This is a genomic window from Streptomyces sp. NPDC001920, from assembly GCF_053594495.1.
Map to the genome: position 1 here is coordinate 114682 of NZ_JBSFEP010000011.1, position 57233 is coordinate 171914.

53 protein-coding genes and 1 tRNA gene (2 of these 54 only partly in view) are annotated in these 57233 nt (G+C 70.2%); 8 read left to right on the forward strand and 46 right to left on the reverse strand.

The annotated features are described in order from the left end of the window. From carB to pyrR, 6 genes are all read right to left on the reverse strand, one after another. Window positions 1-2061, reverse strand: partial view of a carbamoyl-phosphate synthase large subunit gene (gene carB, locus ACWCPI_RS20100; protein ID WP_451039395.1) — the 5' portion only. It extends 1248 nt beyond the left edge of the window; the window shows 2061 of its 3309 coding nt (coding positions 1-2061); its start codon is at window positions 2059-2061; its stop codon lies off the left edge, out of view. Continuing rightward, window positions 2054-3211, reverse strand: a complete 1158-nt coding sequence (carA, locus tag ACWCPI_RS20105) for a glutamine-hydrolyzing carbamoyl-phosphate synthase small subunit (protein ID WP_451039396.1) — start codon at window positions 3209-3211, stop codon at window positions 2054-2056. The genes carB and carA overlap by 8 nt, the downstream gene beginning before the upstream one ends. Continuing rightward, the gene (locus tag ACWCPI_RS20110; RefSeq protein ID WP_451039397.1) at window positions 3208-3795 is read right to left on the reverse strand and encodes a PH-like domain-containing protein; all 588 of its coding nucleotides are present in this window, start codon (window positions 3793-3795) and stop codon (window positions 3208-3210) included. Before ACWCPI_RS20110 ends, carA begins: the two co-directional genes overlap by 4 nt. Continuing rightward, on the reverse strand, window positions 3792-5078 hold the full coding sequence (locus ACWCPI_RS20115; RefSeq protein WP_451039398.1) for a dihydroorotase: 1287 nt from the start codon (window positions 5076-5078) through the stop codon (window positions 3792-3794). Before ACWCPI_RS20115 ends, ACWCPI_RS20110 begins: the two co-directional genes overlap by 4 nt. Next, entirely contained in the window at window positions 5075-6061 is a 987-nt protein-coding gene (locus tag ACWCPI_RS20120) for an aspartate carbamoyltransferase catalytic subunit (RefSeq protein WP_388807120.1), read from the reverse strand. Before ACWCPI_RS20120 ends, ACWCPI_RS20115 begins: the two co-directional genes overlap by 4 nt. A gap of 104 nt (window positions 6062-6165) precedes the next feature. Next, window positions 6166-6735 (reverse strand): bifunctional pyr operon transcriptional regulator/uracil phosphoribosyltransferase PyrR, encoded by a 570-nt coding sequence (gene pyrR / locus ACWCPI_RS20125; RefSeq protein WP_019757326.1) that lies wholly within the window; start codon window positions 6733-6735, stop codon window positions 6166-6168. A gap of 255 nt (window positions 6736-6990) precedes the next feature. Between pyrR and bldD the strand changes: the two genes are divergently transcribed. After that, window positions 6991-7494, forward strand: coding sequence for a transcriptional regulator BldD (gene bldD, locus ACWCPI_RS20130; RefSeq protein WP_019757325.1), 504 nt, complete (start codon window positions 6991-6993; stop codon window positions 7492-7494). 172 nt (window positions 7495-7666) lie between these two features. On the opposite strand, the gene nusB is transcribed toward bldD, so the two are convergent. The 19 genes from nusB to ACWCPI_RS20225 form a co-directional block, all read right to left on the reverse strand. Beyond that, on the reverse strand, window positions 7667-8101 hold the full coding sequence (gene nusB, locus ACWCPI_RS20135) for a transcription antitermination factor NusB (protein ID WP_019757324.1): 435 nt from the start codon (window positions 8099-8101) through the stop codon (window positions 7667-7669). A gap of 2 nt (window positions 8102-8103) precedes the next feature. Continuing rightward, window positions 8104-8670, reverse strand: coding sequence for an elongation factor P (gene efp, locus ACWCPI_RS20140; protein ID WP_365517499.1), 567 nt, complete (start codon window positions 8668-8670; stop codon window positions 8104-8106). A gap of 51 nt (window positions 8671-8721) precedes the next feature. Beyond that, the gene (locus ACWCPI_RS20145; RefSeq protein ID WP_451039399.1) at window positions 8722-9828 is read right to left on the reverse strand and encodes an aminopeptidase P family protein; all 1107 of its coding nucleotides are present in this window, start codon (window positions 9826-9828) and stop codon (window positions 8722-8724) included. A gap of 490 nt (window positions 9829-10318) precedes the next feature. Continuing rightward, entirely contained in the window at window positions 10319-11203 is an 885-nt protein-coding gene (locus ACWCPI_RS20150; protein WP_451039400.1) for a Pro-rich N-terminal domain-containing protein, read from the reverse strand. Window positions 11204-11371: 168 nt separating this feature from the next. Further along, the gene (gene aroB / locus ACWCPI_RS20155; protein WP_451039401.1) at window positions 11372-12463 is read right to left on the reverse strand and encodes a 3-dehydroquinate synthase; all 1092 of its coding nucleotides are present in this window, start codon (window positions 12461-12463) and stop codon (window positions 11372-11374) included. Then, window positions 12460-12975 (reverse strand): shikimate kinase, encoded by a 516-nt coding sequence (locus tag ACWCPI_RS20160; protein ID WP_451039402.1) that lies wholly within the window; start codon window positions 12973-12975, stop codon window positions 12460-12462. The genes aroB and ACWCPI_RS20160 overlap by 4 nt, the downstream gene beginning before the upstream one ends. After that, complete coding sequence (aroC, locus tag ACWCPI_RS20165) at window positions 12972-14156, reverse strand: chorismate synthase (RefSeq protein WP_388807107.1); 1185 nt, start codon at window positions 14154-14156, stop codon at window positions 12972-12974. Before aroC ends, ACWCPI_RS20160 begins: the two co-directional genes overlap by 4 nt. 183 nt (window positions 14157-14339) lie before the next feature. Beyond that, on the reverse strand, window positions 14340-14738 hold the full coding sequence (locus ACWCPI_RS20170) for a hypothetical protein (RefSeq protein WP_451039403.1): 399 nt from the start codon (window positions 14736-14738) through the stop codon (window positions 14340-14342). Window positions 14739-14789: 51 nt separating this feature from the next. Beyond that, window positions 14790-15629, reverse strand: a complete 840-nt coding sequence (locus ACWCPI_RS20175) for a shikimate dehydrogenase (RefSeq protein ID WP_451039404.1) — start codon at window positions 15627-15629, stop codon at window positions 14790-14792. Continuing rightward, window positions 15610-17352, reverse strand: coding sequence for an endolytic transglycosylase MltG (mltG, locus tag ACWCPI_RS20180; RefSeq protein WP_451039405.1), 1743 nt, complete (start codon window positions 17350-17352; stop codon window positions 15610-15612). Before mltG ends, ACWCPI_RS20175 begins: the two co-directional genes overlap by 20 nt. Before the next feature lie 124 nt (window positions 17353-17476). Beyond that, a complete protein-coding gene (gene ruvX, locus ACWCPI_RS20185; protein ID WP_451039554.1) occupies window positions 17477-17941 on the reverse strand; it encodes a Holliday junction resolvase RuvX in 465 nt (154 codons plus the stop codon). 35 nt (window positions 17942-17976) lie between these two features. Continuing rightward, on the reverse strand, window positions 17977-20649 hold the full coding sequence (gene alaS, locus ACWCPI_RS20190; RefSeq protein WP_388807099.1) for an alanine--tRNA ligase: 2673 nt from the start codon (window positions 20647-20649) through the stop codon (window positions 17977-17979). Then, a complete protein-coding gene (locus ACWCPI_RS20195) occupies window positions 20649-21002 on the reverse strand; it encodes a hypothetical protein (protein WP_388807097.1) in 354 nt (117 codons plus the stop codon). The genes alaS and ACWCPI_RS20195 overlap by 1 nt, the downstream gene beginning before the upstream one ends. Before the next feature lie 9 nt (window positions 21003-21011). After that, the gene (locus ACWCPI_RS20200; RefSeq protein WP_094057798.1) at window positions 21012-21452 is read right to left on the reverse strand and encodes a DUF948 domain-containing protein; all 441 of its coding nucleotides are present in this window, start codon (window positions 21450-21452) and stop codon (window positions 21012-21014) included. Window positions 21453-21820: 368 nt separating this feature from the next. Then, window positions 21821-22435 (reverse strand): 30S ribosomal protein S4, encoded by a 615-nt coding sequence (rpsD, locus tag ACWCPI_RS20205; protein ID WP_062674288.1) that lies wholly within the window; start codon window positions 22433-22435, stop codon window positions 21821-21823. Between the two features lie 301 nt (window positions 22436-22736). After that, window positions 22737-24092, reverse strand: a complete 1356-nt coding sequence (locus tag ACWCPI_RS20210; RefSeq protein WP_451039406.1) for a replication-associated recombination protein A — start codon at window positions 24090-24092, stop codon at window positions 22737-22739. Window positions 24093-24136: 44 nt separating this feature from the next. Continuing rightward, window positions 24137-24799 (reverse strand): vitamin K epoxide reductase family protein, encoded by a 663-nt coding sequence (locus tag ACWCPI_RS20215; RefSeq protein WP_451039407.1) that lies wholly within the window; start codon window positions 24797-24799, stop codon window positions 24137-24139. 194 nt (window positions 24800-24993) lie between these two features. Continuing rightward, on the reverse strand, window positions 24994-26256 hold the full coding sequence (gene hisS, locus ACWCPI_RS20220; RefSeq protein ID WP_451039408.1) for a histidine--tRNA ligase: 1263 nt from the start codon (window positions 26254-26256) through the stop codon (window positions 24994-24996). Window positions 26257-26267: 11 nt separating this feature from the next. Next, window positions 26268-26975: an MBL fold metallo-hydrolase gene (locus ACWCPI_RS20225; protein WP_451039409.1), complete on the reverse strand. Its 708-nt coding sequence runs from the start codon at window positions 26973-26975 to the stop codon at window positions 26268-26270. A gap of 180 nt (window positions 26976-27155) precedes the next feature. On the opposite strand from ACWCPI_RS20225, the gene ACWCPI_RS20230 reads away from it, so the two are divergent. Together ACWCPI_RS20230 and ACWCPI_RS20235 are read left to right on the forward strand one after the other, a co-directional pair. Then, on the forward strand, window positions 27156-28001 hold the full coding sequence (locus ACWCPI_RS20230) for a peptidylprolyl isomerase (RefSeq protein WP_451039410.1): 846 nt from the start codon (window positions 27156-27158) through the stop codon (window positions 27999-28001). A gap of 135 nt (window positions 28002-28136) precedes the next feature. After that, window positions 28137-29366: a DUF349 domain-containing protein gene (locus tag ACWCPI_RS20235; protein ID WP_451039411.1), complete on the forward strand. Its 1230-nt coding sequence runs from the start codon at window positions 28137-28139 to the stop codon at window positions 29364-29366. A 90-nt stretch (window positions 29367-29456) separates the two neighbouring features. Here ACWCPI_RS20235 and relA read toward each other — a convergent pair whose 3' ends face one another. The 15 genes from relA to pgsA all read right to left on the reverse strand — a co-directional run bounded on the left by relA (window position 29457) and on the right by pgsA (window position 45091). After that, window positions 29457-31994 carry a GTP pyrophosphokinase gene (gene relA / locus ACWCPI_RS20240; protein WP_451039412.1) on the reverse strand — a complete coding sequence of 846 codons (2538 nt, stop codon included), beginning with the start codon at window positions 31992-31994 and terminating at the stop codon, window positions 29457-29459. A gap of 456 nt (window positions 31995-32450) precedes the next feature. Beyond that, entirely contained in the window at window positions 32451-32990 is a 540-nt protein-coding gene (locus tag ACWCPI_RS20245) for an adenine phosphoribosyltransferase (RefSeq protein ID WP_388807079.1), read from the reverse strand. Next, a complete protein-coding gene (gene secF / locus ACWCPI_RS20250; protein ID WP_451039413.1) occupies window positions 32987-34108 on the reverse strand; it encodes a protein translocase subunit SecF in 1122 nt (373 codons plus the stop codon). The genes ACWCPI_RS20245 and secF overlap by 4 nt, the downstream gene beginning before the upstream one ends. Before the next feature lies 1 nt (window position 34109). Then, window positions 34110-35849 carry a protein translocase subunit SecD gene (secD, locus tag ACWCPI_RS20255; protein WP_451039414.1) on the reverse strand — a complete coding sequence of 580 codons (1740 nt, stop codon included), beginning with the start codon at window positions 35847-35849 and terminating at the stop codon, window positions 34110-34112. A gap of 132 nt (window positions 35850-35981) precedes the next feature. After that, window positions 35982-36479, reverse strand: coding sequence for a preprotein translocase subunit YajC (yajC, locus tag ACWCPI_RS20260; RefSeq protein WP_388807073.1), 498 nt, complete (start codon window positions 36477-36479; stop codon window positions 35982-35984). A gap of 173 nt (window positions 36480-36652) precedes the next feature. Next, a complete protein-coding gene (gene ruvB, locus ACWCPI_RS20265; protein WP_451039415.1) occupies window positions 36653-37723 on the reverse strand; it encodes a Holliday junction branch migration DNA helicase RuvB in 1071 nt (356 codons plus the stop codon). Window positions 37724-37782: 59 nt separating this feature from the next. Then, window positions 37783-38388, reverse strand: a complete 606-nt coding sequence (ruvA, locus tag ACWCPI_RS20270; RefSeq protein WP_388807070.1) for a Holliday junction branch migration protein RuvA — start codon at window positions 38386-38388, stop codon at window positions 37783-37785. Then, window positions 38385-38924, reverse strand: coding sequence for a crossover junction endodeoxyribonuclease RuvC (gene ruvC / locus ACWCPI_RS20275; RefSeq protein ID WP_451039416.1), 540 nt, complete (start codon window positions 38922-38924; stop codon window positions 38385-38387). Before ruvC ends, ruvA begins: the two co-directional genes overlap by 4 nt. A gap of 167 nt (window positions 38925-39091) precedes the next feature. Then, window positions 39092-39844, reverse strand: coding sequence for a YebC/PmpR family DNA-binding transcriptional regulator (locus ACWCPI_RS20280; protein WP_019759338.1), 753 nt, complete (start codon window positions 39842-39844; stop codon window positions 39092-39094). Window positions 39845-39892: 48 nt separating this feature from the next. Beyond that, complete coding sequence (pdxT, locus tag ACWCPI_RS20285; protein ID WP_451039417.1) at window positions 39893-40501, reverse strand: pyridoxal 5'-phosphate synthase glutaminase subunit PdxT; 609 nt, start codon at window positions 40499-40501, stop codon at window positions 39893-39895. A gap of 23 nt (window positions 40502-40524) precedes the next feature. Further along, entirely contained in the window at window positions 40525-41430 is a 906-nt protein-coding gene (pdxS, locus tag ACWCPI_RS20290; protein ID WP_451039418.1) for a pyridoxal 5'-phosphate synthase lyase subunit PdxS, read from the reverse strand. Window positions 41431-41556: 126 nt separating this feature from the next. Further along, window positions 41557-42099, reverse strand: coding sequence for a hypothetical protein (locus ACWCPI_RS20295; RefSeq protein ID WP_451039419.1), 543 nt, complete (start codon window positions 42097-42099; stop codon window positions 41557-41559). A 186-nt stretch (window positions 42100-42285) separates the two neighbouring features. Continuing rightward, on the reverse strand, window positions 42286-43500 hold the full coding sequence (locus ACWCPI_RS20300; protein ID WP_451039420.1) for a glycosyltransferase family 4 protein: 1215 nt from the start codon (window positions 43498-43500) through the stop codon (window positions 42286-42288). After that, window positions 43497-44405: a phosphatidylinositol mannoside acyltransferase gene (locus tag ACWCPI_RS20305; RefSeq protein ID WP_451039421.1), complete on the reverse strand. Its 909-nt coding sequence runs from the start codon at window positions 44403-44405 to the stop codon at window positions 43497-43499. Before ACWCPI_RS20305 ends, ACWCPI_RS20300 begins: the two co-directional genes overlap by 4 nt. Beyond that, window positions 44402-45091, reverse strand: coding sequence for a phosphatidylinositol phosphate synthase (gene pgsA, locus ACWCPI_RS20310; protein WP_451039422.1), 690 nt, complete (start codon window positions 45089-45091; stop codon window positions 44402-44404). Before pgsA ends, ACWCPI_RS20305 begins: the two co-directional genes overlap by 4 nt. Before the next feature lie 303 nt (window positions 45092-45394). Between pgsA and ACWCPI_RS20315 the strand changes: the two genes are divergently transcribed. Continuing rightward, on the forward strand, window positions 45395-47593 hold the full coding sequence (locus ACWCPI_RS20315) for an elongation factor G-like protein EF-G2 (protein WP_451039423.1): 2199 nt from the start codon (window positions 45395-45397) through the stop codon (window positions 47591-47593). 189 nt (window positions 47594-47782) lie between these two features. Next, window positions 47783-49444 (forward strand): hypothetical protein, encoded by a 1662-nt coding sequence (locus tag ACWCPI_RS20320; protein ID WP_451039424.1) that lies wholly within the window; start codon window positions 47783-47785, stop codon window positions 49442-49444. Window positions 49445-49559: 115 nt separating this feature from the next. On the opposite strand, the gene ACWCPI_RS20325 is transcribed toward ACWCPI_RS20320, so the two are convergent. Next, window positions 49560-50108 carry an HIT family protein gene (locus ACWCPI_RS20325; RefSeq protein WP_388807050.1) on the reverse strand — a complete coding sequence of 183 codons (549 nt, stop codon included), beginning with the start codon at window positions 50106-50108 and terminating at the stop codon, window positions 49560-49562. Window positions 50109-50186: 78 nt separating this feature from the next. On the opposite strand from ACWCPI_RS20325, the gene ACWCPI_RS20330 reads away from it, so the two are divergent. After that, window positions 50187-50846: a potassium channel family protein gene (locus ACWCPI_RS20330; RefSeq protein WP_451039425.1), complete on the forward strand. Its 660-nt coding sequence runs from the start codon at window positions 50187-50189 to the stop codon at window positions 50844-50846. 28 nt (window positions 50847-50874) lie between these two features. On the opposite strand, the gene thrS is transcribed toward ACWCPI_RS20330, so the two are convergent. The 3 genes from thrS to ACWCPI_RS20345 all read right to left on the reverse strand — a co-directional run bounded on the left by thrS (window position 50875) and on the right by ACWCPI_RS20345 (window position 54797). Next, complete coding sequence (gene thrS / locus ACWCPI_RS20335) at window positions 50875-52851, reverse strand: threonine--tRNA ligase (RefSeq protein ID WP_451039426.1); 1977 nt, start codon at window positions 52849-52851, stop codon at window positions 50875-50877. Window positions 52852-52995: 144 nt separating this feature from the next. Beyond that, window positions 52996-54234, reverse strand: a complete 1239-nt coding sequence (locus ACWCPI_RS20340; protein ID WP_451039427.1) for a hypothetical protein — start codon at window positions 54232-54234, stop codon at window positions 52996-52998. Continuing rightward, window positions 54231-54797 (reverse strand): DUF4365 domain-containing protein, encoded by a 567-nt coding sequence (locus ACWCPI_RS20345; RefSeq protein WP_451039428.1) that lies wholly within the window; start codon window positions 54795-54797, stop codon window positions 54231-54233. The genes ACWCPI_RS20340 and ACWCPI_RS20345 overlap by 4 nt, the downstream gene beginning before the upstream one ends. 168 nt (window positions 54798-54965) lie before the next feature. Between ACWCPI_RS20345 and ACWCPI_RS20350 the strand changes: the two genes are divergently transcribed. Then, on the forward strand, window positions 54966-55694 hold the full coding sequence (locus ACWCPI_RS20350; protein ID WP_451039429.1) for an exonuclease domain-containing protein: 729 nt from the start codon (window positions 54966-54968) through the stop codon (window positions 55692-55694). Window positions 55695-55869: 175 nt separating this feature from the next. Here the strand turns inward: ACWCPI_RS20350 and ACWCPI_RS20355 are convergent. Both ACWCPI_RS20355 and ACWCPI_RS20360 read right to left on the reverse strand, forming a co-directional pair. Further along, window positions 55870-55941, reverse strand: a tRNA-Val gene (locus ACWCPI_RS20355). Window positions 55942-55980: 39 nt separating this feature from the next. Then, on the reverse strand, window positions 55981-56439 hold the full coding sequence (locus tag ACWCPI_RS20360) for an SRPBCC family protein (RefSeq protein WP_451039430.1): 459 nt from the start codon (window positions 56437-56439) through the stop codon (window positions 55981-55983). A gap of 101 nt (window positions 56440-56540) precedes the next feature. Between ACWCPI_RS20360 and ACWCPI_RS20365 the strand changes: the two genes are divergently transcribed. Further along, window positions 56541-57233 carry the 5' end (the start) of an SCO7613 C-terminal domain-containing membrane protein gene (locus ACWCPI_RS20365; RefSeq protein ID WP_451039431.1) on the forward strand. The gene runs 1722 nt beyond the window's last position, so the window shows 693 of its 2415 coding nt (coding positions 1-693); its start codon is at window positions 56541-56543; its stop codon lies off the right edge, out of view.

The window sequence follows — 57233 nt, forward strand, 5'->3', positions numbered from 1 at the left end:
CTCGGCGAGCACGCGCCCGAAGGCGCCCCGGTCCTCGGCCGCGTGGATGGCCTCCGGCGAGGTGCCCACGATCGGCACGCCGTTGTCCTTCAGCGCCTGGGACAGGCCGAGCGGGGTCTGGCCGCCCAGCTGGACCACGACACCGGCGATCGGGCCGGCGAGCGACTCCGCGTGGACGATCTCCAGCACGTCTTCCAGCGTCAGCGGCTCGAAGTACAGGCGGTCGGAGGTGTCGTAGTCGGTGGAGACGGTCTCCGGGTTGCAGTTGACCATCACGGTCTCGAACCCCGCGTCGCTCAGCGCGAAGGAGGCGTGGACGCAGGAGTAGTCGAACTCGATGCCCTGGCCGATGCGGTTCGGGCCGGAGCCCAGGATGATCACCGCGGGCTTCTCGCGCGGCGCGACCTCGCTCTCCTCGTCGTAGGAGGAGTAGAAGTACGGCGTCTTCGCGGCGAACTCGGCGGCGCAGGTGTCGACCGTCTTGTAGACCGGGCGGATACCGAGCGCGTGCCGCACCTCGCGGACGACGTCCTCGCGCAGACCGCGGATCTCGGCGATCTGCTGGTCGGAGAAGCCGTGCCGCTTGGCCTCGGCGAGCAGCTCACGGGTGAGCTCCGGGGCCTCGGCGAGTTCGTCGGCGATCTCCTTGATGAGGAAGAGCTGGTCGACGAACCAGGGGTCGATCTTCGTGTACTCGAAGACCTCCTCGGGCGTGGCGCCCGCCCGGATGGCCTGCATGACGGCGTTGATCCGGCCGTCGGTGGGCCGTACGGCCTCCCGCAGCAGCTCGTTCTTGTCGCCGGGCTCGCCGACGAACGTGAACTGGCTGCCCTTCTTCTCCAGCGAGCGCAGGGCCTTCTGGAAGGCCTCGGTGAAGTTGCGGCCGATGGCCATGGCCTCGCCGACCGACTTCATGGTCGTGGTCAGCGTGGAGTCGGCCTGCGGGAACTTCTCGAAGGCGAACCGCGGGGCCTTGACGACCACGTAGTCGAGCGTGGGCTCGAAGGAGGCCGGGGTCTCCTGCGTGATGTCGTTCGGGATCTCGTCGAGGGTGTAGCCCACGGCGAGCTTGGCGGCGATCTTGGCGATCGGGAACCCGGTCGCCTTGGAGGCGAGGGCCGAGGAGCGCGACACGCGCGGGTTCATCTCGATGACGATGACGCGGCCGTCGGCCGGGTTCACCGCGAACTGGATGTTGCAGCCGCCGGTGTCCACGCCGACCTCGCGGATGACCGCGATGCCGATGTCACGCAGGATCTGGTACTCGCGGTCGGTGAGGGTCATCGCCGGGGCGACGGTGATGGAGTCACCGGTGTGCACGCCCATCGGGTCGAAGTTCTCGATGGAGCAGACGACCACGACGTTGTCGTGCTTGTCGCGCATCAGCTCCAGCTCGTACTCCTTCCAGCCGAGGATGGACTCCTCCAGGAGCACCTCGGTGGTCGGCGAGAGGGTGAGGCCCTGCCCGGCGATGCGGCGCAGCTCCTCCTCGTCGTGGGCGAAGCCGGAGCCGGCACCGCCCATGGTGAAGGAGGGGCGGACGACGACCGGGTAGCCGCCGAGTTCCTCGACGCCCGCGAGGACCTCGTCCATGGAGTGGCAGATGACCGAGCGGGCGGACTCGCCGTGCCCGATCTTCCTGCGGACCTCCTCCACGACCTCCTTGAACTGGTCGCGGTCCTCGCCCTTGTGGATGGCGGCCACGTTGGCGCCGATCAGCTCGACCCCGTACTTGTCCAGGACGCCGTTCTCGTGCAGCGAGATCGCGGTGTTGAGCGCCGTCTGACCGCCCAGGGTGGGCAGCAGGGCGTCCGGCCGCTCCTTGGCGATGATCTTCTCGACGAACTCCGGGGTGATCGGCTCGACGTAGGTGGCGTCGGCGATCTCCGGGTCGGTCATGATCGTCGCCGGGTTGGAGTTGACGAGGACGACGCGCAGGCCTTCGGCCTTGAGCACGCGGCACGCCTGCGTACCGGAGTAGTCGAACTCGGCGGCCTGGCCGATGACGATCGGGCCGGAGCCGATGACCAGGACGGACTGGATATCGGTGCGCTTAGGCACGCTGGCCCTCCATCAGGGATACGAAGCGGTCGAACAGGTAGGCGGCGTCGTGCGGGCCGGCTGCCGCTTCGGGGTGGTACTGGACGCTGAAGGCCGGCCTGTCGAGGAGCTGGAGGCCCTCCACCACGTTGTCGTTGAGGCAGACGTGGGAGACCTCGGCGCGGCCGTAAGGGGTCTCGGAGACCTTGTCGGTCGGGGCGTCCACGGCGAAGCCGTGGTTGTGCGCGGTGACCTCGACCTTGCCGGTCGTGCGGTCCTGCACGGGCTGGTTGATGCCGCGGTGGCCGTACTTCAGCTTGTAGGTGCCGAAGCCGAGCGCGCGGCCCAGGATCTGGTTGCCGAAGCAGATGCCGAAGAGCGGGGTGCCGCGCTCCAGGACGGCCTGCATGACGGAGACCGGGTGGTCGGCGGTGGCCGGGTCGCCGGGGCCGTTGGAGAAGAACACGCCGTCCGGGTTCACGGCGTACACGTCCTCGGCGGTGGCCGTGGCGGGCAGCACGTGCACCTCGATGCCGCGTTCGGCCATGCGGTGCGGGGTCATGCCCTTGATGCCGAGGTCGACGGCGGCGACGGTGAACTTCTTCTCGCCGATCGCCGGGACGACGTACGCCTCCTTGGTGGCGACCTCCGCGGAGAGGTCGGCGCCCTTCATCTCGGGGGCCTGGCGGACCTCGGCGAGCATGGTGCCCTCGTCGGGCAGGGCGTTGCCGGAGAAGATGCCGACGCGCATGGCGCCGCGCTCGCGCAGGTGGCGGGTGAGGGCTCGGGTGTCGATGCCGGAGATGCCGACGACGCCCTGGGCGCGCAGCTCGTCGTCCAGGGAGCGCCGGGAGCGCCAGTTGGACGGCACGCGCGCGGGGTCGCGCACGACGTATCCGGCGACCCAGATCCGCTTGCTCTCCGGGTCCTCGTCGTTGACGCCGGTGTTGCCGACGTGCGGGGCGGTCATCACGACGACCTGGCGGTGGTACGACGGGTCGGTGAGGGTCTCCTGGTAGCCGGTCATGCCGGTGGAGAACACGGCCTCGCCGAAGGTCACCCCCACGGCCCCGTAGGCGCGGCCGCGGAAGATCCGGCCGTCCTCCAGGACGAGTACGGCGGGAGCCGCCTTGTGCCTCGGCGAGGCGGTCCCCTGGTTGGAGGTCGTCATCGTTCGGCGCCTTCCGTGCTGTTGCTGTTGATCATGGAGTTAATGACGTCGACCCACTCGTTGTGCTCCGCCGCGTGGTCCGAGCGGAACCCCGAGTCGATCAGCCGGTCACCGTGGGCCCAGGTGACCACGAGCAGTCCGCCCTCGGTGAGGACCTTGCCGGCGATTCCCTTGTCGAGCCGGGCCTCGCGCAGCTGTGCGGCCGGGACGAAGAAGTCGGTCGCGCCGGGGCGTACGACGTCCAGTCCCGCGTCCGTCAGGGTGAGCTCGACCCGGCTGCGGGTGCCCAGGCCGTGCGCCACGATGCGGTCCAGCCACTGACCTGCCGTGGTCGAGCCGTGGTAGCGGCCGCTCATGCTCAGTCTGGCCGGGCCGGGGTCGTCCGGCGCGCTGGGCAGCTCGGGCAGGTCGCCCTGGAGCGTGCCGCGCCATTTCCAGCCCTCGCGCATCAGCCAGTAGACGAGCGCGACGAAGAGGGCGAGTCCGACGACCCAGCCGATGCGGGCGGCCCAGTCGGTCACTTCGGCCGACTTCTGGTCGGCCGCGAGTCGGGTGCCGGCTGCGAGCAGTGTTGCAGGTGTCACGTGAGCTTCCCGTCGACGAGCGTGGCCTTGCCCCGGAGCCACGTGTGCGTCACACGGCCCGGCAGCTCACGCCCCTCGTACGGGGTGTTGCGGCTGCGCGAGGCGAAGCCCGCGGGGTCCACGTCCCCACGGTATGCCGTGTCGACGAGCGTGAGGTTGGCGGGCTCACCAGCCGAGACGGGACGCCCGTGGCCCTTGGCCTGCCCGATCTCGGCGGGCTTGAAGGACATGCGCTCGGCGACCCCGGCCCAGGTGAGGAGCCCGGTGTCCACCATGGTCTCCTGCACCACCGACAACGCGGTCTCCAGGCCGACCATCCCCATGGCGGCCGCGGCCCACTCGCAGTCCTTGTCCTCGTGCGGGTGCGGGGCGTGGTCGGTGGCGACGATGTCGATCGTGCCGTCGGCGAGCGCCTCGCGCAGGGCCATGACGTCACGCTCGGTGCGCAGCGGCGGGTTCACCTTGTAGACCGGGTTGTAGGTGCGCACCAGCTCGTCGGTGAGGAGCAGGTGGTGCGGGGTGACCTCGGCGGTGACGTCGATCCCGCGGGACTTGGCCCAGCGCACGATCTCCACCGAGCCCGCGGTCGAGAGGTGGCAGATGTGGACGCGCGAGCCGACGTGCTCGGCGAGCAGGACGTCCCGGGCGATGATCGATTCTTCGGCCACCGCGGGCCAGCCGCCGAGCCCGAGTTCGGCGGAGACGACACCCTCGTTCATCTGGGCGCCCTCGGTCAGCCGCGGCTCCTGCGCGTGCTGGGCGACGACACCGCCGAACGCCTTCACGTACTCCAGCGCCCGCCGCATGATCACGGCGTCGTCGACGCACTTGCCGTCGTCGGAGAAGACGGTCACCCCGGCGGCCGACTCGTGCATGGCGCCCAGCTCGGCGAGCTTCTTGCCCTCCAGGCCGACGGTGACGGCACCGATGGGCTGCACGTCGCAGTAGCCGTGCTCCCGGCCCAGTCGCCAGACCTGCTCGACGACACCGGCGGTGTCGGCGACCGGGAAGGTGTTGGCCATGGCGAACACGGCCGTGTAGCCGCCGGAGGCGGCCGCGCGTGTGCCGGTCAGGACGGTCTCGGAGTCCTCACGGCCGGGCTCGCGCAGGTGGGTGTGCAGGTCGACGAGTCCCGGCAGGAGCACCTTGCCGCCGGCCTCGACGACGTGGACGCCCTCGTCGGAGAGCTGGGCACCGACGGCCTCGATGACGGAACCGTTGATCAGGACATCCTGCGGCTCGCCGCCGAGCACCTTCGCACCACGGATCAGGATCTTGCTCATCGGTCTTGCTTCTCCTCGGTACGGGTGTGGGTGACGGCGGGTTCGTTGCCCCCGAGCAGCAGGTACAGAACGGCCATCCGGATGGAGACTCCGTTTGCGACCTGCTCGATCGCGGTGCAGCGCTCGGAGTCGGCGACCTCGGCGGTGATCTCCATGCCGCGGACCATCGGGCCGGGGTGCATCACGACGGCGTGCTCGGGCATCCGCGCCATGCGGTCGCCGTCGAGCCCGTAGCGTCGTGAGTACTCGCGCTCGGTGGGGAAGAAGGCGGCGTTCATGCGCTCGCGCTGCACGCGCAGCATCATCACCGCGTCGGACTTGGGCAGCGTGGCGTCGAGGTCGTACGACACCTCGCAGGGCCAGTTCTCGACGCCGACGGGCACCAGGGTGGGCGGCGCGACCAGGGTGACCTCGGCGCCCAGGGTGTGCAGCAGGTCGACGTTGGAGCGGGCGACCCGGCTGTGCAGGACGTCACCGACGATCGTGATGCGCTTGCCGTCGAGGTCCTGACCGATGCCGGCGTCCCGTCCGACGAGGCGGCGGCGCATGGTGAAGGCGTCCAGCAGCGCCTGGGTGGGGTGCTGGTGGGTGCCGTCACCGGCGTTGATGACGGCGGCGTCGATCCAGCCGGAGTTGGCCAGCCGGTACGGGGCTCCGGAGGCGCCATGCCGGATGACGACGGCGTCGACGCCCATGGCCTCCAGGGTCTGGGCGGTGTCCTTGAGGGACTCGCCCTTGGAGACGCTCGACCCCTTGGCGGAGAAGTTGATCACATCCGCGGACAGCCGCTTCTCGGCGGCCTCGAAGGAGATGCGGGTGCGGGTGGAGTCCTCGAAGAAGAGGTTCACGACGGTGCGGCCGCGCAGGGTCGGCAGCTTCTTGATCGGCCGGTCGGCGACCCGGGCCATCTCCTCGGCGGTGTCGAGGATCAGGACGGCGTCGTCGCGGGTGAGGTCGGCGGCCGAGATGAGATGACGCTGCATCTGTCAGGCTCCGTAAGGCAGTTCAGGTCAGGAGTGTTCGGACGGCACGCACGCGTGGAGGCGCGCCGAGCAGGCGTACCGCAGTGCCGTACGCCTTCCGCGTGCTACGGGGTCTGCTTCGCTCCGAGCAGCACGGTGTCGCGACCGTCCTCCTCGGCGAGCTGGACCTTGACCGTCTCCCGCAACGACGTGGGGAGGTTCTTGCCGACGTAGTCGGCGCGGATGGGCAGTTCGCGGTGGCCGCGGTCGACGAGGACCGCGAGCTGGACCGCGCGCGGACGCCCGATGTCGTTCAGGGCGTCGAGGGCGGCGCGGATGGTGCGGCCGGAGAACAGGACGTCGTCGACGAGGACGACGAGGCGGCCGTCGATCCCGTCGCCGGGGATCTCCGTGCGGGCCAGCGCACGCGGCGGGTGCATGCGCAGGTCGTCGCGGTACATGGTGATGTCGAGCGAGCCGACCGGGATCTTCCGCTCGGTGATCTGCTCCAGCTTTGCGGCGAGCCGTTGGGCGAGGAAGACGCCACGGGTCGGAATGCCGAGGAGCACCACGTCGTCGGCGCCCTTGGCGCGTTCGACGATCTCGTGGGCGATGCGGGTCAACACCCGCGCGATGTCAGGGCCTTCGAGAACGGGCCGGGCGTCGGACGCTTGCGTGTCCTGCTGGCTGTCCATACGAAAGGGACCTCCTTCTCCGCCTCACGGGACGGACCTTAAAGGACGTCTGGTTTGCGCCATCCACCGTAGCAGGCCGAGGAGACCCCACCGTTCACCCCCCTGGCCTAATAGGCCGCTGATAGCACGGAAGCGTCGGTGTGGACCATTCGGCTTGACGCGCCAGAGTAACGCTGCGTAACCTCACAGTGAGTTACCAGCCGCGCGGCCTGGAACCCAAAGCCAGTCGCGTCGACACAGTGTCCGGGGAGCCATATGTCCAGCGAATACGCCAAACAGCTCGGGGCCAAGCTCCGGGCCATCCGCACCCAGCAGGGCCTTTCCCTCCACGGTGTCGAGGAGAAGTCCCAGGGTCGCTGGAAGGCCGTGGTGGTCGGTTCGTACGAGCGCGGCGACCGTGCCGTGACCGTGCAGCGCCTTGCCGAGCTGGCGGATTTCTACGGCGTTCCGGTGCAGGAACTGCTGCCGGGCACCACGCCGGGCGGCGCCGCCGAGCCGCCGCCGAAGCTGGTCCTCGACCTGGAGCGACTGGCTCATGTGCCGGCCGAGAAGGCGGGCCCGCTGCAGCGGTACGCCGCGACGATCCAGTCGCAGCGCGGTGACTACAACGGCAAGGTGCTGTCGATCCGACAGGACGATCTGCGCACACTCGCCGTCATCTACGACCAGTCCCCGTCGGTCCTCACCGAGCAGCTGATCAGCTGGGGTGTGCTGGACGCGGACGCGCGTCGTGCGGTCACCCACGCCGAGGAGAGCTGAGTTCCCCTCGGGATCGACCCACTCCGCAGAAACGTGCCGCCGGGGTGGCCGGAACTTTACGGTTCCGGCCACCCCGGCGGCGTTCTGCGGGCTTCCGGGGACGCCGAGGCACACAGACGCCGGAGGGCCCGCAGCATGCGCGCTGCGGGCCCTCCGGCGATTTCGGGATTCCTTACGCTTCCCCGCGTCGCAGCGAGGGCTTCAGGTCCTTGAGCCGGCCGAGCAGGCCGTTGACGAACGAGGGCGACTCGTCCGTGGAGAACTCCTTCGCCAGCTGCACCATCTCGTCGAGCACGACCGCGTCCGGGGTCTCGTCGACCCAGATCAGTTCGTACGCGCCGAGGCGCAGGATATTGCGGTCCACGACCGGCATCCGGTCGAGCGTCCAGCCGACGGAGTACTGCGCGATCAGCTCGTCGATGCGCTTCGCCTGCTGGGCGTACCCCTCGACCAGCTGCATCGTGTACTCGCTCACCGGCGGCTGCCGGGTGTCGGTCCGGGAGAGCCGGATCCAGTCCGCGAGGACCGTCAGGACGTCGGCCCCGCGCTGGTCGCCCTCGAAGAGGATCTGGAAGGCGCGCTTGCGGGCCGTGTTGCGGGCAGCCACGGTTAGCTGTTCACCCGGCCGAGGTAGTCGCTCGTACGGGTGTCGACCTTGATCTTCTCACCGGTGGTGATGAAGAGCGGGACCTGGATCTGGTGACCGGTCTCCAGCGTGGCCGGCTTGGTGCCGCCGGTGGAGCGGTCGCCCTGGACGCCCGGCTCGGTCTCCTGGATGACGAGCTCGACGGCGGCCGGCAGCTCGACGAAGAGCACCTCGCCCTCGTGCTGCGCGACGGTGGCGGTGAAGCCCTCGACCAGGAAGTTGGCGGCGTCGCCGACGGCCTTGCGGTCGACCATCAGCTGGTCGTAGGTCTCCATGTCCATGAAGACGAAGTACTCGCCGTCCATGTAGGAGAACTGCATGTCGCGCTTGTCGACGGTGGCCGTCTCGACCTTCACGCCGGCGTTGAAGGTCTTGTCGACGACCTTCCCGGACAGCACGTTCTTGAGCTTGGTGCGCACGAAGGCCGGGCCCTTGCCGGGCTTGACGTGCTGGAACTCGACGACGGACCAGAGCTGGCCGCCTTCGAGCTTGAGCACCATGCCGTTCTTGAGGTCGTTCGTGGAAGCCACGGTTGCGGAATCTCCTGGACTGACGTGGACGACCCCGGCGCACGCCACTGTCTACAGGGCGAGCAGCTCCTTGGTCGTGATGGTGAGTAGCTCGGGTCCGCCGTCCGCCTCGGGGCGGACGACGAGCGTGTCATCGATCCGGACGCCGCCCCGGCCCGGGAGGTGGACCCCCGGTTCGACGGTGACCGGCACGCAAGCGTCCAGTTTACCCATGGCCGCGGGAGCCAACTGAGGGTCCTCATCGATTTCGAGCCCCACGCCGTGGCCGGTGAGGGGTGGCAGGCCCGCGTGGTACCCGGCGGAGTCCAGTACCTGACGTGCGGCGCGGTCCACATCGCGGTAGGCGACTCCCGGTGCCAGGGACTCCCGTCCGGCGCGCTGGGCGGCGAAGACGAGGTCGTACAACTCGATCTGCCAGTCCGCGGGGGATGTGCCGATGACGAAGGTACGGCCGATCTCGCAGCGGTAGCCGCGGTACATCGCCCCCAGGCACACGGAGAGGAAGTCACCCTCCTCGACCCGGCGGTCGGTGGGCCGGTGGGCGCGCCGGCCGGCGTTCGGGCCGGTCGCGACGGATGTGGGGAAGGCCGGGCCGTCGGCGCCGTGATCGACCAGGCGTCGTTCGAGCTCCAGTGCGAGGTGACGTTCGGTACGGCCGACCAGGATGGATTCGAGCAGCTCCCCGAGGGCCTGGTCGGCGATCTCGGCCCCGATGCGGAGGCAGGAGATCTCCTCCTCGTCCTTGACCACTCTGAGCTGCTCCACGGCTGAGCCGAGGTCGGCGAGACGCAATCGCGGGACGACCGAGCGGATGGCTCGGTGACGGGCCACGGTGAGGTGGTGTTCCTCCACGGCGAGACAGACCCCGCCCTGCGCCGCTGCGAGGTCGGCGGCGGCGACGGCCGGGTCGCCTCCGGCGCTGGGGAGGACGTGGATCCGCAGGGCCTCGTCCGGGCGGCCCACACCGGGCCGGTCGTCCGGCGGACCGGCACACACGAGCAGGTCTTCGGTCTTGCCGAGAAGCAGCACGGAGCCCTGCGGGGCGGCGCCCGCGAGGTAGCGGACGTTGGCGGGGCGGGAGATCAGCGCGGTGGCGCTGCCGCTGGCCTGGCAGCGGTCCCTCAGCCGGGATCGGCGGGTGGCGTACGCCTCTGACATGACCCGAGCGTAAGAGCTCCGCGGGGTTGGCGCCGGTTGGGGGCGTCTGAGTGGGCGGTGAGGTGTTTGTGCGGGTTGGGGTGGTGAAGGGGGCCTGCCTGCTGTGTGCCGGCTGCGGGTGGGTGGGGGGCTGGGCGCGCAGTTCCCCGCGCCCCCCAGGGCGACCGAGCGGGCCGGGACCGGCCATGCGGGGTCGGGTCAGGTAGGTGACGGGAGCCTGCTCTTGTGCGGCGGCCGCGGGTGCGTGGGGGCTGGACGCGCAGTTCCCCGCGCCCCCAGGGCCCGAGCAGGCCGGGACCGGCCAAGCGGGGCGGGGTAGGTGACGGGAGCCTGCTCTTGTGCGGCGGCCGCGGGCGCGTGGGGGCTGGGCGCGCAGTTCCCCGCGCCCCCCAGGGCGACCGAGCGGGCCGGGACCGGCCCTGCGGGGTGGGGTAGGTGACGGGAGCCGGACGTTGGTGCGCGGTTTTCCGCGCCCCTCAGGGCGGCCGGGCTACCAGTTCGGCGGGCTTGCGATGGACCGGGAAAGGACGTCGTCCAGGACCTGGGCCGTCTGAGGGACGTCGAGCTGGGAGTTGTCGATGATGGGCAGGCCGGAGCCGTACCAGCCCGCCATGCGGCCGTGGATGCGGGCGACCTCCTCGTCGCCGAGGCGGCGGTTGCCCGTGCGTTCGGCGTTGCGCTCCAGGACGATCTCCAGGCCCGGGAGCAGCACCACGGGGAGGAGGCCGGGGCCCACGTGGCGCTTCCAGCCGCCGAGGCCCACGACGGGGCGGTCGGGGAAGACGGCGTCGTCGAGGATGCAGGAGATGCCGTTGGCCAGGAAGTTGCGCGCGGCGAAGCCGCAGGTGCGGCGGGCCAGGCGGTACTGGGCCTCGGAATGGTCGTTCCACCCGGACTGGGGGTCGGCGAAGCCCGAGCGGACCCATTCGCGTACGTCGTCGAGGCTGATGTGGGCCGTGGGGACCCGCCGGTGGTCCGCCCAGTACTTGGCCACGCTCGTCTTGCCGGCTCCCGCCGGTCCGATGAGCAGCACCGCGAGGGTGGTGGTGGTCGGGTCGGGTGCCGCGGTGGCCGGTGGGGTGCTCGGCATGGCGACGGGGCCGCCGGGCGGCAGCGGGACGTGTCCCGTGGTCTCCGGTGCCGGCGGGGCGGGGGCGTGGTGCGGTCCGGGCGGGACCTGGCCGGGAGGCGTGTAGCCCGAGGCAGGGGGCGGCGGGGGCACGGGAGCGGAGGGCTGGTGCGGGGCGGGTCCCTGATGCGGGGTGGCTTGCTGGTGCGCGCCCGGGTGGTGCTGACCCGGGTGTTGTGCGGCCGGTGACCAGCCGTGCCCCGACTGGTGGGGCGGCGGCAGCGGAGACCCCACTGCGTGCTGCATCCGGTGCCACTCCGTCTCGTCTTACAGGGCCATTGACGCTGGCAGCAGGGCACGCACCCCGCCGCTACCGAACGGTACCGCCCCCGGCCACCATTTGGTGAACGGCCGGAGGCGGCCCGAAGTGCCCGTCGCCACAGGCGAATCGGACGGAGAGTCGGTTCGGTGGACTTACTGGCCGACTTCGCCGTAGGCGGCGAGCAGCACGGCCGGGTCCGGGCCCTCCAGGACGGTCGGCTTGGCCAGGCCGTCCAGGACGATGAAGCGCAGCAGGTCGCCGCGGGACTTCTTGTCGACCTTCATGGTCTCCAGCAGCTTGGGCCACTGGTCGTGGCGGTAGTGCAGCGGCAGTCCGACCGACTCCAGGATCGTGCGGTGGCGGTCGGCCGTCGCGTCGTCCAACCGGCCCGCCAGACGCCCCAGTTCGGCGGCGAAGTGCATGCCCACCGCGACCGCGGCGCCGTGCCGCCACTTGTAGCGCTCGTTCTTCTCGATGGCGTGACCGAGCGTGTGGCCGTAGTTGAGGATCTCCCTGAGCCCCGACTCCTTCAGATCCGAGGAGACCACCTCGGCCTTGACCCGGATCGACCGCTCGATCAGCTCGGCCGTGTGCGGGCCCGCGGGGGTACGGGCGGCCTCGGGGTCGGCCTCGATCAGCTCCAGGATCTTCGGGTCGGCGATGAAGCCGGCCTTGATGACCTCCGCGAGACCCGACACGTAGTCGTTGACGGGGAGGGAGTCCAGCGCGGCCAGGTCGCAGAGTACACCGGCCGGCGGGTGGAAGGCACCGACGAGGTTCTTGCCCTCGGCGGTGTTGATGCCGGTCTTGCCGCCGACCGCCGCGTCCACCATGGCCAGCACGGTGGTGGGGATCGCGATCCAGCGCACCCCGCGCAGCCAGGTCGCCGCCACGAAGCCGGCGAGATCGGTGGTGGCCCCGCCGCCGACGCCGACGATGACGTCGGTGCGGGTGAACCCGGACTGGCCGAGCGCCTTCCAGCAGTACGCGGCCACCTCGGCGGTCTTCGCCTCCTCGGCGTTCGGTACCTGGATGGCGACCGCCTCGTAGCCCTGCTCGGCCAGGTCGGCACGGAGTGCCTCGCCGGTCTCGGCCAGCGCCTCGGGGTGGACGACGGCGACCCGCTTGGCCTTGCCGCCGATCAACCCGCCCAGCTCGCCCAGGAGCTGACGGCCCACCAGGACCTCGTACGGGTCGGTGCCCGCCGTGCCGCCGACCTGGATCCGGGTCACTGCCTCGCTCATGCTTCCTTCAACTCCAAAGCGTCCAACGCTACTTCGGTGACCTCTTCGGGCGTACGTCCGTCGGTGGCGACCACGACCGTGGCGACCTCCTCGTACAGGTGCCGGCGGGCCTCCATCAGCTCGCGCCACTGCTTGCGCGGGTTGACCGCGAGCAGCGGGCGGGCGACGCCCAGGCCGGTGCGCCTGACCGCCTCCTCGACGTCCATCGACAGGTAGGCCACCCGCTGCCCGCCGAGCAGCGCCCGTGTGTCGGCGTCGAGGATCGCGCCGCCGCCCAGCGCCAGGACGCCGTCGTGTTCGGTGAGCGCCCGGTGCACGGCCGCCTTCTCGATCGCCCGGAAGGCCGGCTCCCCCTCGTCGACGAAGATGTCGGCGATGGTCCGGCCCTGCTCGGCGACGATGTCGTCGTCGGTGTCCCGGTATCCCACCCCGAGCCGCTCGGCCAGAAGCTGCCCGACGGTGGACTTGCCCACGCCCATCGGGCCCACCAGGACGACGACCGGCCGGTTCATCGGATGGCGAGATTGTCGAGGTACGAGGTCACGTTCCGGCGGGTCTCGGTCACCGAGTCGCCGCCGAACTTCTCCGCCACCGCGTCCGCGAGCACGAGGGCCACCATGGCCTCGGCGACGATGCCGGCGGCCGGCACCGCGGAGACGTCGGAACGCTGGTGGTGGGCGGCGGCCGCCTCGCCCGTGGTGACGTCCACGGTCTGCAGGGCGCGGGGCACGGTCGCGATCGGCTTCATCGCGGCGCGGACCCGCAGCAGCTCACCGGTGGTCAGGCCGCCCTCGGTGCCGCCGGAACGGCCGGAGGTGCGCCGGATGCCCTCGTCGGTCTTCACGATCTCGTCGTGCGCCTTGGAGCCCGGGACGCGTGCCAGCTCGAAGCCGTCGCCGATCTCGACGCCCTTGATCGCCTGGATGCCCATGAGCGCGCCGGCCAGCCGGGCGTCCAGCTTGCGGTCCCAGTGCACGTGCGAACCGAGGCCCACGGGGACGCCGTACGCCAGGATCTCGACCACGCCACCGAGGGTGTCGCCGTCCTTGTGGGCCTGGTCGATCTCGGCGACCATCGCCTTCGAGGCGTCGGCGTCCAGGCAGCGCACGGGGTCGGCGTCCAGCTTCTCGACGTCGGCCGGGGTCGGGTACACGCCCTGCGGCGCCTTCGCGGAGGCCAGCTCGACCACATGGCTGACGATCTCGATCCCGGCGGTCTCCTTCAGGTACGACCGCGCCACCGCGCCCAGCGCCACACGGGCGGCGGTCTCCCGGGCGGAGGCCCGCTCCAGGATGGGGCGCGCCTCGTCGAAGCCGTACTTCTGCATACCGGCGAGGTCGGCGTGGCCGGGACGCGGCCGCGTCAGCGGGGCGTTACGGGCGAGCCCCGCCAGGATCTCGGGGTCGACCGGGTCGGCGGCCATGACCTGTTCCCACTTCGGCCACTCGGTGTTGCCCACCATGATCGCGACCGGCGAGCCCAGGGTGAGTCCGTGGCGGACGCCGCCGAGGAAGGTGACCTGGTCCTGCTCGAACTTCATGCGCGCACCGCGGCCGTAACCGAGCCGGCGCCTGGCCAGGTGGTCCGCCACCATCTCCGTGGTGATCGGCACGCCGGCGGGAAGGCCCTCCAGCGTCGCGACGAGTGCGGGGCCATGGGACTCCCCCGCGGTCAGCCAGCGCAACCTGCTCAACGGTGCTCCTCGATGCTCGCGCCCCGGTACTGCCCTGCGTACGCGCGTCCTCGCGTACGGCGACGGCGCGACCGGGTGCGCGGCCCCGGCCCGCCATCTCCGATCCTCCCATGTCCGGCACCGGTGTCCGGCCGCCGGTCCATCAGGCGGACGGCGAACGGCCGGCCGGGGCGCCGGAGGTGATCACGCCGGGTGGTTGCCCTGGCGCTGCTGCGGGGCGTACGCGCCCAGGAAGTCCGCACCGCTGCTCTGCGGGCCCGGATGCGCGGCCTGCGCCTGCTGCGGGGCGTACGCGCCGAGGAAGTCGGCGCCGCTGGGCTGCTGTACCTGCTGCTGGGGAGCGTACGGACCGAGATGATCGGCGCCCCGCCCCTGCCCGGGCTGCGCCGTCGGCTGAACGGCCGGGCCCTGACGCCTCGCCCGTCGCTGGGCGACCTTGCGCTTCAGCTTGAAACCCCAGGACGCCAGGACGAGGAGCACGATCAGCACGAGCACGGGGATCTGCACCCAGTCCGGCATGAACTGCAGAACGATCTCGAATATCTCACTCTTGCCGGACGCCGACGACACGCCAGTGGACACGCTGGTGCTCCCCCTCCGTTGTTCTCCGCCCCCTGCGGAACCCAGCGGATCCTAGCGGGCCGCGAGCGCGCGCTCCCCCGCTTTTCGCATGGCCTCCAGGGGCGCGGGGGTGCGCCCGGTCATCTGCTCCACCTGGAGCACCGCCTGGTGCACCAGCAGGTCGAGCCCGCCGACGACGGCTCCGCCGAACATGGACCAGCGGGCCGCGAGGGGGGTGGGCCAGGGGTCGTAGAGCACGTCGAAGAGGGTGGCGGGGCGCTCCGGTACGGCTGTGGCGAAGGCGTCCGTCGTACCGGCGGGGGTGGTCGCGATCACCAGCGGTGCCTGCAGCGCCCGCTCGGCGTCCGCCCAGTGCGCCGTCCGCACGTCGACGTCGAGCCGCTCGCCCCACTGCCGCATCTCGGCGGCACGGGCCTCGCTGCGCACATACGCCACGACCTCACCGGTACAGACGCGCGCGAGCGCGGCCAGCGCGGACGAGGCCGTGGCGCCGGCGCCGAGGATCGCGGCGGAGTCGACCTGTTCGATACCCCGCTCCCTCAGGGCCGCGACCATGCCGGGGATGTCGGTGTTGTCGCCGACCCGGCGGCCGTCCTCGGTGAGGACGACCGTGTTGACGGCCTCCACCGACGCGGCCGTCTCGCTGATCTCGTCGAGCAGCGGGATGACGGCCCGCTTGAGCGGCATGGTCAGCGACAGCCCGGCCCACTCCGGTCCGAGTTGCGCGAGGAACCCGGGCAGAGCGGCCTCGTCGGTCTCGAAGCGGTCGTACGACCAGTTCGTGAGTCCCAGTTCCTCGTAGGCGGCGCGGTGCAGCACCGGGGAGAGGGAGTGGGCGATGGGCTTGCCGAGTACGGCGGCCCGGCGGGCGTCAGTTGCCCCTGCTCTCATTGAACTTGTCCTTGAGCCTGAGGAATTCATCGTGGGTCTTGGCGAATTCGGTCTTGTTGAAACCGTCGGTCGCCACGAAGTAGTACCAACCCTGGTCAGTCGGGTTCAGCGTCCCCTTGATCGCACCGTCCCCCGGGTTTCCGATCGGGCCGGGCGGCAGACCCTTGTGGTAGTACGTGTTGTACGGGTCCGGGTTGCTCTTGATCTCCGACTCACTGATGTCGATGTTGCTCTGGCCCTTCAGGTAATTGAAGGTCGAGTCGAACTGCAGGGCACCGTAGGTCTCGGGGTTGGCGAGGTCGAGGCGGTTGTAGACCACCTCCGCCATCTTGCGGTAGTCGTCGTTGGTCTTGCCTTCGGCCTGGACCAGGCTGGCGACCGTGATGATCTGCAGCGGGCTGTCCAGCTTGAGCGCCTTGGCCTTGGCCTCCAGCCCCATCGCGTCGTACTTCTTCGCGGCCCGGGTCACCATCTCCTTGAGGACGGCCTCGGCCTTCATGCCCTCGGCTGCGGGATAGGTACCCGGCGAAAGGAATCCTTCCAGCGGGTCCTTGATCTCCTTGTTGTCGTTCGCCCAGCTGGGAAGTCCGAGACTCTTGAATTTCTCCTCGGCCACCTTCGCGGTGCTGCCGGACTTCAATTCGAGCTGCTCGTCGATCGCCTTGTAGACGGTCACGTTGCGCTCGCCCGGCCGGACCAGGACGTTGTTCTGGCTCTTGGGGTCGAGCATCAACTCGACGGCGCTCGCGGCTGACATCCGCTTCTGCAGCAGATAAGCACCCGCCTGGATCTTGTCCCCGTTGGGATTGTCCTGCTGAGCGGCGACAAAGGCATCGACGCTCTTGACGACACCGGCTTCCTTCAGCCGCTGCCCGATCACGGATCCGATCGCACCCTTGGGGATCTCGACGGTCACCTTCTCACCGGTGCCGTCACCTGCGTAGTCCGGCACATCGCCGAAACGATCCTGGTAAAACTGGTACCCGAAATATCCGGCCCCGGCGACGCCACCGCCGAAGACCAGTACGACCACCAGGCAGGCGAGACCACTTCGGCGTTTCTTGGGTTTGCCACTGCGACCGCGGCGGTCGCCGCGCCCACGGCCACCGCCCGACTCGTCGTCGAAGCCGTCGTCCTCGTCATCGTCGCCGCCACCGGCGAAGAAGGCGTGTTCACCCTGGTCGGGGCCCGGGTCCCAGTCGGTCTCGGGCGGCTCCGGCTCGGCCTGCCGCCGACCCGGCGGCTGCGGCGGCGGGTAGGCCTCGGGCGTGCCGTAGTAGTCGGGTTGCCGGCCGCCGTACGTCGCCGCCTGCTGCTGGCCGTAGGGGTCCGACGGGTCGGGGTACTGGGCGTGCGCCTGCGTCCCGTTCTCCCAGCCACCGTTCCCGTACGGCTGCTGTCCCTGACCCGCGTACCGCTGCTGGTCGTACTGCTGCTGGTACTGCTGCTGGTACTGCTGTCCCTGACCCTGTTGCCGGTACTGCTGCGCCTGACCCTGCTGCTGGTACTGCTCCTGCGCCTGACCGTACGCGGCCTGCTGGCCGTCGCCCCAGTCGCCGTACTGCTGTTGCTGTTGCGACTGCTCCGGATAGTGCTGCGGCTGGCCGCCGTAGGCAGCCTGCCGGCCCGTGTGGGCCTGCTGCCCTTCCCATCCGCCGTCCCCGTACAACGGGTCCTCCGGATGCCACGGTTCGGAGCCTGGGCCCCGGCCATACTCAGTCATCGATCCCCTAGAGCCGCGAGGCGGCGGTCACGCGGCTGGTGTTGATCCGGCTCCCGTTCCGCCTCTCTTGTTGCGTCGGCTGTTCGAAAACCGGCGCATCGCGCGGAACGTTACCGTATCGCGATCAGATGACCACTTCGACGCCCTCCCCGGGAGCTTTACCTGACACCCGTTCGGATTCGAGCGCCTGCTGCAAGATGATCACAGCGGCTGCCTGGTCGATCACGGACCGGCCCTTCTTCGACTTCACGCCCGAGGCGCGCAGTCCCTGACTGGCCGTCACGGTCGTCATCCGCTCATCCACGAGCCTGACCGGTACGGGCGCGATCATGCGCGCCAGTTCCTGGGCGAAGGCCCTGACCTTGACCGCGGCCGGTCCCTCGCCCCCCTTGAGGGAGCGAGGCAGACCGATGACGACCTCGATCGGCTCGTACTCCTCGACGAGTTGCTTGAGCCGGCGGTGCGCCGCCGGGATGTCCCGGCCCGGCACCGTCTCGACCGGAGTGGCGAGGATCCCGTCGGGGTCGCACGAGGCGACCCCGATGCGGGCGTCCCCGACGTCGATGGCGAGGCGATGTCCGCGGCGCATGACCGGGCCGTCGCCGTTCGCCTGTCGGTCGGCGCTCACTTGGCCGTTTCCGCCACGAGCCGCTCGACGGCCTCGACGGCCTCGCCGACCGCGGCCGGGTTCTGCCCGCCGCCCTGGGCGACGTCCGGCTTGCCGCCACCGCCGCCACCGAGGGTCTTGGCGGCCGTACGAACCAGGTCGCCGGCCTTGAGACCACGCTCACGGGCGGCTTCGTTGGTGGCGATGACCGTCAGGGGCTTGCCGTTGTTGACCGTGAACAGGGCGACCACGGCGGCCCGGCCGCCCTGGATGCGGCCGCGCACGTCGAGGACCAGCTTGCGCAGGTCGTCGGGGGTGGTGCCGTCCGGGACCCGGCCGGTGACGACGGCGATTCCGCGCACGTCCTTGGCGGACTCGGCGAGACCGGCGGCGGCCTGGAGCACCTTCTCGGCCCGGAACTTCTCGATCTCCTTCTCGGCGTCCTTCAGCTTGCCGAGCATGGCCGAGACCTTCTCCGGGAGCTCTTCCGGACGGCCCTTGATCAGCTCCTGGAGCTGGGCCACGACCGTGTGCTCACGGGCGAGGAAGTTGTAGGCGTCCACACCGACGAGGGCCTCGATACGGCGCACACCGGAGCCGATGGACGACTCGCCGAGCAGCTTGACCAGGCCGAGCTGGGCGGTGTTGTGCACGTGCGTGCCGCCGCACAGCTCCTTGGAGAAGTCGCCGATGGTCACCACGCGGACGCGCTCGCCGTACTTCTCGCCGAACTCGGCGATGGCGCCCTGCTTCTTGGCCTCGTCGATGCCCATGACCTCGGCGTGCACGTCGAGGTCGCGGGCGAGCACCTCGTTGATCTTCTGCTCGACGTCGGTCATCACGGCCGTCGGCACCGCGGACGGCGAGCCGAAGTCGAAGCGGAAGCGGCCGGGCTGGTTCTCGGAACCGGCCTGGGCGGCCGTCGGGCCGAGGGCGTCACGCAGAGCCTGGTGGGTGAGGTGCGTTGCGGAGTGGGCGCGGGCGATGGCCCGGCGGCGCAGGGAGTCGATGGAGGCGTGGGCCTTGGCACCGACCGTGACCTCGCCGACCTGCACGACGCCCTTGTGGACGTACACACCCGGGACCGGCTTCTGGCAGTCGCGGATCTCGATGACGGCACCGGAGTCGACCTTGATCTTGCCGGTGTCGCCGATCTGGCCGCCGCCCTCGGCGTAGAACGGGGTGCGGTCGAGGACGATCTCGACCTCGTCGCCCTCGGTGGCGGCCGGGGAGGAGGCGCCGTCGACGAGGATGCCGACGATGGTGGACTCGCCCTCGGTGTCGCTGTAGCCGATGAAGTCGGTCTCGCCGACCTTGTCCGCGATCTCCCGGTAGGCACCGGCACCGGCGTGACCGGTCTTCTTCGCCTGGGCGTCGGCCTTGGCGCGCTCCCGCTGTTCCTTCATCAGGCGGCGGAAGCCGTCCTCGTCCACGGAAAGCCCCTGCTCGGCGGCCATCTCCAGGGTGAGGTCGATCGGGAAGCCCCAGGTGTCGTGGAGCAGGAACGCCTTGTCACCGGGCAGGACCGTGGAGCCCGCGGCCTTGGTGTCGCTGACGGCGGTGTCGAGGATGTTGGTGCCGGCCTTCAGCGTCTTGAGGAAGGCGTTCTCCTCGGCGAGGGCGACCTTCTCGATGCGCTCGCGGTCGGTGACGAGTTCGGGGTACTGCTGGCCCATCATGCCGATGACGACGTCGATGAGGTCCTTGACGACCGGGCCGGTGGCACCGAGCAGGCGCATGTTGCGGATGGCGCGGCGCATGATGCGGCGCAGGACGTAGCCGCGGCCCTCGTTGCCCGGGGTGACGCCGTCACCGATGAGCATGGTGGCCGTACGCATGTGGTCGGTGACCACACGCAGGGACACGTCCGAGTGGTGGGCGTCGCCGTAGGCCACGCCGGTCAGCTCGGTGGCCTTCTTGATGACGGCCATGGAGGTGTCGATCTCGTACATGTTCTGCACGCCCTGCAGAATCATGGCGAGTCGCTCGAGGCCGAGGCCGGTGTCGATGTTCTTGCTCGGCAGCTCGCCGAGGATCTCGAAGTTGTCCTTGCCGGTGCCCTGGCCACGCTCGTACTGCATGAAGACGAGGTTCCAGATCTCCACGTACCGCTCGTCGTTGACGGCGGGGCCGCCCTCGACGCCGAACTCGGGGCCGCGGTCGTAGTTGATCTCGGAGCAGGGGCCGCAGGGGCCGGGTACGCCCATGGACCAGTAGTTGTCCTTCATGCCGAGGCGCTGGATACGCTCCTTCGGCACTCCGACGACGTCGTGCCAGATGCGCTCGGCCTCGTCGTCGTCCTTGTAGACGGTGATCCACAGGCGCTCGGGGTCGAGGCCGTAACCGCCCTTGTCCTGGGGCGTGGTGAGCAGCTCCCAGGCGTACTTGATGGCGCCTTCCTTGAAGTAGTCGCCGAAGGAGAAGTTGCCGCACATCTGGAAGAACGTGCCGTGCCGCGTGGTCTTGCCGACCTCTTCGATGTCGGGCGTGCGCACGCACTTCTGGACGCTGGTGGCGCGGTCGAAGGGCGGCTTGACCTCACCCAGGAAGTAGGGCTTGAAGGGCACCATGCCGGCCGGGACGAGGAGCAGAGTCGGGTCGTCCGCGATGAGCGACGCCGAAGGGACGACGGTGTGCCCGCGCTCCTCGAAGAAGCTCAGCCAGCGGCGGCGAATCTCGGCCGACTCCATCAGTGGTCCTCATTCCGGTTGTACGGGTACGTCTGGTACGTCGAGCCCTCGACGTACTTCGGGTGGTTGCGGTTCTCGATGGCGGCGTGCCGCCGGGGTGCGGGAAGTTCGGGACTCTCGTTGATCCCGAGGGCGTCGCCCAACTCGGCCTCCCGCACGGCCATGTTGTCCCGGACGTCGAGGGCGAAGCCCACCGCGCGGTCCTTGATGCGGTGACCGGCCTCGATCGCCTTGTTGGCGGCCGTGGCGGCCAGGCTCTCGGGGGTCAGTTGCCTCAGCTTGCGGTTGACCTTGGTGGTGGCCCACACACCCGCGGCGACGCCGGTGGTGAACCAGAAGGTACGGCGGAACATCGCTGGCTCTCAGTCCCTCTTCCCTCGGGCGCTGCGCCGAGAGACCGTGCGGCCCACGATCACGGTACGCCTCGACGCCTTGGCGGGCACGTCCTCCTTGCGGCCGCCGAGGGCCCGGCGCACGCCGTAGCCGAAGGCGGCGACCTTGACCAGAGGGCCGCCGAAGGTGGAGGCGACGGTGGTCGACAGCGCGGAGGCGTTGGAGGTGACCTCCTGGACGTCGGAGGCGATCGCGTCGACCCGGTCGATCTGGGTCTGCGCGGACCGCACCGCCGTGGAGGCCTCTGCCAGGAGCGGGACGGCCTGGTCGGTCACGTCCGCGACGAGCTTGGTGGTCGCCTTGAGCGTCTGGGCCAGCCTCGCCAGCGCGACGGCGAGGAAGGAGACCAGGATCGCCCAGAAGACTGCCACCAGGATCCCGGCAACCTCTCCACCGGACACTGTGTGCACCCGCTCCCTGAAACGTGCCTCTGCATCGGTCTGCATCGAAAAAGTCGTGCACCGAGCCTATCGCGCCGGGGATGGCGCTCCGCACCGGATTACCGCTCGTCCGGAGCCTGGTCGCGAGAAGCGATTCATGGCAGGGGCCTTCCAGCGCGCTCTGCCGGACGCGGTGCGGTTGTGCGCGGGCGTCCACCTGGTGTGCGAGGAGCAAGGCGAGCGCCGGGGCGGGTGCCCTCGGGCGTCCCTGCGGCGCCGCGCGGGCCGGTACGCCATGTCACGGTTACGGGGGACATGCGAAAGCCCGCCGCCTCCCCCACCCGGAAGGGCGAGGAGACGACGGGCTGAGGCGCAGGTGTCCTACGACCGCTGAGGGATCAACGGGCGTAGTACTCGACGACGAGCTGCTCGTCGCAGATCACCGGGATCTCCTTGCGGTTCGGCTCACGGTCCAGGCGGAACGCCAGGGCCTTGAGGTTCACCTGGAGGTAGCGCGGGGTCTCACCCTCGGGGGCGAAGCCGCCCTCACGGGCGATGGAGAAGAGGGTCTTCTCGCGGCTGCGCTCACGGACCATCACGACGTCGTCGGGCTTGACGCGGAAGGACGGCTTGTCGACCTTCTGGCCGTTGACCTCGATGTGGCCGTGAACGACCATCTGACGGGCCTGGTAGATGGTGCGGGCGATGCCCGAACGCAGGACCAGGGCGTCGAGACGACGCTCCAGCTCGATGATCAGGGCCTCACCGGTCTTGCCCTGAACCTTGGAGGCACGCTCGTAGGCGCGGACGAGCTGGCGCTCGGACACGTCGTACTGCGCGCGCAGACGCTGCTTCTCCAGCAGACGGACCTTGTAGTCCGAGTTCTGCTTGCGGCCACGGCCGTGCTCACCCGGCGGGTAGGGACGGGCCTCGAAGTACTTGACGGCCTTCGGGGTCAGCGCGATGCCGAGGGCACGCGACTTCTTGACCTTGGGGCGGGACTGGTTCGCCACTTCTTTTCCTTTTCCTGTATCGGCTGCCTCAGGGTTACGGGAGGTCGCAATCCGCAGCCGGGGAATCCCGACAGGCCCCGAGGGACTTGCCAGGTAGCCGCTCCCCTGGTCTGGGCACATACGTGCAGCACACGAACGGCCCACCGACCGGTCCCGGAACTCCGGGTGGTGGTGGGCTGCCCGCGACACCTACGACGGTGCGCGACGCTCCTGGATCAAAAGATCCGGCTGGTTGTCCCGCCTGAGGCGCCGACCGGAGCCGGACACGGGACTCAGCACTTCGAGCGAGTCTACAGGCTGTTCAGGACCGTCTGCGACCGAGGTGCTTCCTGGTCCACTCCACGGCGTCCGCGTACCGTGCCTCGGCCCCGTGCCTGGTCGGGGTGTAGTACTCGCGGTCCTTGAGAGCGTCGGGGGCGTACTGCTGCTCGGCGATGCCCTCGGACAGGTCGTGCGGGTAGACGTACCCCTGCGCGTGGCCGAGCTTGGCGGCTCCCTTGTAGTGGCCGTCGCGCAGGTGGGGCGGGACGGGGCCCGCCAGTCCCTTGCGTACGTCGTCCAGGGCGGCGCCGATCGCGGTGGTCGCGGAGTTGGACTTGGGGGCGAGGGCGAGGGCGATGGTGGCGTGGCTGAGGGTGAGGGCGGCCTCGGGGAAGCCGATCATGGCGACGGCCTGGGCGGCGGCGACCGCGATCGGCAGCGCGTTCGGGTCGGCGAGGCCGATGTCCTCGCTGGCGGAGATCATCAGGCGGCGGGCGATGAAGCGGGGATCCTCGCCGGCCTCGATCATCCGGGCCAGGTAGTGCAGGGCGGCGTCGACGTCGGAGCCTCGGATGGACTTGATGAGCGCGCTGGCCACGTCGTAGTGCTGGTCGCCGTCGCGGTCGTATTTCACGGCGGCCCGGTCGACGGTCTGCTCCAGCGTCTGGAGGCTGATCTCGCTCTCCCCTTGGTCCAGGGCGGCTCCGGCGGCGGCCTCCAGGGCGGTCAGGGCGCGGCGGGCGTCGCCACCCGCGATCCGCAGCAGGTGCTCCTCGGTGTCCTCGGGCAGTCCTACGGCGTCCTTCAGTCCGCGCTCGTCGCTCAGCGCGCGCCTGAGCAGGCCTTTGACGTCGTCGTCGGTGAGGGGTTCGAGGGTCAGGAGCAGAGAGCGGGACAGCAGCGGGGAGATGACCGAGAAGTACGGGTTCTCGGTGGTGGCCGCGATCAGGGTCACCCAGCGGTTCTCGACGGCCGGGAGGAGGGAGTCCTGCTGGGCCTTGCTGAAGCGGTGGATCTCGTCGAGGAAGAGGACGGTCTCCTTGCCGTAGCCGCCGGTGGCTCGGCGGGCACCGTCGATGACCGCCCGGACCTCCTTGACGCCCGCGGTGATGGCGGACAGCTCCACGAAGCGCTTGTTGGTGGCCTTGGAGACGACATACGCGAGGGTGGTCTTGCCGGTGCCGGGCGGACCCCACAGGATCACCGACGACGGGCCCGCGGGGCCCTTCGCCCCCTCGCCGACCAGTCGGCGCAGGGGGGAGCCGGGCTGGAGCAGATGCTGCTGGCCCACGACCTCGTCCAGGGTGCGCGGGCGCATGCGCACCGCCAGGGGGCTCCCCGCGGGGTCCTTCTCCTGGCGTTCTTCTGCGGCGGCGGTGAACAGGTCGGGCTCCACGTGGAAAACCCTAAATCACCGCACTGACATCGACGTCGGGCGGATCAGGAGGCGGCCCAGAGCTGGCTGCCCCAGCGGGTGAAGATCAGCATGGCGATGACGCCGACATGGGTCACCGGAAGCACCCAGGTGAACTCGGCGAGGAAGTTCTTCAGCGGGCGCGGGGCCGGCAGGAAGCCGTTGCGGACGTTGAAGGAGGTCACGTACCAGAACATCGTGAGGGTGGCGACCCAGGCCAGCGAGCACCACAGGCACAGCGCGCCGATGTTGTACAGCGACTGGTACATCAGCCAGGTGCAGAAGGCGACGCCGAAGAGGGTGCCGGCGTTGAAGGTGAGCCAGTACCAGCGTGGGAAGCGGGCGCGGGCGAGCAGGCTCATGCCGACGCAGATGACGATGCCGTAGCAGACCAGGCCGAGCAGCGGGTTCGGGAACCCGAAGACGGACGCCTGCTTGCTCTCCATGACACTGCCGCAGGAGACGATCGGGTTGAGGCTGCAGCCCGGCTTGTAGGTCTCCCCGGCGAGCTTCGCCTCAAGGATCTTGAACTTGTCGATCGTGATGACCCATGCGGCGAGCACGCCTGCCGCGCCGGTGATCACCAGCATCAGCGCGAACGCGCGGCTGGCGCCCAGCGAGAGGGGCGCCGCTTCGGTGCGCTCCGGCTCTGGCTCGGTGGAGACGTCCTGGATTGTCGTCTTGCTCATCACGCCGATTCCGTCACTTGAGATTTGGAGTTTCTCCGGACAGGCACATTCTGCCGTACACGCACCCCCGCTCTCAGTTCACTCGGCATAAGGAAATACGCGCGAGCGGGTAATGCCGCTCGGTTCCGGACACGGCAGAAACGAGGGGGGCGGGGACCGAACGGCCCCCGCCCCCCTTGCCCGGATCAGCTGACTCAGCCCAGTCGGGCTTCCAGCTCGGCGACGATCTCGTTGACACCGACGGCCGTCTGCTCGCCGGACTCCATGTCCTTGAGCTGGACGACGCCCTCGGCGAGGTCGCGCTCGCCGGCCACGACCGTGTAGCGCGCGCCACTGCGGTTGGCGTTCTTCATCGCGCCCTTGAGGCCCTTGCCACCGTAGGCGAAGTCGGCCGCGATGCCGTTCTTGCGCAGCTCCGTGACCTTGGCGAACAGCACCCGGCGGGCCTCTTCGCCGAGCGGGACGGCGAACACGCTGGTGGTGGCGGGGAGTTCGAGTTCGATGCCCTCCGCCTCCAGGGCGAGGACCGTGCGGTCGACGCCGAGGGCCCAGCCGACGGACGGCAGCGCGGGGCCGCCGATCATCTCCGACAGGCCGTCGTAGCGTCCGCCACCACCCACCGCGGACTGGGAGCCCAGACCGTCGTGGACGAACTCGAAGGTCGTACGCGTGTAGTAGTCGAGGCCGCGCACCAGCTTCGCGTCGTCCTCGAAGACGACGCCCGCCGCCGTGATCAGCTCGCGGACCTCCTCGTGGTACGCCTTGCAGGCGTCGCAGAGGTAGTCACGCAGCAGCGGCGCTCCGGTCAGCTGCTTCTGCACGGACTCGCGCTTGTCGTCGAGGACGCGCAAGGGGTTGATGTCGACACGGCGCCGGGTGTCCTCGTCGAGGTCCAGGGCGCGCAGGAAGTCCTGGAGTGCCGCTCGGTAGACCGGGCGGCACTCCTTGTCGCCGAGGCTGTTCAGGAGGATGCGGAAGTTCCGCAGCCCCAGGGAGCGGTACGACTGGTCGGCGAGGATGATCAGCTCGGCGTCCAGCGCGGGGTCCTCGGCGCCGATCGCCTCGGCGCCGACCTGGGAGAAGTGCCTGTAGCGGCCCTTCTGGGGGCGCTCGTAGCGGTACTGCGAGCCCGAGTACCAGACCTTGACCGGCAGGTTGCCCGTCTTGTGCAGGTTCGCTTCCAGGACCGCGCGGAGTACGGGAGCGGTCGTCTCCGGGCGCAGGGCGAGCTTGTCCCCGCCCTTGGTCTCGAAGACGTACATCTCCTTGGTCACGATGTCGGTGGACTCGCCGACACCGCGCGCGAAGAGCTCGACGTTCTCGAAGCCGGGGGTCTCGATGTAGCCGTAGCCGGAGTTGCGCAGCGGGGCGGCGATCGCCTCACGGACCGCCAGGAACCGGGCGCTCTGCGGCGGCAGCAGGTCGTACGTGCCCTTGGGGGCCTTGAAGGTGCTCACGGGAGGTCTCGTCACATTCCTCGTCGGGGAGCCTGGGCGGCTCCCTGGCCGGCGGCCACCTGCCGCAGGTACGGGTTGGTGGCGCGCTCGTGGCCGATGGTCGTCTGGGGGCCGTGGCCGGACAGCACCACGGTCGAGTCGTCGAGCGGCAGGCACACGCGGGCCAGCGAGTCGAGCATCTCGGCCATGTCACCGCCGGGCAGGTCGGTGCGTCCGATGGAGCCGGCGAACAGCAGGTCGCCCGAGAACAGGATCGGCGGGATGTCCGCCGCCTCGGGCAGGCCGAAGGTCACCGACCCCTTGGTATGGCCCGGCGCGTGCGCGACGGTCAGCTCCAGACCCGCCAGCTCCAGCCTGGCGCCGTCGGTCAGCTCCTTGACGTCGTCCGGCTCCCCCACGGTCAGCTCGCCCATCAGCTGCATGCCGATGGAACGGCCGAGCGCCTTCTCGGGGTCGCTCATCATGTACCGGTCCTCGGGGTGGATCCAGGCCGGTACGTCGTGCGCGCCGCACACGGGGACGACCGAGGCCACGTGATCGAGGTGGCCGTGGGTCAGGACGACCGCGACGGGCTTGAGCCGATGCTTCTTCAGCGCTTCCTCGACTCCGGGGGCCGCCTCGTGGCCCGGGTCGATGATCACGCACTCCTCACCGGCGGCGGGGGCGACGAGATAGCAGTTCGTCCCCCAGGCCCCGGCGGGGAACCCGGCAATGAGCACGATCGTCCTTCGTTTGTGTCGACAAAGATGGTCTGTCGGCGGGCTGACGCCTGTCGTCAGAGCCTACCGGCGCTGCCGATTACACAGCGAACCCATATACGGTACGGGGCACACGCAGGCGGTCGGATCATCGGCGCTCGCGTGCCGGTCGACACACACAACGCATGAGGAGAAAACCCGGTGGTCAGCCAGGAACAGCGGCGGCGTCAGCTCGCTCGGGAGAAGTTCTTGCGGCAGCAGCAGCGGCGCACGGCAGCCCGGCGCAAGTCGCGCATGCGCAACTCGGTGATCGCGTCGGTGCTCGGAGTGGTCGTCATCGGCAGCCTCGCGCTGTACACGACCGGGGTCCTCAAGGACGACGGTTCGAAGAAGGAGAACGCGGGCGCCGAGGTCAGCCCGAGCCCGACCAGCAAGGCCCCGGACCCGTGCGAGAAGCCCGCCGAGGGCAAGGTCAGGACGGCGACCTGGAAGAAGGAGCCGGCGATGACCATCGACAAGTCGGCGAAGTACACGATGAAGCTGGCGACGACGTGCGGTGAGATAGACATCGCGCTGAAGGCGTCGGCCGCGCCGCACACGGTGAACTCGTTCAACTTCCTCGTCGGCAAGGGCTACCTCGACCACACGAAGTGCCACCGGCTCACCGACACCAGCATCTACGTGCTCCAGTGCGGCGACCCCCAGGGCACCGGGATGGGCGGACCCGGGTACACGATCCCGGACGAGAACCTCAAGGACGAGAGCCTCAAGGGCGGCGTCTACCCGGCGGGCACGGTGGCGATGGCCAACCAGTACAACGCGCAGACGAAGCAGGGGCGCGACAGCGGCGGAAGCCAGTTCTTCCTCGTCTACCAGGACAGTCAGCTGCCGCCCGACTACACACCGTTCGGCACTGTGTCCGAGGCGGGCATGAAGGTCCTGAAGAAGATCGCGGCTGCCGGAGCCCAGGCCGTCGACCCCGCGACCGGGAACACGGCCCCCAACGCGACCGTCGTGATCAACAAGGCAACCGTCACGAAATCCTGACCCTCAACTGCGTAATTTCGGTCGCGCGGGATGCGGACAGGCAACCCGCCGGTCGCCTATGTTGGCCGTGACGAAACTGTGGACGATGCTCGGGGGAGCACAAGCCCCTCGCAGGCATCATGTGGAGGAGGCGCTGTGAGCAGCGACCCGTGGGGCCGCGTCGACGAGACGGGGACCGTGTACGTGCGTACGGCCGACGGCGAGCAGGTCGTCGGATCCTGGCAGGCCGGCTCCCCCGAGGAGGCGTTGGCCTACTTCGAGCGCAAGTACGAGGGCCTGGTTGTCGAGATCGGCCTCCTCGAGAAGCGAGTGAAGACCACCGACCTGTCGGCGAAGGACGCCCAGGCCGCGATCGACCACATCCGTGAGCAGGTCGACGCCCATCACGCGGTCGGTGACCTGGACGCCCTGCGGACCCGCCTGGACAAGCTGGTCGAGACGGTCGACAAGCGCCGTGAGGAGCGCAAGGCACAGCGCGCCAAGCAGTCCGACGAAGCCCGGCACGCCAAGGAGGCCCTGGTCGCCGAGGCGGAGGAACTGGCCCGGTCCGACCAGTGGCGGGCCGCCGGTGAGCGTCTGCGGTCGCTGGTGGACACCTGGAAGAGCCTGCCGCGGCTCGACCGCAAGTCGGACGACGAGCTGTGGCACCGCTTCTCGCACGCCCGGTCGGCGTTCTCCAAGCGCCGCAAGGCGCACTTCGCGCAGTTGGACGCGCAGCGCGAGGAGGCCCGCAGGACCAAGGAGCGGCTGGTCGCCGAGGCCGAGTCGCTGTCCGGGTCGACGGAGTGGGGTCCGACGGCCGCGCGCTACCGCGAGCTGATGGCCGAGTGGAAGGCCGCGGGCCGCGCCCAGCGCGAGCACGAGGACGACCTGTGGAACCGCTTCCGCGGCGCCCAGGACATCTTCTTCGCCGCCCGCAGCTCGGTCTTCGCCGAGCGCGACGCCGAGCAGGCCGAGAACCTGAAGCTGAAGGAGGAGCTGGCCGAGGAGGCCGAGAAGCTCCTGCCGGTCGGCGATCTGAAGGCCGCGCGGGCCGCCTTCCGCTCGATCAACGAGCGCTGGGAAGCCATCGGCCATGTGCCGCGGGACGCCCGCCCCAAGGTGGAGGGCCGGATGCACTCCGTCGAGCGGGCCATCCAGGAGGCCGAGGAGGCCGAGTGGCGCCGGACCAACCCGGAGGCACGCGCGCGTGCCGAGGGCCTGACCGGTCAGCTCCAGGCCGCCGTCGACAAGCTGAAGGGCCAGATCGAGCAGGCCCGCGCGCAGGGCAACAACGCCAAGGCGGACAAGCTGGAGCGTGAGCTGGAGGGCCGGCAGGCGCTTCTGGACCAAGCCCTGAAGGGCCTTCAGGAGTTCGGCGGCTGACAGATTCCGGTCACGCGAAAGAGGGGCTCCCGTACACGAGGTGCGGGAGCCCCTCTTTCGTATGCCGTGCCAAGGCTCCTTCGTCTGCCTCTACGACCGGTTGCGTGCCGACGTCACGCGGTACACGTCGTAGACGCCCTCCACTCCCCTGACCGCCTTCAGAACGTGCCCGAGGTGCTTCGGGTCGCCCATCTCGAAGGTGAAGCGGGAGGTGGCGACGCGGTCGCGGGAGGTCTGGACGGCCGCGGAGAGGATGTTGACGTGCTGGTCGGACAGGACACGTGTGACGTCCGACAGGAGCCGGGAGCGGTCAAGTGCCTCGACCTGGATGGCGACCAGGAAGACCGAGGACTGGGTGGGCGCCCATTCGACCTCCAGGATGCGCTCGGGCTCACGGGACAGTGACTCCACGTTCACACAGTCGCTCCGGTGAACCGATACACCACTACCGCGTGTGACGAAGCCGATGATCGGATCGCCGGGGACCGGGGTGCAGCAGCGGGCCAGCTTGACCCACACGTCCTCGACGCCCTTGACGATGACACCCGGATCGGCACTGGAGCGGCGCTTGCGACTGCGACCGCGCGTCGGCGGGACCGCCTCGTCGATCTCCTCCGTCGCGGCTTCCTCACCGCCGAGGGCCTGGACGAGCTTCTGCACGATGTTCTGCGCAGAGACATGGCCCTCGCCGATCGCCGCGTACAGCGCGGAGATGTCCGCGTAGCGCATCTCGTGCGCGAGGGTCACCAGCGAGTCGCCGGTCAGGATCCGCTGGATCGGCAGGTTCTGCTTGCGCATCGCCCGGACGATCGCGTCCTTGCCCTGCTCGATCGCCTCGTCGCGGCGCTCCTTGGAGAACCACGCCCGGATCTTGTTGCGGGCGCGAGGCGACTTCACGAAACCGAGCCAGTCGCGGGACGGCCCCGCGCCGGGCGCCTTGGAGGTGAAGACCTCGACCAGGTCGCCGTTGTCCAGGGTGGATTCGAGCGGTACGAGACGGCCGTTGACCCGCGCTCCTATGGTGCGGTGGCCCACTTCGGTGTGGACGGCGTACGCGAAGTCGACGGGGGTGGCACCGGCCGGGAGCGCGATGACGTCGCCCTTGGGGGTGAAGACGAAGACCTCGTTGCGGGACAGGTCGAAGCGCAGGGACTCCAGGAACTCGCCGGGGTCCTCGGTCTCCTTCTGCCAGTCCAGCAGCTGACGCAGCCACGCCATGTCGTTGAGGTGGTCGTCCTTGCCCTTGCCGGACGTCCGCGGGGCGTCGGTGCGGATCTTGGAGGCGCCGGCGACGGCCTCCTGCTTGTACTTCCAGTGCGCGGCGATGCCGTACTCGGCGCGGCGGTGCATGTCGAACGTGCGGATCTGGAGTTCGACCGGCTTGCCGTTGGGACCGATCACCGTGGTGTGCAGCGACTGGTACATGTTGAACTTGGGCATCGCGATGTAGTCCTTGAACCGGCCGGGGACCGGGTTCCATCGCGCGTGCACGGTGCCGAGGGCGGCGTAGCAGTCGCGGACCGTGTCGACGAGGACGCGGATGCCCACCAGGTCGTAGATCTCCGCGAAGTCACGGCCGCGGACGATCATCTTCTGGTAGACGCTGTAGTAGTGCTTCGGGCGGCCCGTGACGGTCGCCTTGATACGGGCGGCCCGCAGGTCCTGCTGGACCTCGTCGGTCACTATGGCCAGGTACTCGTCACGCTTCGGTGCCCGCTCGGCCACCAGCCGTACGATCTCGTCGTACATCTTGGGGTAGAGGATCGCGAAGGCGAGGTCCTCCAGCTCCCACTTGATGGTGTTCATGCCGAGGCGGTGGGCGAGCGGCGCGTAGATCTCCAGGGTCTCGCGCGCCTTCTTCTCCTGCTTCTCGCGCTTGAGGTAGCGCATGGTGCGCATGTTGTGCAGGCGGTCGGCGAGCTTGATGACCAGGACGCGCGGGTCCTTGGCCATGGCAACGACCATCTTGCGCACGGTCTCGGCCTGCGCGGCCTCGCCGAACTTGACCTTGTCCAGCTTGGTGACGCCGTCGACGAGCAGGGCGACGGAGTCACCGAAGTCGCGGCGGAGCTGGTCGAGGCCGTACTCGGTGTCCTCGACGGTGTCGTGCAGCAGGCCCGCCATCAAGGTGGCCGGATCCATGCCCAGTTCGGCGAGGATGGTCGTCACCGCGAGCGGATGGGTGATGTACGGGTCGCCGCTCTTGCGCTTCTGGCCGCGGTGCCAGCGCTCGGCGACCTGGTAGGCCTTCTCGATCTGGCGGAGGGTCGCGGTCTCGATCTTGGGGTCGTTGCTGCGGACTATGCGCAGCAACGGCTCCAGCACCGGGTTGTACGGGTTGGAGCGCTGGACGCCGAGACGGGCGAGGCGGGCGCGGACGCGGTTGGAGGAGCCGGAGCGGGCGGGCTGCCCGGTGGCGGGGCGGGCCGGCGGATTGACGGGCCGCTCGGGCGGGGCCGGCTTGGGTCGCGTCTGCTCGGCCGGCTTGTCGACGGGCGCGGACTGGGCGTGTTCGACCGGCCCGCGGGTGTCGTTCTTCGCGTGCGACGCGTTCGGCGCGGGCTTCGCCGCGGGCCCCGAGGCGGACTCGGGCTTGGCGGCGGTCAGGTGCTGGGCCTCGTCTGGCAAGAGGGCTCCTCGTGCGCGATCCGGGTCCCCCGGTCAGGCTCCGGAAACCCCATGGTAGCGATCCCGCGCCCCGGGATCGCCTTCAGCCCGATGTGAGGGCCGTCCATCGGAGAAACGCAAGGAGCCGTCACGTAATTCCTGTGCCGTCGTCCGCGTGCTGCGGCAGGGGTGGCGCGAGGGTTTCCAGCGGCTGTGGCCCGGGGGACGCGAGCGTGTCCAGGGGCGGTCGCGAGGGTGCGCGGGGGGCCTCGGGGAGACGGCGTGCGCGGCTTGGCAGGCGATGCGAGCGGAGTGGTGACGGCCGCCGAAGCGATGCCTCGATGCGCACGCCGGGAAGCGGTCCTCGGTTGGGTCCCGGGACATGCGTACGCCACACATGCGTATGCCGCGCGCCTCGTGCGGAGGCGCGCGGCATTTGGAGCGGGTCCGAGGTCCCGCCCGGTGCGGCGATCCGGGTCAGACCGTGAGGAGCGACTCCAGCGGGGCTCCGGCCAGGGCCGGCTCCAGACGGGCGCGGCCGCCGAGGAAGCCCAGTTCCATCAGCACGGCCAGTCCGGCCACATCGGCGCCGGCCCTGCGGATCAGCTGGATCGAGGCCTCCGCGGTGCCGCCGGTGGCCAGGACGTCGTCGATGACCAGGACGCGGTCGCCCGCGGCCAGGTCCTCGGCGTGCACCTCGATCTCGGCGGAGCCGTACTCCAGGTCGTAGGCCTGGCTGAGCGTCGCCCCGGGGAGCTTGCCCGCCTTGCGTACCGGAATGAAGCCGATGCCCGCGCGGACGGCGACGGGAGCGCCGAGGATGAAGCCGCGGGCTTCCAGGCCGACGATCTTCGTGGCGCCGGTGTCGCCCGCGATCTCGGCGAGGGCGTCGGTGAGCGCCGTGAACGCCGCCGGGTCCGCCAGGAGCGGGGTGATGTCCTTGAACATCACGCCCGGCTCCGGGTAGTCCGCCACGTCCCGGATACGGCTGAGCAGCAGCTCCCTGATCTCGGTCATCGGCGCTTCCCCGAGGAACGGCCGCGGCCCCGGCCACGGGACGCGGGTTGGGTACGCGGGCCCACCACCGCGGGGGCGGCGTCCTCCGGCTCGTCGCCGTGGAACTCGTCGCTGACCCGGGCGTCCGCGGCCTCGCCCGGCGTGGCGCCTTGGGCGCGCTTGGCGAGGACACGCTTGCGCAGGGCCTTCATCTGCGGCTCGCGCTCCTTGAGGTCGGCGACGAGCGGCGTGGCGATGAAGATCGAGGAGTACGCACCGGCCGCGAGACCGACGAACAGCGACAGCGAGATGTCGTTGAGCATGCCGGCGCCGAGGAAACCGCCACCGATGAACAGCAGGCCCGCCACCGGCAGCAGCGCGACCACGGTGGTGTTGACGGAGCGGACCAGGGTGCTGTTGATCGAACGGTTGGCGATGTCGCTGTAGGTCCAGCGGGTCTGCTTGGTGATGTCCTTCGTCTGCTCCTTGAGGCTGTCGAAGACGACGACCGTGTCGTAGAGCGAATAACCGAGGATCGTGAGCAGACCGATCACCGTGCCCGGCGTCACCTCGAAGCCGACGAGGGCGTAGATGCCGACGGTGATGGTGATGTCGTGGATCAGGGCGACGAACGCGGCGACCGCCATGCGCCATTCGAACGCGATCGCCAGATAGATCACGACGAGGACCAGGAAGATCCCGAGACCCTGCCAGGCCTTGTTGGCGATCTGCTCACCCCAGCTGGGGCCGACGAGTTCGCCGGTGACGTCCTTCTCCGCGACGCCGAGGTCCTTGGCGAGCTGCGCGGAGACCTTGTCGGCCTCGGTGGTGTCGATGCCCGCGACCTGGATGCGGAGCGTGGCCTTCTCGCCGCTGCCGAGCTCCTGGACGATCGCGTCGTGGCCGGACGCCTCTTCCGCGTACTCCTGCGCCTGGGACACCGACACGGTGCTCGGGGTGTTGAAGACGGCCCCGCCCTGGAACTCGATGCCCATGTTCAGGCCGCGCACCGCCAGGCCGACGATGGCCAGGATGGTGATCAGGATCGAGATGCCGTACCAGATCTTGCGGTTGCCGACGAAGTCGTAGCCGACCTCGCCACGGTGCAGTCGGGCGCCGAGGTTGCCGAGCTTCGACATCTCACGCCTCCTTCGTCTCGATGGGGGCGGAGGGGCGGCGGGTGCGGCGCAGCGGCGGCTTGGCACCCAGTCGCTTGGGATCGAGGCCGGACCAGCTGTGGCCGTTCGCGAAGAACTTGGTGCGGGCCATGAGCGTCAGCAGGGGCTTGGTGAACAGGAACACGACGACCACGTCGAGCAGGGTGGTCAGACCGAGCGTGAAGGCGAAGCCCTGGACCTTGCCGACGGTGACGATGAACAGCACCGCGGCGGCGAGGAACGACACGAAGTCGGAGACCAGGATGGTGCGCCGGGCGCGCGGCCAGGCCCGCTCGACCGCGGGGCGCAGCGAGCGGCCCTCGCGGATCTCGTCGCGGACGCGTTCGAAGTAGACGATGAACGAGTCCGCCGTGATACCGATGGCGACGATGGCACCGCAGACGGCCGGCAGGTTGAGCGCGAAATTGATGGTCGGGCCGAGCAGCGACATGATCGTGTAGGTCAGCGCCGCGGAGACCAGCAACGACAGGATCGCGATGACCGACAGGCCGCGGTAGTAGACCAGCAGGTAGATGATCACCAGGGCCAGGCCGATCGCACCGGCGATCAGACCCGCCTTCAGCTGCTCACCGCCGAGCGCCGGGGACACCGTGGTGACGCTGTCCTCGCTGAAGGTCAGCGGCAGCGCGCCGTACGACAGCATGTTGGCGAGGCTCTGGGCCGACTGCTGGGTGAAGTTGCCGGAGATCTCGGCGCTGCCACCGGTCAGGGCTTCCGAGACGCGCGGGTCGGAGATGACCTGGCCGTCCAGCACGATGGCGAACTGGTTCTGCGGCGGCTGGTTCTTGGCCAGCTTCCCGGTGATGGCCGCGAACTTGTCGGACCCCTTGCCCGTGAACTTCATGGTCACGGTCCAGCCGGCGCCGGTCTGCGTGTTGAAGACGGCCTGGGCCTCGTCGACGTCCGTGCCGTCGACCTCGGCGGGGCCGAGGATGTACTTCTGCCACTGACCGCTGGAGTTCTGACCGCAGGCGACGGTGGACTCGGTGGGCTTGGCGCCGTCACCCGCCTTGGCGCGGACCGACTCCTTGGTGCAGTCCAGCGCGGCGTACTGCGCTTCGAGCTTGCCGCTCGGCTGGTCACCCGAGGGGGTGCCGCTCGCGGACGGGGAGGCGCTGGAGTCGGCGCTCTTGGAGGGCGTCGGGTCGGCCTTCAGCGCGTCGCTGACCGCGCGGCCCTGCTGGGTCGCGGTCGCCGAGGGGGTGCCGGAGGGAGACGCGGAGGAGGTCGCCTTCTCGCCGGCGTCGCCGGACGCGCTGCCGGAGGCGCTCGGCGAGGGGGTGGGCGCCGCGCCGGCCATCTCGGTGGCGACGACCGGTCGGAAGTACAGCTTGGCGGTGGTGCCTACCTGGTCCCGGGCTTCCTTGGAGTCCGTGCCCCGGGGGATGTTGACGATGATGTTCCTGTCGCCCTGGGTCTGAACCTCGGCCTCCGAGACACCCAGACCATTGACACGGCGCTCCATGATCTCGACCGCGGTGTCCATGTTGGTCTTGTTGATCGCGGATTCCTGGCCGGGCTCGGCTTCCGCGCGCAGCGTGATGCTCGTGCCGCCGGCCAGGTCGATACCAAGACGCGGAGTGGTGTGCCCCGAGGCGAACATCCCTCCGGTGAGCGCCGCGATGGCGATCAGGATGAGGGCCAGCGAGCGCCCCGGCTTGCTCTGGGCGCTCGCGTTCCGGCCCTTCTTAGGTGCTGCCACCTTCTCGTACTCCCTCTCGGGCCGCCTCGCTCCGGATCAACGGGCGGGCGGCCATGACATGGTGTCGGGATCCCGTGCGAGCTCAGCATGCCCGGGGGCGCGCAGGCCTGGCCCGCGCGCCCCGGAACATGGCTACTTCGCGTCGGAGTCGCCGCCTGACTTCTTGGACTCGTCGTCCGTCTTCGCCTCGGCGGACACGGCGTCGGACGACTCCTCGGCCTCGTCCTTCGCGTCCTTCTTGCCGAGGTCGACGGACTTCTCGTCGGAGGCGGCGGCAGCGGCGGGCTCGTCGGTCTCGGTGAGGGAGGAGGCGTCGTCCGGGACGACGTCGGACTTCAGGTCGTGCTCGATGCCGTGCACGATGCGGTTGTACTCGTCGTCCGAGAGGACGGCACCGATCGCGTTCTTGGCGAAGAGGAGCTCCACGCCCGGGCCGGCGTCGAGGAGGACGGTGTCGTCGCTGACCTCCTTGACCGTGGCGTACATGCCCCCGATGGTGCGGACACCGGATCCGGGCTGCATCTGGTTCCGCATGTCGGCGGCCTGCTGCTGCTTCTTCTTGGCCGACCGGGTCATCAGGAACATGGCCCCGATGAGCACGATGAACGGGAGGAGGGTCACGAGACTCACGGGTCGGAACTTCCTTCACACGACCGCGCTGTGAGCGGCCTGATGGTTGGGGATTGTCTGCCGCCGACAAAGGCGGCATCGGCGGAGTCTAAGCGAGTCTCCGCGCAGGGAACAACGCTCAGCATGGCACTGGGGTTCCCCCTGCGGCCACTGAGCTCGCCGTCACGATGTCGTCACGCCCCGAACAGGTCCTGTTGTCCGTTTCCCGCAGCTGACGAGCCCGGTGGGGTGAGGTCGAGGTGCGCCCAGGCGGCGGGCGTGGCGACCCGGCCGCGAGGGGTGCGCGCGAGCAGGCCCTCCCGCACCAGGAAGGGCTCGGCCACCTCCTCGACGGTCTCGCGCTCCTCCCCCACCGCGACCGCGAGGGTGGACAGGCCGACCGGGCCGCCGCCGAACAGCTTGAGCAGGGCTTCAAGGACGGCGCGGTCGAGCCGGTCGAGGCCGCGGGTGTCCACCTCGTAGACGGCGAGGGCGGCCGCGGCGATGTCCTTGGTGATGATCCCGTCGGCCTTGACCTGGGCGTAGTCGCGGACCCTGCGCAGCAGGCGGTTGGCGATACGGGGTGTGCCACGGGAGCGGCCGGCGATCTCGGCGGCGCCGTCGGCCTCGATCTCCACGTCGAGCAGGTTCGCCGAGCGGTGGATGACGCGCTCCAGCTCGGCTGGCTCGTAGAACTCCATGTGGGCGGTGAAGCCGAAGCGGTCGCGCAGCGGGGGCGGCAGCAGACCCGCGCGGGTGGTGGCGCCGACCAGGGTGAACGGGGGCAGTTCGAGCGGGATGGCGGTGGCGCCCGGTCCCTTGCCGACGATCACGTCGACGCGGAAGTCCTCCATCGCCATGTACAGCATCTCCTCGGCGGGCCGGGACATGCGGTGGATCTCGTCGAGGAAGAGGACCTCGCCCTCCTGGAGGGAGGACAGGATCGCGGCGAGGTCACCGGCGTGCTGGATGGCGGGGCCGCTGGTGATGCGGATCGGGGCGCCCATCTCGGCCGCGATGATCATCGACAGGGTGGTCTTGCCGAGGCCCGGGGCGCCGGAGAGCAGCACATGGTCGGCGGTGGCGCCTCGCGCGCGGGCGGCCCGCAGGACGAGGTCGAGCTGTTCGCGGACCTTCTCCTGGCCGATGAACTCGCCCAGGTCCTTCGGGCGCAGGGCGGCCTCGACGGCCTGGTCCTCACGGTCGGCGGACGCACCGACGAGCCGCTCGGCGGCGGGGGTGTCGGTGGTGTCGTCCCAGTTCATGGAGTGTGCCTCGGGGGTCGCGGTGGGTGGCGTACGTGAGTGGCGTCAGGGGCCGTCGGTCAGCGGGCTCTGTTCAGGGTCTGCAGGGCCGCCTTCAGCAACTGGCCCACCTGGGGCGTGCCCTCGGCGGCCTCGGCCTGCGGGGTCACGGCGGCGACCGCCTCGTCGGCCTCGCGGGTGGCGTACCCGAGGCCGATCAGGGCGGCGTGCAGCTGGTCGCGCCAGCCCTGGGTGACCGGGGCGCCGACGGCGGGCGCGCCGATGGGTTCGCCGAGGCGGTCCTTCAGTTCCAGGAGCAGCTTCTGGGCGCCCTTCTTGCCGATGCCGGGGACGGCGGTGAGTGCCTTCTCGTCGGCGGTCGCCACGGCCCTGCGCAGGGCGTCGGGTGTGTGCACCGCCAGCATCGCCTGGGCCAGGCGCGGTCCGACCCCGCTCGCGGTCTGGAGCAGTTCGAAGGTCTGCCGCTCGTCGTCGTCGGCGAAGCCGTACAGCGTGAGGGAGTCCTCGCGGACGACCAGCGAGGTGTGCAGCTTGGCCGGCTGGCCCATGCGCAGGGTGGACAGGGTGTTCGGGGTGCACTGGACGGCCATGCCGACGCCGCCCACCTCGACCACCGCGGCGTCCGGAGCGAGGGCGGCCACTGTGCCGCTGACGAAGGCGATCATGCCGTACGGCCTTTCGGTGCTTTGGCTGAGTGCAGGGCGACGGCCTGCTGGAGTCGGTTCTGCGCGGGGGCGCGCCAGATGTGGCAGATGGCGAGCGCGAGGGCGTCGGCGGCGTCGGCCGGTCTGGGCGGGGCGGTGAGCCTGAGCAGACGGGTGACCATGGCGCCGACCTGTGCCTTGTCGGCGCGGCCGCTGCCGGTGACGGCGGCCTTGACCTCGCTGGGGGTGTGCAGGGCGACGGGGATGCCGCGGCGGGCGGCGCAGAGCATGGCGACGGCGCTGGCCTGGGCGGTGCCCATCACGGTGCGGACGTTGTGCTGGCTGAACACCCGCTCCACGGCGACGTATTCGGGCCGGTGTTCGTCCAGCCACTGCTCGATGCCCTGCTCGACGGCGACGAGGCGGTGGCCCAGCTCGGCGTCCGCGGGTGTGCGGACGACTCCGACGCCGAGCATGGTGAGCGGGCGTCCCGCGACGCCTTCGACCACGCCGACACCGCATCGGGTCAGCCCCGGGTCCACCCCCAGTACGCGCACGCGCCCCTCCCTTCGATCTCCCCGGCTCCGCTGGGCGGTACCCCCAGTTCGTGCAGGCTATCGGGTGCCGCTGACAACGCCGGTCAGCAACTCCCGGCAAAGGCGACGGGCCGACGGGATCGTCCCGTCGGCCCGTTGAGCCTGAACCCGGCCGCGTCGCGGCTGCGTTACGCGTCGACCTTCTCCATGATCTCGTCGCTGACGTCGAAGTTGGCGAAGACGTTCTGGACGTCGTCGCTGTCCTCCAGCGCGTCGATCAGCTTGAAGATCTTCTTGGCGCCCTCCTCGTCGAGCTCGACCTGCATGGTCGGGACGAAGTTGGCCTCGGCGGAGTCGTAGTCGATCCCGGCCTCCTGCAGGGCGGTGCGCACCGCGACCAGGTCGGTGGCCTCGCTGAGGACCTCGAAGGACTCGCCGAGGTCGTTGACCTCCTCGGCGCCCGCGTCCAGGACCGCGCCCAGGACGTCGTCCTCGGTCAGCTCGCCCTTGGGGACGATCACGACGCCCTTGCGGTTGAAGAGGTACGACACGGAGCCCGGATCGGCCATGGAGCCGCCGTTGCGGGTCATGGCGACACGGACCTCGGAGGCGGCGCGGTTGCGGTTGTCCGTGAGGCACTCGATCAGCACGGCGACGCCGTTCGGGCCGTAGCCCTCGTACATGATCGTCTCGTAGTCGGCACCGCCGGCTTCGAGACCGCCGCCGCGCTTGATCGCGGAGTCGATGTTCTTGTTCGGAACCGACTGTTTCTTGGCCTTCTGGACGGCGTCGTAGAGCGTCGGGTTTCCTTCGAGGTCGACGCCGCCCATGCGCGCCGCGACCTCGATGTTCTTGATCAGCTTCGCGAAGAGCTTGCCGCGCTTGGCGTCGATCACGGCCTTCTTGTGCTTCGTCGTGGCCCATTTAGAGTGGCCGGACATCTGCCTGTCTCCTTCGCGTAACCCATCTATGAACGAACGCCAGAGATCCTACAAGGACTCGGCCGCCCGGTTCGCGTGCACCATGTCGACGAACAGGCCGTGCACGCGGTGGTCGCCGGTCAGTTCCGGGTGGAACGACGTGGCCAGCGCGTTGCCCTGGCGGACCGCGACGATGTGGCCGTCGTGCACGGCGAGGACCTCGGCCTCGGCGCCGACGGACTCGACCCACGGGGCGCGGATGAAGACGCCCTCCACAGGATCGCCGTCCACGCCCTCGATGTCGACCGCCGCCTCGAAGGACTCGTTCTGGCGCCCGAAGGCGTTGCGGCGCACGATCATGTCGATGCCGCCGACGGTCTCCTGGCCCGAACGCGGGTCGAGGATCTTGTCGGCCAGCATGATCATGCCCGCGCAGGTGCCGTAGACGGGCATGCCCGCCCGCACGCGCGCGCGGAGGGGCTCCATCACGCCGAACAGGACGGCCAGCTTGGAGATGGTCGTGGACTCCCCGCCGGGGATGACGAGACCGTCGACCTCGGCGAGTTCCTCGGGGCGCCGCACCGGCCTGGCCACGGCGTCGGCCGCGGCCAGGGCGATGAGGTGCTCCCGTACGTCGCCCTGGAGGGCCAGGACGCCTATGACGGGTGCGTCAGTCATGTACGTGCAGTCCTTGAGGGTGCTTACCAGCCGCGGTTGGCGTAGCGCTCGGTCTCGGGGAGGGTGTCGCAGTTGATGCCGACCATGGCCTCGCCGAGGTTGCGCGACGCGTCCGCGATGATCTTCGGGTCGTCGTAGAAGGTGGTCGCCTTCACGATGGCCGCGGCACGCTTGGCCGGGTCGCCGGACTTGAAGATGCCGGAGCCGACGAAGACGCCCTCGGCGCCGAGCTGACGCATCAGGGCGGCGTCGGCCGGGGTGGCCACGCCACCGGCGGAGAACAGCACGACGGGGAGCTTGCCGAGCTCGGAGACTTCCTTGACGAGCTCGTACGGGGCGCGCAGCTCCTTGGCGGCGGCGTACAGCTCGTTGTTGTCGAAGCCGCGCAGCCTGGCGATCTCGTTCTTGATCTGGCGCAGGTGGCGCACGGCCTCGACGACGTTGCCGGTACCGGCCTCGCCCTTCGAGCGGATCATCGCGGCACCCTCGGCGATGCGGCGCAGGGCCTCGCCCAGGTTGGTGGCGCCACAGACGAACGGGGTGGTGAACGCCCACTTGTCGGAGTGGTTGACCTCGTCGGCCGGGGTGAGCACCTCGGACTCGTCGATGTAGTCGACCCCGAGGGACTGCAGGACCTGGGCCTCGACGAAGTGGCCGATGCGGGACTTGGCCATGACCGGGATCGAGACGGCGTCGATGATGCCCTCGATCATGTCCGGGTCGGACATGCGGGCCACGCCGCCGTCCTTGCGGATGTCGGCGGGGACCCGCTCCAGGGCCATGACGGCGACGGCGCCCGCGTCCTCGGCGATCTTCGCCTGCTCCGGCGTGACGACATCCATGATCACGCCGCCCTTGAGCTGCTCGGCCATGCCGCGCTTCACACGGGCGGTGCCGGTCTCGGGAGCCTGGTTTTCGGAGTTGGACACGGGTGACCTCACACGGTGAAAGAGGGTTACTGCAAGCACAGAGGAAACGGGAGCGGACCAGGCCACAGCAAGGGCCAATGCGAAGCCGGTGGATCCTTTTCCGGCCCGATGGCGTGAATGCGCTGGTCAGGCGGCTCGGTCGGCCAGTACGGCGGGCGGCTCGTCGTCCATCTCGAAGGCCAAGGGGAACGGCGCGTGGCCGGCCAGCCGGAACCAGCGGACCTTGCGGTGGCGGCGCAGGGCCCTGGCGGCCCGTACGGCGTCGTTGTGGAAGCGGCGGGCCATCGGTACCCGGCGCACGGCCTCGGTCAGCTCATGGGCGGCCTCCTCGCCCCCGGGGGCCTCGCGTACCGCCTCCACCTGCTGGGCCTCCGCGAACACCGCCCGCAGCGCCTGGCTCAGCTCGCTCTCGGCGACCTCCCGCTGTTCCTCCTCGGCCTGCCGGGCGGCGTGGGCGGCCTCGTACAGGACGATCGACGCGGCCGGGTCCAGGACGCCGGAGGTGGCCACCTCCTGGGCGACCGAGGCGCGGCGGAGCAGTTGGGCGTCGAGTGCGGCGCGGGCCGCGTCGATCCTGGCGTGCAACCGGTCGAGGCGGCCCGCGGTCCAGCTCAGGTAGAGGCCGATCGCGACGAGGGCTACGAGGGTCCAGATGAGTGTTGCGGTCACGGGCGGAGCCTAGTCCCGTGGGGCGGGGCGGATGTCGGGCGGGGCGTTCACGGGGCAGCGCGGGCGCCGATGTGACGGTCGCCGGGCACTGCCCTGCGGACTGCCGGCCGCAGACCCAGCTTCGGCCCGAGAGGGCCTCGTTCCGGAACGCCGGGCGGGCCGATCGCCGGCCCGCGCATTCGGCGCTCAGCCCCTCGCCGGCCTCAGCCTCGCCCGCAGCCCGCCTCCGGTCCCCTCGTCCGCCGCCACCGCCGCCGCGCCCGCCGTCACCGTCTCGTAGACGGACAGGATGTCCGCGCCGACGGTCGACCAGTCGAAGCGGCGCACGTGCGCACTCCCCCGCTCCCGCAGTTCCGCTCTTCGCTTCGGGTCCTCAAGGAGGCGTACGGCGGCCTCGGCGAGGGCGTCGGCGTCCTCGTTGGCGAAGAGTTCGCCGGCCGCGCCCTGGTCGAGGACCTGGGCGAACGCGTCCAGGTCGGAGGCGAGGACCGGGGCGCCGGCCGACATCGCCTCGACCAGGATGATCCCGAAACTCTCGCCGCCGGTGTTGGGAGCGACGTACAGGTCGACGCTGCGCAGGAAGCGGGCCTTGTCCTCGTCGCTGATCATGCCGAGGAACTCGACCCGCGAGCGCAGTTCGGCGGGCAGGGACTCGACCGCCTCCTTCTCGTCGCCCCGGCCGGCCACCAGGAGCCTGGTCCGCGGGCGGGCGGCGAGGATCTTGGGCAGCGCCCGCATCAGGACCGGCAGGCCCTTGCGGGGCTCGTCGATGCGGCCGATGAAGCCGATCGTCTCGCCCGACCCTTGCTCACCGCCGCCCTCGACCGAGCCGCGCGACCCTCCCGACTGCCAGTCGGGGTTGGGCTCGGCCTTGGCGAAGAAGTCGACGTCGACGCCGTTCGGGATCACCACCGCGTCCCCACCGAGGTGCTCCACCAGCGTGCGGCGGGCGTACTCGCTCACCGCGATCCGGGCGCTGATCTTCTCCAGGGCCGCCTGGAGGATGGCGTACGCCGCGATCATCGCCCGGGAGCGCGGGTTGGAGGTGTGGAAGGTCGCGACGATCGGACCCTGTGCCGCCCAGCAGGTCAGCAGGCCCAGGGACGGCGACGTCGGCTCGTGGATGTGGATGACGTCGAACGCGTTGTCGTGCAGCCAGCGTCGGACCCGGGCGGCCGAGAGGAAGCCGAAGTTCAGACGGGCGACCGAGCCGTTGTACGGCACGGGGACGGCGCGGCCCGCCGAGACCACGTACGGCGGGAGCGGGGTGTCGTCGTCGGCGGGCGCCAGGACGGACACCTCGTGGCCGAGCCGGATGAAGTACTCGGCGAGGTCGCGGATGTGGAACTGGACGCCGCCCGGCACGTCCCAGGAGTACGGGCAGACGAGACCGATCTTCACAGGGGTCCCTTTCCGGGGTCCAGATCAGCGAGCCACAGGCGCTGGAGCATGTGCCAGTCCTGCGGATGTTCGGCGATCCCCGAGGCGAAGGCGTCGGCCAGCGCCTGCGTCATGACAGACGTCTTCTCGGCCCGGGTGCCTGACTCGGGCACCTCGACCGGTGGGTGGACGCGGCCTCGCATGACGGGTGTGTCGTCGTACCAGAGGGTGACCGGGAGCAGCAGCGCCCCGGTCTGCTGGGCCAGCAGCGCCGGGCCGGCGGGCATCCGGGCCGCGGCGCCGAAGAAGTCCACCTCGACGCCGGAGGCGGACAGGTCCCGGTCGGCGACCAGGCAGACCAGGCCGCCGTCGCGCAGTCGCCGGGCGAGGGTGCCGAAGGCGGTGCCGCCGCTGTGCGGCAGGACCTCCATGCCGAGGCCCTCGCGGTAGGCGACGAAACGGTCGTACAGGGTCTCGGGCTTGAGGCGTTCGGCGACCGTGGTGAACGGCGTCTCCAGCTCGGTCGTGACCCAGGCGCCGGCCAGGTCCCAGTTGGCCAGGTGCGGCAGGGCGAGTATCACGCCGTTGCCCGCGGCGAGGCCGTCGGTCAGGTAGTGGACGTCCTTGGGGTCGAAGCCGTTCCTGACGCGTTCCGCGCTCCAGGCGGGGAGCCGGAAGGACTCCATCCAGTAGCGCAGGTACGAGCGCATGCCCGCGCGCGAGAGCTCGGCGAGGCGCTCCGGGCTCGCGCCCGGCACCACGCGCGCGTAGTTGCTCTCCAGCCGTTGCACGCCCTTGCCCCGCTGCTTCCAGGTGAGGTCGGCGATGGTGCGACCGAGCCGTACCGCGACCGGTTCGGGAAGCTTCTTCACCGTGCCCCAGCCGAGCCCGTACAGGGCGTCCGTGAGCCGCTCCTGGGCACTCACTTGGCTGCCTCGCTCCCTTGAGAGGCGTTCTGCGGCTTCTCCTCCTGTGCGGCCGCCGCCTCCGCCTCGGCCGACTCGCGGCGGACGGTGACGACCCGCTGGATGAGCGTGACGAGACTGCCTACGGCGACGATCCACAGGGCGACGGGCAGCAGGTACTGGATGCCGGGTACCCCGAACGTGTGCAGGCCCGCCAGACCGGCCGCGACCAGCGAGATCACCAGACGTTCGGCGCGCTCGACGAGGCCGTTGACCGCGACCGGCAGACCGATGGACTCACCCCTGGCCTTGGTGTAGGACACCACTTGGCCGCTGGCCAGGCAGAAGATCGACACGGCGCACAGGACGAGGTCGTCGCCGCCACCGGCGTACCAGAGGATGAAGCCGCCGAAGATCGCGCCGTCGGCCACCCGGTCGAGCGTGGAGTCCAGGAAGGCGCCCCAGCGGCTGGAGCGGCCGAGCTGGCGGGCCATGTTGCCGTCGACGAGGTCGGAGAACACGAACAGCGTGATCACGACCGTGCCCCAGAAGAACTCGCCCCTCGGGTAGAAGACCAGCGCGCCGGCGACCACACCGGCGGTGCCGATGAGCGTGACGGTGTCGGGGCTGACGCCCCGCCGGATCAGAAACGCGGCGAACGGTGTGAGAACACGCGTGAAGAAAGCACGCGCGTACTTGTTCAGCATGGCCTTCCCGAGGGTCGGTGTGGCGCCGTGCGGCCCCTGCTGGCCACCGGCTGGCCCATCGTAGCCACGCGCGCGTGGCCGCGACCGCCGGGCACTCGTACACGGGTCGGGCGGCCCCGTCCACCGGTGCCGGACGGCGCGATCACGTCCGTCGTATGGACGCACCGTGACGGGAGTGGAAAGCTCGAAGAACCGCGGGCGTCACCGGAGCCGCCTCGCTGGGGGCACTTCCCGGAAGAAGTCCGGGGAGGATCCGTACGTCCCGCGCCCACAGTGACCTCACCGTGCACGGGAGGCAGGATCATGGGCGACAAGGCGAACGCACACCCCGGAGCCGCCGGCAGGGCAACGGCGGCCGACCACCCCGCATCCGTACGGAACGTGGTGCTGGTCGGCCACAGCGGATCCGGCAAGACGACTCTGGTGGAGGCCCTCGCGCTCACAGCGGGGGCGGTGAACCGGGCGGGCCGCGTGGAGGACGGCGGCACCGTCTCCGACTACGACGAGATCGAGCACCGCCAGCAGCGCTCGGTGCAGCTCTCTCTGGTGCCCGTCGAATGGGACGGCATCAAGGTCAACCTGCTGGACACCCCCGGATACGCCGACTTCGTCGGGGAACTCAGGGCCGGTCTGCGAGCGGCGGACGCGGCCCTTTTCGTCGTCTCGGCCTCGGACGGCGTGGACGGCTCCACCCGCATGGTGTGGGAGGAGTGCGCGGCGGTCGGCATGCCGCGCGCGATCGTCGTCACGCACCTGGAGGCCGCGCGGGCGAACTACGAGGAGATGACACGGATCTGCGCGGACGCCTTCGGCGGGGACGATCCCGACGCCGTGCTCCCGCTGTACCTGCCCCTGCACGGCCCGCAGGGCCCGGACGGGCACGCTCCCGTCACCGGTCTGATCGGCCTGCTGTCGCAGAAGCTCTTCGACTACTCCTCCGGTGAGCGCAAGGACTCCGAGCCGGGCGAGGACCAGCTGCCGCTGATCGAGGAGGCCCGCAACCGGCTGATCGAGGGGATCATCGCGGAGAGCGAGGACGAGACCCTCATGGACCGGTATCTGGGCGGCGAGCAGGTCGACGTCAAGACGCTGATCGAGGACCTGGAGCGGGCCGTCGCGCGCGGCACGTTCTTCCCCGTCCTGGCGGCCGCGCCCCCTGCCGACGGCGCCAGGCAGGGACTCGGCACGGTCGAGGTGCTCGAACTGATCACCCGCGGCTTCCCGACGCCGCTGGAACGCGAGGCACCCGGCGTCACCACGATCGACGGCAAGCCGCGCGAGCTGAAGCCGTGCGACCCGGACGGGCCGCTGGTCGCCGAGGTCGTGAAGACGGCGTCCGACCCGTACGTCGGCCGGGTGTCGATGGTGCGGGTCTTCTCCGGGACCCTGCGCCCGGACGAGACGGTGCACGTCTCCGGACACGGTCTGGCCGACCGCGGGCACGAGGACCACGACGTCGACGAGAAGATCGGCGCCCTGTCCGCGCCGTTCGGCAAGCAGCAGCGCACGCTCAGCCACGCCATCGCCGGTGATCTCGCCTGCGTGGCGAAGCTGAGCCGTGCGGAGACCGGCGACACCCTGTCGGCCAAGGACGATCCGCTGCTGATGGAGCCGTGGCAGATGCCCGACCCGCTGCTGCCGCTCGCCATCCAGGCGCACAGCAAGGCGGACGAGGACAAGCTGTCGCAGGGGCTGTCCCGGCTGGTCGCCGAGGACCCGACCATGCGGCTGGAGCAGAACCAGGCCACCCACCAGGTCGTGCTGTGGTGTCTGGGCGAGGCACACGCGGACGTCGCCCTCGAACGGTTGCGCAGCCGGTACGGGGTGCAGGTCGATGTCGTGCCGCACAAGGTCTCCCTGCGGGAGACGTTCGCGAGCAGGTCGGCGGGGCGCGGCCGGCATGTGAAGCAGTCCGGCGGGCATGGGCAGTACGCCATCTGCGAGATCGAGGTGGAGCCGCTGCCGGGTGGCTCGGGCATCGAGTTCGTGGACAAGGTCGTCGGCGGCGCGGTGCCTCGGCAGTTCATCCCGTCGGTGGAGAAGGGTGTGCGGGCCCAGGCCGCCAAGGGAGTCGCGGCCGGTCACCCGCTCGTCGACATCCGGGTCACGCTGCTCGACGGCAAGGCGCACTCGGTGGACTCCTCCGACGCCGCGTTCCAGACGGCCGGCGCGCTGGCGCTGCGGGAGGCGGCGGCCGATGTGAAGATCCATCTGCTGGAGCCGGTCGCCGAGGTGTCCGTCCTCGTCGGCGACGAGTACGTCGGGCCGGTGATGAGCGATCTGTCCGGGCGGCGAGGCCGCGTCCTCGGCACCGAGCAGACCAGCGGAGGCCGGACGGTCATCAAGGCCGAGGTGCCCGAGATCGAGATCGGGCGGTATGCGATCGACCTGCGGTCGATGTCGCACGGCACGGCACGGTTCAGCCGCCGCTATGCGCGGCACGAGCCGATGCCGCAGCAGATCGCGGAAAGGATTCGTGAAGAGGCGCGCGCCGCCTCGTAGTTCGCGCCGGGCGCCGCCGAGTGGCTGTGCGGCCCCGGTGGAACGCTTCCCTCCGCGTCGGCGGGCGGCTTCGGCCGTCCGCCGACGGTTGTCGGTGGCTGGGGATACGCTGATCATCGATCAACAGGTGTGCGCAGTACGGAAGTCGGGAAGGCCGCAGAAGCGACAGTGCGGCGATCGGGGGCGGGAATGACCGTTGAGGGCGGTTACGCGGACATCTTCGGTCCGCAGGTGCCGCGCACGGCCGGCGAAGGGCAGACGGCGACGTACGCGCTGGCCTCCGCGGCCTACCGGGACAATCCGTTTCAGGACATCAAGAAGGCCGACAACGAATGGCACCAGACGGACGTCAAGGAAGGCCGCAGGTGGGCGAGGATCTTCCGGCCCAACCTGGGTGAGGCCTTCTCGCGCGCCGTCGTCGACCGCATGCTCGACAGCGGCCGCAAGCCGCTGATCCAGTCCTTCGGTACCGAGCCGCAGGTGGTCGTCGAGCACTGTCTGGCCGCCAACAACATCCGCAAGGCCCGCGACCGGATGCTCTCCGCGATCACGGTGGTCTGCGGTGTGCTCTTCCTGCCCGGCCTCCTGGTGTGGCTGCTGATCTTCCAGCTGCGCACCACGATCGGCAAGGCGAACGAGAAGCGGGGCGGCGCTCTCGCCTCCGTGCTGCTCGTCGCGGCGGGCGCGCTGGCCGTGATCTTCCTGATCCGGATGCCGTTCGGCGGGTTCTGGGCGTGGTACGCCCGGGCCTGTGTCGTCATGCCCGTGGTCGGCTGGTTCTGGGCCAAGCAGGTCTGCGAGCGCACCGCGCGGGACCTGCGGGAGCGGTGGGACAGCCTGCTGGCGGGCAGCAGCGTCGGCGCGAAGGTGCCGGAGGCGGTGCCGACCAGCCCCAGCGAGACCCAGGCCGAGCAGCTGCGCCAGTCGCTCGCCAAGCTCAGCGCGGAACAGCAGTCCAACTCCGTGTTCTACGCCGGGCCCAAGGGGATACTCGGCATGGGAACCCGCTGGGGCAGCTGGCAGCTGGCCGAGAACCTGGCGCCGGCCGACCCCGGCCGGGAGATCCACCCCTTCCGCAGCTGGGACGTGATCCGCTCGATCCATGACCAGTTGCGCATGCTGGAGCGCGGTCCGCTCAACACCGGTGGTTTCCCCAAGCCTTCGATACGGCACTGGGTCGTCACGCCGATCGCCGAGGGCGCGAAGGCGGTGTCCCGGCCGGAGGGCACGGACGTCGAGGCGTACCAGGTCAAGCCGCACGCGATACAGGACATCTGCAACAAGCAGCAGTTCGGCAGCGGTGACCGGCACTACCTGGGCGTCCAGTGGACGCTCTGGGACGGGCAGTTGATCATCACGATGCTGATCACGGTGACCGTGCTGCACGAGACGTTGCGCATCGAGGTCACCGGGCACGCGCTCGGCCCGGTGAACGGGCTGTTCCAGGAGAAGCCCGAGGCACCGACCAAGGAGGTCGCCAAGTCGCTGAAGCCGTGGGAGACCCGCAAGATCAAGCTTCCGCTGGTGAACAGCGACGAGGTGGTACGGCTGGCGGTACGGGCCCCGATCTCCTGGTACCCGCCGCTGCTGAACTGGCTCGGCGGGACGATAGGCCTGCCCGAGCCGTTCGGGCTCCGGCACGCGTGGGCGGACCAGCCGTGGCGCCACCGCTTCATGGCCGACGACGCGCTGCGCGCGGCCACGCCGGTGCTGCGGGTGGTCCATGCCGCGGCGATCAAGGTCTTGGAGGAGAACGGCGTGGACACCGAGAAGTTCGGTGCCCGGTCCGCGTTCCTCAGCACGGCCGTGCAGGATCCGACGCCGAGGAAGGCGGACGTCTACGACGCGTAGGCCGCACCGGGCGGGTCTGGGCGACCGCCCCGAGGGTTGTGCCCCGGACCCGTTCGGTGGTGGCCTCGTCCTCAGGCGCCGGACGGGCTGATCGGCCCCACCGGCGGCCGGGGCGTCAAGCGTTCGGCCACGCCTCCGCCAGCATCTTCCGGGTGTCGGCGAGGAGCTGCGGCAGCACCTTGGTGTGTCCCACCACCGGCATGAAGTTCGTGTCGCCGCCCCAGCGCGGGACGATGTGCTGGTGGAGGTGGGCCGCGATGCCGGCGCCGGCGACCGTGCCCTGGTTCATGCCGATGTTGAAGCCGTGCGCGCCCGAGGCGGTGCGCAGGGCCGTCATGGCCTGCTTGGTCAGGGCGGCGAGCTCGACGGTCTCCGCGTCGGTGAGATCGGTGTAGTCGGCGACGTGGCGGTAGGGCACGACCATCAGGTGACCGCCGTTGTACGGGTACAGGTTGAGGACCGCGTACACCTGCTCGCCGCGCCTGACGACCAGACCGTCCTCGTCGGACTTGGCCGGGATCGAGCAGAAGGGGCAGCCGTCGTCCGCTCCGGGACCGGTCGGCTTGTTCTCACCCTGGATGTAGGCCATCCGATGGGGCGTCCACAGACGCTGGAACGCGTCCTGGATCCCCACTCCCCACTGCTGCTCCGGCTCACTCGTCATGCGTGCAGCATATGGCTTCGTCCGTTCGCGGCGTGTCGCCGGGGCGGCGGGAGGACGGTCACCAGCCAAGCTGGCCCGGTGGACCACGACAGCCCCTACACCCGCTGGGAGCAGCGCACCGAGATCCCGCTGTTCCTGGCATCGCTGGCCTTCCTGGGCCTCTATGCCGCCCGCGTCCTCGCCGAGAGCATGCCACCCGGCCTGCGGACCCTGTGCTGGGTCTCGATGCTCGTGCTCTGGGCGCTGTTCGCCGCGGACTACCTGGTGCGCCGGCGCCTCAGTGGCGAGCGCTTCGCCCGCTTCGTCAGGACGCACTTCCTGCACACGGTGGTGGTCCTCCTGCCCTTGCTGCGGCCGCTGCGGATCGTGCCGCTCTACGACGCCATCCAGCGCCGGCAAGGGGAGCCCCGGCTCTCCCTGCACGCACGCGTGATCGCCTACGCGAGCCTGTCGACCCTGCTCCTCGGCTTCGCCGGTGCCCTCGCGGTCTACCAGCAGGAGCGCGGAGCACCCGGTGCCACCATGCGGACCTTCGGGGACGCGGTGTGGTGGGCCGCGGCGACCCTCACCACGGTCGGCTACGGCGACATCACCCCGGTGACCTCGGGCGGCCGGGTGATCGCGACCGGGATGATGGCCGGCGGGTTGGCCCTGCTCGGCGCGGTGACGGGCTCGTTCTCCTCGTGGCTCCTTCAGGTCTTCTCCCGTGAGAGCGACAAGAGGCCCCCGGAGAGCTGAGCTCCGGGGGCCCTTCGTCGCGGTCCGATCAGACCTGCGTCCGCTCCTCGACCACCTGCGCGATCTTCGCGATGGCCTCGTCGAACGGGATGCCGTTCTCCTGCGAGCCGTCGCGGTAGCGGAAGGAGACGGCGTTGTTGGCCATGTCCTCGTCGCCCGCGATGACCATGAAGGGCACCTTCTGCTTCTGCGCGTTGCGGATCTTCTTCTGCATGCGGTCGGAGGAGGAGTCGACCTCGACGCGCAGGCCCTTCTTCTTGGCGGCCGCGGCGAACTTCTCCAGGTAGTCCACGTGCCCGTCGCCGATCGGGATGCCGATGGCCTGGACGGGGGCCAGCCACGCCGGGAAGGCGCCCGCGTAGTGCTCCAGGAGCACGGCGAAGAACCGCTCGATCGAGCCGAAGAGGGCCCGGTGGATCATGACCGGACGCTGCTTGGAGCCGTCCGCGGAGGTGTACTCCAGGTCGAAGCGCTCGGGCAGGTTGAAGTCGAGCTGGATCGTCGACATCTGCCAGGTCCGGCCGATGGCGTCCTTGGCCTGGACGGAGATCTTCGGGCCGTAGAAGGCGGCGCCGCCCGGGTCCGGAACCAGGGGCAGGCCCTGCTTCTCGGCGACCTGGCGCAGCGTCTCCGTGGCCTCCTCCCAGACCTCGTCGGAGCCGACGAACTTCTCGGGGTCCTTGGTGGACAGCTCCAGGTAGAAGTCGGTCAGGCCGTAGTCGCGCAGCAGGTTCAGGACGAAGGTGAGCGTCTTGTCCAGCTCGTCGGACATCTGCTCACGGGTGCAGTAGATGTGCGCGTCGTCCTGGGTGAAGCCGCGGGCACGGGTCAGGCCGTGCACGACGCCCGACTTCTCGTACCGGTACACGGTCCCGAACTCGAAGAAGCGCAGCGGCAGTTCACGGTACGAGCGGCCGCGCGCATCGAAGATCAGGTTGTGCATCGGGCAGTTCATGGGCTTGAGGTAGTAGTCCACGCCCTCGTCGAGCTGCATGGGCGGGTACATGCCCTCGGCGTACCAGTCGAGGTGGCCGGACGTCTCGAAGAGCTTCCCCTTCGTGGCGTGCGGGGTGTAGACGAACTCGTAGCCCTCTTCCTCGTGGCGGCGCCGCGAGTAGTCCTCCATGACGCGGCGGACGATGCCGCCCTTGGGGTGGAAGACCGCGAGGCCGGAGCCGATCTGCTCCGGGACGGAGAACAGGTCGAGCTCGTTGCCGAGCTTGCGGTGGTCGCGCTTCTCGGCCTCGGCGAGGAAGTCCAGGTACTGCTTCAGCTCGTCCTTCGACGGCCAGGCGGTGCCGTAGATGCGCTGGAGCATCGGGTTCTTCTCGCTGCCCCGCCAGTAGGCGGCGGCGTTGCGCATCAGCTTGAAGGCCGGGATCGCGCGGGTCGAGGGCAGGTGCGGACCGCGGCAGAGGTCCTTCCAGCACAGGTCGCCGGTCTTGGCGTCCAGGTTGTCGTAGATCGTGAGCTCACCGGCACCGACCTCGACGTCCGCACCGTCGTCGCTGGAGGCGGCGCCCTTGAGGCCGATCAGCTCCAGCTTGTAGGGCTCGTTCGCGAGCTCCTCGCGGGCGCCCTCGTCGGTCACGACACGGCGGGCGAACTTCTGCCCCCGCTTCTGGATCTCCTGCATCTTCTTCTCGATGGCCTTGAGATCCTCGGGCGTGAACGGCTTCTCGACGTCGAAGTCGTAGTAGAAGCCGTCCTTGACGGGCGGCCCGATGCCCAGCTTGGCCTCGGGGAAGAGCTCCTGCACGGCCTGCGCCATCACATGCGCGGTCGAGTGCCGCAGGATGTTCAGCCCGTCCTCGGAGGAGATCTCGACGCCCTCGACCTCCTCGCCTTCGGAGAGCACGTACGACAGGTCCTTGAGCTCGCCGCCCACGCGCGCGGCGATGATCGAGCGCTCGCCGGCGAAGAGGTCGGCGGCCGTAGTGCCCGTCGTCACCACGCGCTCTTCCCGCTCGGAATCGCGTTGGATGATCACACGGACGTCTGACACCGGTCTCTCCTGACTGAAGGGGGAATGCGGCGCCATACCAGGAGCGCGCGCATTACGCGATCGTACCGACCCCGGACGGTCGACCGCGAAACGGTCACCCTCGGCCCATGGGGAACTGCCGTCGGCGACCGTCGGGATCTGCCTTCAGTCCTCCCGTTCCTCCCCGCCGAACGTCTCCTCGAAGAAGGCCGTCACGTCCGCCGTCTCCTGCAGCGACTTCATCAGCCGGTCCCGCTCCGCCTCGTCCACCTGTACCGGTGCGACCCCGCAGGCCCCGGTGAGCCTGCGGAAGCCGCCTCGGCTCTCCAGCCGCCCGTGCACCCGCACCGGCAAGCCGACCAGGTGCGCGTGCCCGGCGATGCGGTACGCCTCCTCGTCCAGCGTCATCCGGACGTGCGGCACCTCGACGCCCGCGATGACCCGCAGCCGTACGGTGCCCTCCCCACGCGTGCCCGACCTGCGCATCCGGACGACCGCTCCCGTGATCTTGACCGGCACGGAGGGTTCCGCGCGCAGATAGCGGGCCCCCGCCTCGCGCAGCACGGGCAGGTCCCCGGGCGAGAACTCGACGCTCTCCCCACCGGCCGCGCAGTCCTCGGGCACCCCGGCCGCGGGCGCCCATTCGACGGCGATGCGCGCGCCCTCGGTGCCGCGTACCAGCGCGATGAGCGCCTCCGTGAGTTCACGGCTGACGCCCGCCTCGACGGCACCGTCGAAGGCGTCCATGCCGCCGGTGGCCCGGCGGTAGTCGATGGCCTCCCGGGCCGCGTACAGGGCCTGGTGCAGGCGTACGGCGAGCGGGCGCCCGGTGCCCACGGGGACGAAGGCGGTGAGGCCGCGCCCGCCGGCGGCGGAGCCGACGAGGACGTTCTCCAGCAGCGCGGCGGCCGAGCGGCGGTGCCTGGCACCGTGATAGCCGGCCCGTGCGCGGGTGGCGAGCGCGGCGGCGAGGAGGGTCCGGCGGGCCGCGGTACGCAGCTCTTCCTCGGCGACCCAGGAGGCGGCACCGGCAGGTCCGGCGGGCGCGTCCCGCCACCAGCGGATCTCGTCGCTGGGTACGGCGAGCCCGACCAGCACCTCGCGCGCGCAGGGCAGGCCGCTGCGGGAGAGGGCGAGGAGGGCCTCGCCGAGCAGGTCGTCGCTGTCGGGGAAGGCGCGGGACTCGGGCACGAGCAGGCTGGTGCCGTTGCCGCCCGGTCCGGGCGGGGTCCAGCGGCCGTAGCGCCCCACCGCTCCCCCGCGTCGCTGCCAGCCGTGCCGGTGCAGCAGGGCGCCGAACACGGCCGGGTCGACCTCGCGGGGCTCGGGGGGACGGTCCCAGGCGGCGTCGACCGGGTGCGGCCTGGCCTGCCGTGCGGGCTCCTCCAGCGGCCGGTGGGTCATGGTCTGCCTCCCGTCCCGACGCGCGTCATGATCTCGCAGAGCGCCCGGTCGTCGAAGATGCGTGACGTCGGTATCCGCACACTGGTCCGGCGCCGGCCGGTGACCGGGTGGCCGGCCAGGTTGACCCAGTAGCAGCAGTGCCGCAGATCGAGCCGGTCGTGGCCGGCCCGCAGCCACTGCTCCCGGGACCGGGGCACGATCATCACGACCAGGATCTTGTGCACCGAGACGGGGGTGCGGGCGAGCTTCGCCAGGTGGTCGTTGTCGAGCGTGAAGGAGAAGAACCGGCCCGGTGGGTTCGGCGGCACTTGGTACGTGGCCTTGAGCTGCACCTTGATGGTGACCTCGTCGTCGACCGTGTGGCCGGGCGCGCTGTGGCTGACGTGCCAGTCGATGCCGTTGTCCGGGAACGGCTGCGACAGCGAGCACCCGGCGGCCGCCGCGACGGCGTGCAGATAGCCCACCTGCAGTGTCTCCATGCACGCGGTGGTGGCGAGTGAACCGCGATGAGGGCCCGTCCGTTCGGGCAGCAGCCCGCCCCGCTCGGGCTGCGCTATCACCATGACCAACAGCCTTCCAAGCAAAGTGAATCCCCGTTGCGGACCGCTGAACTGCAAGGACCCGCACTCCTGTTGTGTCCTTCCGGCGTACGGCGCAAACGGTCCGGGTATCACCAAACGGGCAGAAGACGGAACGTCAGCTGCCGTGGGTGAACGAGGGGTTGTGTAGGTATGGCGTGCTGGTATGAGGGCCCGCTGGCGGCATTCGACACGGAGACGACAGGCGTGGACGTCGAGACCGACCGGATCGTTTCGGCGGCCGTCGTCGTCCAGGACGCCCCGGGGACCCGGCCGCGGGTGACCCGGTGGCTGGTGAACCCGGGTGTGCCGGTGCCGGAAGCGGCGACGGCGGTGCACGGGCTGACGGAGGAGCATCTTCAGCGCAACGGCCGCTGGCCGGCGCCGGTGATCCACGAGATAGCCGCCGAACTGGCGGAACACGCGGCCAGGGGGCGGCCGGTGGTGGTGATGAACGCCCCGTTCGATCTGACGCTGCTGGACCGGGAGTTGCGTCGGCACCGGGCTTCGTCGCTCGACCGCTGGTTCGAGTCGACACCGCTGCTGGTGCTCGACCCGCGGGTCCTGGACAAGCATCTGGACCGCTACCGCAAGGGTCGCCGCACCCTGACCGACCTGTGCGCGCACTACGGCGTGACACTGGACGGCGCGCACGACGCGGCGGCCGACGCGCTGGCCTCGCTGGAGGTCGTCCGGGCGGTGGGGCGCCGTTTCGCCGCCCGTCTGGAGCGCCTGTCCCCCGCCGAACTGCACACGCTGCAGGCGGTGTGGCACGCGGCGCAGGCCCGTGGGCTGCAGGCGTGGTTCGCGCGCAGCGGCTCGGAGGAGGCGGTGGACCCGGCGTGGCCCCTGCGGCCGGACCTGCCGGCGGCTGCCGCCTAGCCAGAGCCTGCCGTTCGGATCAGGTCGGCCGGGACGGACTGTTCCGCTCAGCCGGCCCGGACAGGACCCGCGACGCGGGGCATGGCTCGAACGACGGTCCTGGGCGCAACCACGGCCCCGGGCGGGTCGAGCACACGAAAAAGCCGGTCCGCTGCTGCGGACCGGCCCTTCCCGGTGGGCGATACTGGGTTCGAACCAGTGACCTCTTCGGTGTGAACGAAGCGCTCTCCCACTGAGCTAATCGCCCGGGAACGCACTGAACAATACAGGTCCCCGCGCGGTTCCTTCAAACCGCTTGTCGTCCGCCGGCGAGGTACGCGAGAAGCCCGCGCCGGCCGGCCCGCATCATCAGCCGGTGATTGACTCGGAAGACGGGCCGCCCGGGTACGGCGAGCCGCCTCAGCAGCGGCTTGTTCACGTCGACGACCTGGTCGTAGCGGGCGAGGCTGCCGCTGCCGCGCGGGACGACGGTCCAGCGCGCCCAGCCGTCGATGTCGCCGGACATGGTGATCTCCAGTACGCCCGCTTCCGGATCCCGCCGCGCCTCGCGCGCGGTGAACGTCATGGCGTACGGCAGGGCGGAGCGGATCGTGATCACGCCGCTGGTCTCGTCGATCCGGTCCACCTGACGGACCTGGGGCCACCAGCGGGGGTAGTCCTCGGGCTGGGCCAGCACGTCGTAGACGGTGCCGGGGGACACGGGCAGCGCCCACAGGCTGCGGAAGCGGTAGTGGCTCCAGTCCATGGCCCGAGTCTGCACCCGACCAGCGGGTTTCCGCCGCACTTGAGTACGTTCTGAGTACGCGCACTCATGCCGTACGACGTGACGCGAACCACACTGCAGCCATGACGCACTTTCCGCCACCGGCCGAGGAGTTGCGGCTCCTCGACGCCGAGCTGCTCCAACTGGACGCCCGCCGGGCCCAGTTGCTGCACCGCCGCGCCTGGCTGGTCTCCGCCCTGCACGCGGCGGCCGGGGCCACCCCGGCTCCTGTCACCACGCCACGTCCCGAAGCCTCGGCACCCCGGGTCCAGAACGTCCTGCTGGTGCTCGGCGGTGTCCTGCTCACCATCGCCGCGGTGGCGTTCACGCTGGTCAGCTGGGGGCACATGGGGATCACCGGCAGGGCCCTGGTACTCGGCGGGGTCACGGTGGCGGTGCTCGCCGCGCCCGTGGTGCTGCTGAAGCGCGGGCTGCGCTCGACGGCGGAGTCGGTGGCGGGCCTCGGCCTCGCGCTGACCGTGCTCGACGCGTACGCGCTGCACGCGGTCATGTTGGCCGACGTGGACGCCACGGAGTACGTCGCGGCCGCGTCGGCGGCGCTGGCGGCGCTGTGGACGGCGTACGGTCTGCTGCCGCGCCTGTCCGGGTTGCGTCTGCCGCTGCCCGCCGCCCTGGTCGTCGCCCAGCTTCCCCTGGCGCTCTGGGCGGTCGCCGCCGACCTGGGCCTCTACGCGGTCACGGCCGCCGTGCTCGTGACGGCCGGGATCGACGCGGGTGTGGCGCTCCGGGTGCCCGCCAGGTCCGTACGGATCACA

Excerpts from the sequence above, each read along its gene's own strand:
- pgsA (WP_451039422.1), bottom strand. The coding sequence starts at position 45,091 with ATGCTGAACAAGTACGCGCGTGCTTTCTTCACGCGTGTTCTCACACCG.
- ACWCPI_RS20320 (WP_451039424.1), top strand. The coding sequence starts at position 47,783 with ATGACCGTTGAGGGCGGTTACGCGGACATCTTCGGTCCGCAGGTGCCG.
- ACWCPI_RS20150 (WP_451039400.1), bottom strand. The coding sequence starts at position 11,203 with ATGCAGCACGCAGTGGGGTCTCCGCTGCCGCCGCCCCACCAGTCGGGG.
- secF (WP_451039413.1), bottom strand. The coding sequence starts at position 34,108 with ATGTCGAAGCTCGGCAACCTCGGCGCCCGACTGCACCGTGGCGAGGTC.
- pdxT (WP_451039417.1), bottom strand. The coding sequence starts at position 40,501 with ATGACTGACGCACCCGTCATAGGCGTCCTGGCCCTCCAGGGCGACGTA.
- ACWCPI_RS20360 (WP_451039430.1), bottom strand. The coding sequence starts at position 56,439 with ATGGACTGGAGCCACTACCGCTTCCGCAGCCTGTGGGCGCTGCCCGTG.
- ACWCPI_RS20245 (WP_388807079.1), bottom strand. The coding sequence starts at position 32,990 with ATGACCGAGATCAGGGAGCTGCTGCTCAGCCGTATCCGGGACGTGGCG.
- ruvX (WP_451039554.1), bottom strand. The coding sequence starts at position 17,941 with ATGCGCCGCGGACATCGCCTCGCCATCGACGTCGGGGACGCCCGCATC.
- ACWCPI_RS20145 (WP_451039399.1), bottom strand. The coding sequence starts at position 9,828 with ATGTCAGAGGCGTACGCCACCCGCCGATCCCGGCTGAGGGACCGCTGC.
- ACWCPI_RS20340 (WP_451039427.1), bottom strand. The coding sequence starts at position 54,234 with ATGACCCACCGGCCGCTGGAGGAGCCCGCACGGCAGGCCAGGCCGCAC.
- ACWCPI_RS20350 (WP_451039429.1), top strand. The coding sequence starts at position 54,966 with ATGGCGTGCTGGTATGAGGGCCCGCTGGCGGCATTCGACACGGAGACG.
- ACWCPI_RS20120 (WP_388807120.1), bottom strand. The coding sequence starts at position 6,061 with ATGCAGCGTCATCTCATCTCGGCCGCCGACCTCACCCGCGACGACGCC.
- ACWCPI_RS20160 (WP_451039402.1), bottom strand. The coding sequence starts at position 12,975 with ATGAACCGGCCGGTCGTCGTCCTGGTGGGCCCGATGGGCGTGGGCAAG.
- ACWCPI_RS20175 (WP_451039404.1), bottom strand. The coding sequence starts at position 15,629 with ATGAGAGCAGGGGCAACTGACGCCCGCCGGGCCGCCGTACTCGGCAAG.
- aroB (WP_451039401.1), bottom strand. The coding sequence starts at position 12,463 with ATGAGCGAGGCAGTGACCCGGATCCAGGTCGGCGGCACGGCGGGCACC.
- mltG (WP_451039405.1), bottom strand. The coding sequence starts at position 17,352 with ATGACTGAGTATGGCCGGGGCCCAGGCTCCGAACCGTGGCATCCGGAG.
- ACWCPI_RS20215 (WP_451039407.1), bottom strand. The coding sequence starts at position 24,799 with ATGAGCAAGACGACAATCCAGGACGTCTCCACCGAGCCAGAGCCGGAG.
- ACWCPI_RS20345 (WP_451039428.1), bottom strand. The coding sequence starts at position 54,797 with ATGGTGATAGCGCAGCCCGAGCGGGGCGGGCTGCTGCCCGAACGGACG.
- pyrR (WP_019757326.1), bottom strand. The coding sequence starts at position 6,735 with ATGGACAGCCAGCAGGACACGCAAGCGTCCGACGCCCGGCCCGTTCTC.
- alaS (WP_388807099.1), bottom strand. The coding sequence starts at position 20,649 with ATGGAGTCGGCCGAGATTCGCCGCCGCTGGCTGAGCTTCTTCGAGGAG.
- ACWCPI_RS20195 (WP_388807097.1), bottom strand. The coding sequence starts at position 21,002 with ATGTTCCGCCGTACCTTCTGGTTCACCACCGGCGTCGCCGCGGGTGTG.
- ACWCPI_RS20115 (WP_451039398.1), bottom strand. The coding sequence starts at position 5,078 with ATGAGCAAGATCCTGATCCGTGGTGCGAAGGTGCTCGGCGGCGAGCCG.
- bldD (WP_019757325.1), top strand. The coding sequence starts at position 6,991 with ATGTCCAGCGAATACGCCAAACAGCTCGGGGCCAAGCTCCGGGCCATC.
- ACWCPI_RS20315 (WP_451039423.1), top strand. The coding sequence starts at position 45,395 with ATGGGCGACAAGGCGAACGCACACCCCGGAGCCGCCGGCAGGGCAACG.
- carA (WP_451039396.1), bottom strand. The coding sequence starts at position 3,211 with ATGACGACCTCCAACCAGGGGACCGCCTCGCCGAGGCACAAGGCGGCT.
- ACWCPI_RS20325 (WP_388807050.1), bottom strand. The coding sequence starts at position 50,108 with ATGACGAGTGAGCCGGAGCAGCAGTGGGGAGTGGGGATCCAGGACGCG.
- ruvA (WP_388807070.1), bottom strand. The coding sequence starts at position 38,388 with ATGATCGCCTTCGTCAGCGGCACAGTGGCCGCCCTCGCTCCGGACGCC.
- ruvB (WP_451039415.1), bottom strand. The coding sequence starts at position 37,723 with ATGAACTGGGACGACACCACCGACACCCCCGCCGCCGAGCGGCTCGTC.
- ACWCPI_RS20280 (WP_019759338.1), bottom strand. The coding sequence starts at position 39,844 with ATGTCCGGCCACTCTAAATGGGCCACGACGAAGCACAAGAAGGCCGTG.